Source organism: Mycobacterium sp. 1165196.3, assembly GCF_001673415.1.
Lineage (GTDB): Bacteria > Actinomycetota > Actinomycetes > Mycobacteriales > Mycobacteriaceae > Mycobacterium > Mycobacterium europaeum_A.
The window spans coordinates 1-55,022 of the sequence record NZ_LZLU01000144.1 but is presented as its reverse complement, the minus strand read 5'-3'; the positions used below and the strand labels follow the sequence as shown (position 1 = coordinate 55,022).

61 protein-coding genes and 2 pseudogenes (1 of these 63 running past the window's edge) are annotated in these 55,022 nt (G+C 67.1%); 39 read left to right on the top strand and 24 right to left on the bottom strand.

The genetic code is table 11. The features are described 5' to 3' along the window. The 3 genes in view from treS to A5659_RS15915 are tightly spaced (at most 49 nt apart) and all read left to right on the top strand, a layout consistent with a single transcriptional unit that may run on beyond the window. Positions 1-1,634, top strand: the 3' portion of a protein-coding gene (treS, locus tag A5659_RS15925; protein ID WP_066882100.1) for a maltose alpha-D-glucosyltransferase. It extends 139 nt beyond the left edge of the window; 1,634 of the gene's 1,773 nt are visible here — the last part of the coding sequence; its start codon lies beyond the left edge, outside the window; the stop codon is at positions 1,632-1,634. A gap of 49 nt (positions 1,635-1,683) precedes the next feature. Beyond that, positions 1,684-3,033, top strand: coding sequence for a maltokinase (locus A5659_RS15920; protein WP_067182383.1), 1,350 nt, complete (start codon positions 1,684-1,686; stop codon positions 3,031-3,033). Between the two features lie 47 nt (positions 3,034-3,080). Beyond that, complete coding sequence (locus A5659_RS15915; protein ID WP_067182378.1) at positions 3,081-3,767, top strand: YoaK family protein; 687 nt, start codon at positions 3,081-3,083, stop codon at positions 3,765-3,767. Positions 3,768-3,824: 57 nt separating this feature from the next. Here A5659_RS15915 and ag85C read toward each other — a convergent pair whose 3' ends face one another. From ag85C to A5659_RS15890, 5 genes are all read right to left on the bottom strand, one after another. Beyond that, entirely contained in the window at positions 3,825-4,850 is a 1,026-nt protein-coding gene (gene ag85C, locus A5659_RS15910; protein WP_067182375.1) for a diacylglycerol acyltransferase/mycolyltransferase Ag85C, read from the bottom strand. A 232-nt stretch (positions 4,851-5,082) separates the two neighbouring features. Beyond that, complete coding sequence (locus A5659_RS15905) at positions 5,083-5,901, bottom strand: ABC transporter permease (protein WP_067182372.1); 819 nt, start codon at positions 5,899-5,901, stop codon at positions 5,083-5,085. Next, a complete protein-coding gene (locus tag A5659_RS15900; RefSeq protein WP_067182369.1) occupies positions 5,891-6,721 on the bottom strand; it encodes an ATP-binding cassette domain-containing protein in 831 nt (276 codons plus the stop codon). Before A5659_RS15900 ends, A5659_RS15905 begins: the two co-directional genes overlap by 11 nt. Then, complete coding sequence (locus tag A5659_RS15895) at positions 6,718-7,170, bottom strand: MarR family winged helix-turn-helix transcriptional regulator (protein ID WP_067182366.1); 453 nt, start codon at positions 7,168-7,170, stop codon at positions 6,718-6,720. Before A5659_RS15895 ends, A5659_RS15900 begins: the two co-directional genes overlap by 4 nt. 67 nt (positions 7,171-7,237) lie before the next feature. Beyond that, positions 7,238-7,735 carry a metallophosphoesterase gene (locus A5659_RS15890; RefSeq protein WP_067182362.1) on the bottom strand — a complete coding sequence of 166 codons (498 nt, stop codon included), beginning with the start codon at positions 7,733-7,735 and terminating at the stop codon, positions 7,238-7,240. Between the two features lie 73 nt (positions 7,736-7,808). On the opposite strand from A5659_RS15890, the gene A5659_RS15885 reads away from it, so the two are divergent. Genes A5659_RS15885 through A5659_RS15875 form a run of 3 tightly spaced genes read left to right on the top strand, consistent with a single transcriptional unit; the run spans position 7,809 to position 9,219 of the window. Next, a complete protein-coding gene (locus A5659_RS15885) occupies positions 7,809-8,123 on the top strand; it encodes a metal-sensitive transcriptional regulator (RefSeq protein ID WP_067182359.1) in 315 nt (104 codons plus the stop codon). Between the two features lie 28 nt (positions 8,124-8,151). Continuing rightward, positions 8,152-8,766, top strand: coding sequence for a hypothetical protein (locus A5659_RS15880; protein ID WP_067182356.1), 615 nt, complete (start codon positions 8,152-8,154; stop codon positions 8,764-8,766). Between the two features lie 51 nt (positions 8,767-8,817). Continuing rightward, the gene (locus A5659_RS15875; RefSeq protein ID WP_066868148.1) at positions 8,818-9,219 is read left to right on the top strand and encodes a DUF302 domain-containing protein; all 402 of its coding nucleotides are present in this window, start codon (positions 8,818-8,820) and stop codon (positions 9,217-9,219) included. A 35-nt stretch (positions 9,220-9,254) separates the two neighbouring features. On the opposite strand, the gene A5659_RS28190 is transcribed toward A5659_RS15875, so the two are convergent. Beyond that, positions 9,255-9,428: a hypothetical protein gene (locus tag A5659_RS28190; RefSeq protein ID WP_197498032.1), complete on the bottom strand. Its 174-nt coding sequence runs from the start codon at positions 9,426-9,428 to the stop codon at positions 9,255-9,257. A gap of 131 nt (positions 9,429-9,559) precedes the next feature. Here A5659_RS28190 and A5659_RS15870 point away from each other — a divergent pair, with 131 nt between their 5' ends. Continuing rightward, a complete protein-coding gene (locus A5659_RS15870; RefSeq protein ID WP_066868150.1) occupies positions 9,560-10,015 on the top strand; it encodes a MaoC family dehydratase in 456 nt (151 codons plus the stop codon). 17 nt (positions 10,016-10,032) lie between these two features. Here A5659_RS15870 and A5659_RS15865 read toward each other — a convergent pair. Both A5659_RS15865 and A5659_RS15860 read right to left on the bottom strand, forming a co-directional pair. Then, positions 10,033-11,270 (bottom strand): annotated as a pseudogene (locus A5659_RS15865) (acyl-CoA dehydrogenase family protein). Positions 11,271-11,411: 141 nt separating this feature from the next. After that, the gene (locus A5659_RS15860; RefSeq protein WP_369806922.1) at positions 11,412-12,101 is read right to left on the bottom strand and encodes a GAF and ANTAR domain-containing protein; all 690 of its coding nucleotides are present in this window, start codon (positions 12,099-12,101) and stop codon (positions 11,412-11,414) included. Between the two features lie 169 nt (positions 12,102-12,270). On the opposite strand from A5659_RS15860, the gene A5659_RS15855 reads away from it, so the two are divergent. Beyond that, the gene (locus tag A5659_RS15855; RefSeq protein ID WP_066868157.1) at positions 12,271-13,170 is read left to right on the top strand and encodes a manganese catalase family protein; all 900 of its coding nucleotides are present in this window, start codon (positions 12,271-12,273) and stop codon (positions 13,168-13,170) included. 60 nt (positions 13,171-13,230) lie between these two features. On the opposite strand, the gene A5659_RS15850 is transcribed toward A5659_RS15855, so the two are convergent. Continuing rightward, a complete protein-coding gene (locus A5659_RS15850) occupies positions 13,231-13,809 on the bottom strand; it encodes a hemerythrin domain-containing protein (protein ID WP_067021288.1) in 579 nt (192 codons plus the stop codon). 85 nt (positions 13,810-13,894) lie between these two features. Continuing rightward, positions 13,895-14,992: a F420-dependent hydroxymycolic acid dehydrogenase gene (locus A5659_RS15845; RefSeq protein ID WP_067182353.1), complete on the bottom strand. Its 1,098-nt coding sequence runs from the start codon at positions 14,990-14,992 to the stop codon at positions 13,895-13,897. Positions 14,993-15,043: 51 nt separating this feature from the next. Here A5659_RS15845 and A5659_RS15840 point away from each other — a divergent pair, with 51 nt between their 5' ends. After that, positions 15,044-15,649, top strand: a complete 606-nt coding sequence (locus tag A5659_RS15840; RefSeq protein WP_066868239.1) for a GNAT family N-acetyltransferase — start codon at positions 15,044-15,046, stop codon at positions 15,647-15,649. A gap of 63 nt (positions 15,650-15,712) precedes the next feature. Further along, positions 15,713-16,060, top strand: coding sequence for a hypothetical protein (locus A5659_RS15835; protein ID WP_066868241.1), 348 nt, complete (start codon positions 15,713-15,715; stop codon positions 16,058-16,060). Positions 16,061-16,094: 34 nt separating this feature from the next. Here the strand turns inward: A5659_RS15835 and A5659_RS15830 are convergent, their stop codons facing one another. Next, on the bottom strand, positions 16,095-16,796 hold the full coding sequence (locus A5659_RS15830; RefSeq protein ID WP_197498031.1) for a TetR family transcriptional regulator: 702 nt from the start codon (positions 16,794-16,796) through the stop codon (positions 16,095-16,097). Between the two features lie 43 nt (positions 16,797-16,839). On the opposite strand from A5659_RS15830, the gene A5659_RS15825 reads away from it, so the two are divergent. Together A5659_RS15825 and A5659_RS15820 are read left to right on the top strand one after the other, a co-directional pair. Then, positions 16,840-17,937: a ferredoxin reductase gene (locus A5659_RS15825; protein WP_067021284.1), complete on the top strand. Its 1,098-nt coding sequence runs from the start codon at positions 16,840-16,842 to the stop codon at positions 17,935-17,937. Between the two features lie 43 nt (positions 17,938-17,980). Next, positions 17,981-19,096, top strand: coding sequence for an acyl-CoA desaturase (locus A5659_RS15820; protein ID WP_067021282.1), 1,116 nt, complete (start codon positions 17,981-17,983; stop codon positions 19,094-19,096). A 42-nt stretch (positions 19,097-19,138) separates the two neighbouring features. Here A5659_RS15820 and A5659_RS15815 read toward each other — a convergent pair whose 3' ends face one another. Both A5659_RS15815 and A5659_RS15810 read right to left on the bottom strand, forming a co-directional pair. Next, a complete protein-coding gene (locus tag A5659_RS15815; RefSeq protein ID WP_067021280.1) occupies positions 19,139-20,242 on the bottom strand; it encodes a DUF1214 domain-containing protein in 1,104 nt (367 codons plus the stop codon). After that, positions 20,239-20,814: a TetR/AcrR family transcriptional regulator gene (locus A5659_RS15810; RefSeq protein WP_067021278.1), complete on the bottom strand. Its 576-nt coding sequence runs from the start codon at positions 20,812-20,814 to the stop codon at positions 20,239-20,241. Before A5659_RS15810 ends, A5659_RS15815 begins: the two co-directional genes overlap by 4 nt. A gap of 28 nt (positions 20,815-20,842) precedes the next feature. On the opposite strand from A5659_RS15810, the gene A5659_RS15805 reads away from it, so the two are divergent. Continuing rightward, positions 20,843-22,072, top strand: coding sequence for a sulfotransferase (locus A5659_RS15805; protein ID WP_067021276.1), 1,230 nt, complete (start codon positions 20,843-20,845; stop codon positions 22,070-22,072). Positions 22,073-22,096: 24 nt separating this feature from the next. After that, positions 22,097-22,981 (top strand): alpha/beta fold hydrolase, encoded by an 885-nt coding sequence (locus A5659_RS15800; RefSeq protein ID WP_067021274.1) that lies wholly within the window; start codon positions 22,097-22,099, stop codon positions 22,979-22,981. Between the two features lies 1 nt (position 22,982). Here A5659_RS15800 and A5659_RS15795 read toward each other — a convergent pair whose 3' ends face one another. Beyond that, positions 22,983-23,195: a molybdopterin-binding protein gene (locus A5659_RS15795; RefSeq protein WP_066882046.1), complete on the bottom strand. Its 213-nt coding sequence runs from the start codon at positions 23,193-23,195 to the stop codon at positions 22,983-22,985. 83 nt (positions 23,196-23,278) lie between these two features. Then, positions 23,279-23,884, bottom strand: coding sequence for a TetR/AcrR family transcriptional regulator (locus A5659_RS15790; protein ID WP_066868178.1), 606 nt, complete (start codon positions 23,882-23,884; stop codon positions 23,279-23,281). A gap of 142 nt (positions 23,885-24,026) precedes the next feature. Between A5659_RS15790 and A5659_RS15785 the strand changes: the two genes are divergently transcribed. Then, on the top strand, positions 24,027-25,352 hold the full coding sequence (locus tag A5659_RS15785) for a cytochrome P450 (protein ID WP_066868181.1): 1,326 nt from the start codon (positions 24,027-24,029) through the stop codon (positions 25,350-25,352). Here A5659_RS15785 and msrA read toward each other — a convergent pair. Then, a pseudogene (gene msrA / locus A5659_RS15780) lies at positions 25,344-25,884 on the bottom strand (peptide-methionine (S)-S-oxide reductase MsrA); the annotation flags it as partial. The gene A5659_RS15785 and the pseudogene msrA overlap by 9 nt on opposite strands. 87 nt (positions 25,885-25,971) lie before the next feature. Here msrA and A5659_RS15775 point away from each other — a divergent pair. The 4 genes from A5659_RS15775 (at position 25,972) to A5659_RS15760 (ending at position 28,832) form a co-directional block, all read left to right on the top strand. After that, positions 25,972-26,478, top strand: coding sequence for a nuclear transport factor 2 family protein (locus A5659_RS15775; RefSeq protein WP_066868184.1), 507 nt, complete (start codon positions 25,972-25,974; stop codon positions 26,476-26,478). Further along, the gene (locus A5659_RS15770) at positions 26,475-27,494 is read left to right on the top strand and encodes an NAD-dependent epimerase/dehydratase family protein (protein WP_067021272.1); all 1,020 of its coding nucleotides are present in this window, start codon (positions 26,475-26,477) and stop codon (positions 27,492-27,494) included. Before A5659_RS15775 ends, A5659_RS15770 begins: the two co-directional genes overlap by 4 nt. Before the next feature lie 64 nt (positions 27,495-27,558). After that, positions 27,559-28,401, top strand: coding sequence for a class I SAM-dependent methyltransferase (locus tag A5659_RS15765; protein WP_067021270.1), 843 nt, complete (start codon positions 27,559-27,561; stop codon positions 28,399-28,401). A gap of 50 nt (positions 28,402-28,451) precedes the next feature. Beyond that, entirely contained in the window at positions 28,452-28,832 is a 381-nt protein-coding gene (locus A5659_RS15760; RefSeq protein ID WP_067021268.1) for a DUF427 domain-containing protein, read from the top strand. Here the strand turns inward: A5659_RS15760 and A5659_RS15755 are convergent. After that, positions 28,826-29,227 (bottom strand): nuclear transport factor 2 family protein, encoded by a 402-nt coding sequence (locus A5659_RS15755; protein ID WP_066868192.1) that lies wholly within the window; start codon positions 29,225-29,227, stop codon positions 28,826-28,828. The two genes, A5659_RS15760 and A5659_RS15755, sit on opposite strands and share 7 nt — an antisense overlap. A gap of 60 nt (positions 29,228-29,287) precedes the next feature. Between A5659_RS15755 and A5659_RS15750 the strand changes: the two genes are divergently transcribed. Next, the gene (locus tag A5659_RS15750) at positions 29,288-30,199 is read left to right on the top strand and encodes a DNA-3-methyladenine glycosylase (RefSeq protein WP_066868194.1); all 912 of its coding nucleotides are present in this window, start codon (positions 29,288-29,290) and stop codon (positions 30,197-30,199) included. 88 nt (positions 30,200-30,287) lie between these two features. After that, positions 30,288-30,836, top strand: coding sequence for a Dps family protein (locus tag A5659_RS15745; protein WP_066868196.1), 549 nt, complete (start codon positions 30,288-30,290; stop codon positions 30,834-30,836). A 55-nt stretch (positions 30,837-30,891) separates the two neighbouring features. Here A5659_RS15745 and A5659_RS15740 read toward each other — a convergent pair whose 3' ends face one another. After that, positions 30,892-32,757, bottom strand: a complete 1,866-nt coding sequence (locus tag A5659_RS15740; RefSeq protein WP_231997846.1) for a chloride channel protein — start codon at positions 32,755-32,757, stop codon at positions 30,892-30,894. Positions 32,758-33,055: 298 nt separating this feature from the next. Between A5659_RS15740 and A5659_RS15735 the strand changes: the two genes are divergently transcribed. The 7 genes from A5659_RS15735 to A5659_RS15705 all read left to right on the top strand — a co-directional run bounded on the left by A5659_RS15735 (position 33,056) and on the right by A5659_RS15705 (position 40,823). After that, entirely contained in the window at positions 33,056-34,048 is a 993-nt protein-coding gene (locus A5659_RS15735) for a pirin family protein (protein WP_067182346.1), read from the top strand. 2 nt (positions 34,049-34,050) lie between these two features. Continuing rightward, on the top strand, positions 34,051-34,686 hold the full coding sequence (locus A5659_RS15730) for a TetR/AcrR family transcriptional regulator (RefSeq protein WP_066868207.1): 636 nt from the start codon (positions 34,051-34,053) through the stop codon (positions 34,684-34,686). Positions 34,687-34,758: 72 nt separating this feature from the next. Then, on the top strand, positions 34,759-35,700 hold the full coding sequence (locus A5659_RS15725) for a class I SAM-dependent methyltransferase (RefSeq protein ID WP_067182343.1): 942 nt from the start codon (positions 34,759-34,761) through the stop codon (positions 35,698-35,700). Positions 35,701-35,727: 27 nt separating this feature from the next. Then, entirely contained in the window at positions 35,728-36,669 is a 942-nt protein-coding gene (locus A5659_RS15720; protein WP_067144682.1) for a class I SAM-dependent methyltransferase, read from the top strand. Between the two features lie 89 nt (positions 36,670-36,758). Continuing rightward, entirely contained in the window at positions 36,759-38,324 is a 1,566-nt protein-coding gene (locus A5659_RS15715; protein ID WP_067182340.1) for an LCP family protein, read from the top strand. Between the two features lie 144 nt (positions 38,325-38,468). Beyond that, positions 38,469-39,902: an aldehyde dehydrogenase family protein gene (locus A5659_RS15710; RefSeq protein WP_066868212.1), complete on the top strand. Its 1,434-nt coding sequence runs from the start codon at positions 38,469-38,471 to the stop codon at positions 39,900-39,902. A 57-nt stretch (positions 39,903-39,959) separates the two neighbouring features. Beyond that, positions 39,960-40,823: an SDR family oxidoreductase gene (locus A5659_RS15705; RefSeq protein ID WP_066868214.1), complete on the top strand. Its 864-nt coding sequence runs from the start codon at positions 39,960-39,962 to the stop codon at positions 40,821-40,823. A 27-nt stretch (positions 40,824-40,850) separates the two neighbouring features. On the opposite strand, the gene A5659_RS15700 is transcribed toward A5659_RS15705, so the two are convergent. Both A5659_RS15700 and A5659_RS15695 read right to left on the bottom strand, forming a co-directional pair. Further along, positions 40,851-41,675 carry a tyrosine-protein phosphatase gene (locus tag A5659_RS15700; RefSeq protein WP_067021259.1) on the bottom strand — a complete coding sequence of 275 codons (825 nt, stop codon included), beginning with the start codon at positions 41,673-41,675 and terminating at the stop codon, positions 40,851-40,853. Continuing rightward, on the bottom strand, positions 41,672-42,889 hold the full coding sequence (locus A5659_RS15695) for an acyl-CoA dehydrogenase family protein (protein ID WP_066868243.1): 1,218 nt from the start codon (positions 42,887-42,889) through the stop codon (positions 41,672-41,674). Before A5659_RS15695 ends, A5659_RS15700 begins: the two co-directional genes overlap by 4 nt. A 114-nt stretch (positions 42,890-43,003) precedes the next feature. Here A5659_RS15695 and A5659_RS15690 point away from each other — a divergent pair, with 114 nt between their 5' ends. The 4 genes from A5659_RS15690 (at position 43,004) to A5659_RS15675 (ending at position 46,554) form a co-directional block, all read left to right on the top strand. Further along, positions 43,004-43,465, top strand: coding sequence for a nuclear transport factor 2 family protein (locus A5659_RS15690; RefSeq protein ID WP_066868218.1), 462 nt, complete (start codon positions 43,004-43,006; stop codon positions 43,463-43,465). Positions 43,466-43,702: 237 nt separating this feature from the next. Then, a complete protein-coding gene (locus tag A5659_RS15685) occupies positions 43,703-44,785 on the top strand; it encodes a Re/Si-specific NAD(P)(+) transhydrogenase subunit alpha (protein ID WP_066882075.1) in 1,083 nt (360 codons plus the stop codon). A gap of 9 nt (positions 44,786-44,794) precedes the next feature. Then, positions 44,795-45,133 carry an NAD(P) transhydrogenase subunit alpha gene (locus A5659_RS15680; RefSeq protein ID WP_066882077.1) on the top strand — a complete coding sequence of 113 codons (339 nt, stop codon included), beginning with the start codon at positions 44,795-44,797 and terminating at the stop codon, positions 45,131-45,133. Then, a complete protein-coding gene (locus A5659_RS15675) occupies positions 45,130-46,554 on the top strand; it encodes an NAD(P)(+) transhydrogenase (Re/Si-specific) subunit beta (protein ID WP_066882079.1) in 1,425 nt (474 codons plus the stop codon). The genes A5659_RS15680 and A5659_RS15675 overlap by 4 nt, the downstream gene beginning before the upstream one ends. A 30-nt stretch (positions 46,555-46,584) precedes the next feature. Here A5659_RS15675 and A5659_RS27780 read toward each other — a convergent pair whose 3' ends face one another. After that, positions 46,585-46,710, bottom strand: coding sequence for a hypothetical protein (locus A5659_RS27780; RefSeq protein ID WP_003874194.1), 126 nt, complete (start codon positions 46,708-46,710; stop codon positions 46,585-46,587). Between the two features lie 159 nt (positions 46,711-46,869). Here A5659_RS27780 and A5659_RS15670 point away from each other — a divergent pair, with 159 nt between their 5' ends. Then, entirely contained in the window at positions 46,870-47,505 is a 636-nt protein-coding gene (locus A5659_RS15670; protein WP_066868225.1) for a TetR/AcrR family transcriptional regulator, read from the top strand. On the opposite strand, the gene A5659_RS15665 is transcribed toward A5659_RS15670, so the two are convergent. After that, a complete protein-coding gene (locus A5659_RS15665; protein ID WP_067182337.1) occupies positions 47,502-48,401 on the bottom strand; it encodes an alpha/beta hydrolase in 900 nt (299 codons plus the stop codon). The two genes, A5659_RS15670 and A5659_RS15665, sit on opposite strands and share 4 nt — an antisense overlap. A 112-nt stretch (positions 48,402-48,513) precedes the next feature. On the opposite strand from A5659_RS15665, the gene A5659_RS15660 reads away from it, so the two are divergent. The 6 genes from A5659_RS15660 to A5659_RS15640 all read left to right on the top strand — a co-directional run bounded on the left by A5659_RS15660 (position 48,514) and on the right by A5659_RS15640 (position 53,608). After that, a complete protein-coding gene (locus A5659_RS15660) occupies positions 48,514-49,614 on the top strand; it encodes a diacylglycerol kinase (RefSeq protein WP_067021250.1) in 1,101 nt (366 codons plus the stop codon). A 17-nt stretch (positions 49,615-49,631) separates the two neighbouring features. Next, positions 49,632-50,372 (top strand): glucose 1-dehydrogenase, encoded by a 741-nt coding sequence (locus A5659_RS15655; protein ID WP_066868231.1) that lies wholly within the window; start codon positions 49,632-49,634, stop codon positions 50,370-50,372. Between the two features lie 53 nt (positions 50,373-50,425). Beyond that, positions 50,426-51,016 (top strand): TetR/AcrR family transcriptional regulator, encoded by a 591-nt coding sequence (locus A5659_RS15650; RefSeq protein WP_066882084.1) that lies wholly within the window; start codon positions 50,426-50,428, stop codon positions 51,014-51,016. 93 nt (positions 51,017-51,109) lie between these two features. Then, positions 51,110-52,057, top strand: coding sequence for an aldo/keto reductase (locus A5659_RS15645; protein WP_067182334.1), 948 nt, complete (start codon positions 51,110-51,112; stop codon positions 52,055-52,057). A 25-nt stretch (positions 52,058-52,082) separates the two neighbouring features. Then, the gene (locus A5659_RS28990) at positions 52,083-52,208 is read left to right on the top strand and encodes a DNA-3-methyladenine glycosylase I (RefSeq protein ID WP_082976080.1); all 126 of its coding nucleotides are present in this window, start codon (positions 52,083-52,085) and stop codon (positions 52,206-52,208) included. A gap of 59 nt (positions 52,209-52,267) precedes the next feature. Continuing rightward, on the top strand, positions 52,268-53,608 hold the full coding sequence (locus tag A5659_RS15640) for an FAD-binding oxidoreductase (protein ID WP_067182392.1): 1,341 nt from the start codon (positions 52,268-52,270) through the stop codon (positions 53,606-53,608). On the opposite strand, the gene A5659_RS15635 is transcribed toward A5659_RS15640, so the two are convergent. After that, complete coding sequence (locus tag A5659_RS15635) at positions 53,605-54,150, bottom strand: TetR/AcrR family transcriptional regulator (RefSeq protein WP_066882088.1); 546 nt, start codon at positions 54,148-54,150, stop codon at positions 53,605-53,607. The genes A5659_RS15640 and A5659_RS15635 overlap by 4 nt on opposite strands. 52 nt (positions 54,151-54,202) lie before the next feature. Further along, on the bottom strand, positions 54,203-55,022 hold an 820-nt coding region (locus tag A5659_RS15630), incomplete at its 5' end, for a thioesterase family protein (protein ID WP_067182330.1).

Here is a 55,022-nt window from a genome sequence, read left to right as displayed (position 1 = left end):
CCGTGTTCTACGAGGTGCTGGTGCGGGCCTTCCTGGACGCCAATGCGGACGGGTCGGGCGACCTGCGCGGGCTGCTGCAGCGACTGGACTACCTGCAGTGGCTGGGCATCGACTGCATCTGGTTGCCGCCCTTCTACGACTCACCCCTGCGCGACGGCGGCTACGACATCCGGGACTTCTACAAGGTGCTGCCCGAGTTCGGGACGGTCGAGGATTTCGTCGCGCTGCTCAACGCCGCGCACGAACGGGGGATCCGGGTCATCACCGACCTGGTGATGAACCACACCTCCGATTCGCACCCCTGGTTCCAGGAGTCGCGGCACGACCCCGACGGCCCGTACGGCGACTTCTACGTGTGGAGCGATACCAGCGAGCGCTACACCGACGCCCGGATCATCTTCATCGACACCGAAGAGTCGAACTGGACGTTCGACCCGGTGCGCAAGCAGTTCTACTGGCACCGGTTCTTCTCGCACCAGCCCGACCTGAACTACGACAACCCGGCCGTGCAGGAAGCGATGATCGACGTGCTGCGCTTCTGGCTCGAGCTGGGCATCGACGGGTTCCGGCTGGACGCGGTGCCCTACCTGTTCGAACGCGAGGGCACCAACTGCGAGAACCTGCCCGAGACGCACGCCTTCCTCAAGCGGGTGCGCAAGGTCATCGACGACGAATTCCCGGGCCGGGTGCTGCTGGCCGAGGCCAACCAGTGGCCGGCCGACGTCGTCGAGTACTTCGGCGACGCCACCACCGGCGGCGACGAGTGCCACATGGCGTTCCACTTCCCGCTGATGCCGCGCATCTTCATGGCTGTGCGCCGCGAATCCCGCTTTCCGATTTCGGAGATCCTGGCCCAGACGCCCGAGATCCCCGACATGGCGCAGTGGGGAATCTTCCTGCGCAACCACGACGAGTTGACGCTGGAAATGGTCACCGATGAAGAGCGTGACTACATGTACTCCGAGTACGCCAAGGATCCGCGGATGAAGGCGAACGTCGGCATCCGCCGCCGGCTGGCGCCGCTGCTGGACAACGACCGCAATCAGATCGAGCTGTTCACCGCGCTGCTGCTGTCGCTGCCCGGCTCGCCGGTCCTCTACTACGGCGACGAGATCGGCATGGGTGACGTCATCTGGCTGGGTGACCGCGACGGCGTGCGCACACCGATGCAGTGGACGCCGGACCGCAACGCGGGCTTTTCCAAGGCGAACCCCGGCCGGCTCTATCTGCCGCCCAGCCAGGACTCCGTCTACGGCTATCAGGCGGTCAACGTCGAGGCCCAACGCGACACGAGTACCTCGCTGCTCAACTTCACCCGGACGATGCTGGCGGTGCGGCGCCGCCACGAGGCCTTCGCGATCGGCAGCTTCGAAGAGCTGGGCGGCTCGAACCCGTCGGTGCTGGCGTTCGTGCGGCAGGTGTCCGACGACGGCGACACCGTGCTGTGCGTCAACAACCTGTCGCGGTTCCCGCAGCCGATCGAACTGAATCTGCAGCATTGGAGCGGGTGCACCCCGGTGGAGCTGACCGGACACGTGGAGTTCCCGCGCATCGGCCACCTGCCCTACCTGCTCACCCTGCCGGGACACGGCTTCTACTGGTTCCAGCTGACCGGATGCGAGGAGGACGCATGACGACCCCCGCGACGAGGCAGACTGGTGCTCATGAGGAGGAGTGGCGCAAATGACTCAGCCAGCCAAGCTGCCCTGGTCTGAGTGGCTTCCGCAACAACGTTGGTACGCCGGGCGTAACCGGGAACTGACGCGCGCCGAATCCAGCGTGGTCGTCCCGCTCGACGACGACCTCGACCTGGTCCTCGTCGACGCCGACTACGCCGACGGTTCCCGCCACCGGTACCAGGTGATCGTGCGATGGGATGCCGGACCGGTCTCCGAGTACAGCACCGTCGCCACCATCGGCTCCGCTGACGGCCGGACCGGGTTCGACGCGATGTACGACGCCGAGGCGCCGCGGTTCCTGCTCTCTTTGATCGACTCGTCGGCCGTGCGCAACGCGACGGGCACCGAGGTGAGTTTCGCCAAAGAGCCGGGCGTCGAGCTTCCGCTGGATGCGATGGCGCATGTCTCGGACGCCGAGCAGTCCAACACCAGCGTCATCTTCGACCGCGACGCGATCTTCAAGGTGTTCCGGCGGGTCAGCAGCGGCATCAACCCCGACATCGAGCTGAACCGCGTGCTCGGCCGGGCCGGCAACCCGCACGTCGCGCGGTTGCTGGGCACCTACGAGATGACCGGTTCCGAGGGCAGCGCCGACGAGGCGTGGCCGTTGGGCATGGTGACCGAGTTCGCCGCCAACTCCGCGGAGGGCTGGGCGATGGCCACCGCGAGCGTCCGTGACCTGTTCGCCGAGGGCGACCTGTATGCGTACGAGGTCGGCGGCGACTTCGCCGGCGAGTCCTACCGGCTCGGCGAAGCCGTGGCGTCCGTGCACGCCACCCTGGCCGAGACGCTTGGAACCTCGCAGGCCGTGTTCCCGGTGGACAACGTGCTGGCGCGGCTGTCGGCGACCGCGGCCCTGGTGCCCGAGCTCGAGGAGCACGCGACGACGATCGAAGAGCGCTTCCAGAAGTTGGTCACCGAGACGATCACCGTGCAGCGCGTCCACGGCGATCTGCACCTGGGCCAGGTGCTGCGCACGCCGGAGCGCTGGCTGCTCATCGATTTCGAGGGCGAGCCGGGACAGCCGCTCGAGGAACGCCGAGCGCCGGATTCACCGCTGCGTGACGTGGCCGGGGTGCTGCGCTCGTTCGAGTACGCCGCGTACGGACCATTGGTCGACCAAGCCGACGACAAGCAGTTGGCGGCCCGGGCCCGCGAGTGGGTCGAACGCAACCGCACCGCGTTCTGCGACGGCTATGCGGCCGCCTCCGGGACAGACCCGCGCGATTCGGCGCAGCTGCTGGCCGCCTACGAGCTCGACAAGGCCGTCTACGAGGCCGGTTACGAAGCGCGGCACCGGCCGGGCTGGCTGCCGATTCCGTTGCGCTCCATCGCTCGTCTTACTGCCCACTAGCGTTCGCGTGCGCTGCGCGTGCCGCGGCTGTCTGACAGCATGTGCGTGTGCCGAACGAGATCAACAACAGTGAGTCGCGGTTGTCGTGGGTGCTGGCGGTGCTGGCCGGGATTTTGGGGGCGACCGCCTATACGCATTCCGCCGGATACTTTGTGACCTTCATGACAGGCAACGCCCAGCGGGCGGCGCTGGGGTACTTCCGCGGGGACATGGTGCTGTCGATCTCCGCGGGGGTGTTGATCCTGTGCTTCGTCGCCGGCGTGATCATCGCGTCGGTCTGCCGGCGCCATTTCTGGGTGGCGCACCCGCACGGGCCGACGGTGCTGACGACGTTCAGCCTGGCGGCGGCCACCGTGGCCGACGTCATCGACGAGGGCTGGACCGAAAACCTGCTCGATTTCGCGCCGATCATGTTGGTGGCGTTCGGGATCGGGGCTTTGAACACGTCCTTCGTCAAGGACGGTGAGGTGTCGGTCCCGCTGAGCTACGTGACCGGCACGCTGGTGAAGATGGGCCAGGGCATCGAACGCCACCTCGCGGGTGGGTCGGCGGCCGACTGGCTGGGCTACTTTCTGCTGTTCGCCAGCCTGGTGCTGGGCGCCGCAGTGGGTGGCTTCATCAGCCTGTTCGTCAACGGGACGTGGATGCTGGTGGTGGCCACCGTCGTGTGCGCGCTGACCACCGGCTACACGTACTTCCACTCCGATCGCCGGGCCCTGCTCAAGGAGGCGTGAGAAAAAGCATCGGCAGTAGCGCTGACCGGTGCGCTACTGCCGATGCTGGCCTTGGCCTCAGGCCGCGGGAGGGTTAGCGGTAGGGGCGCTAGCCGGCGCGGCGTTGACCGTGTTGAGGGTTTGCAGGATGTCGGGCTTCATCGCGACCAACTGCTGGTTCCAGTAGGGCCACGAGTGCGTCCCGTTGGCGGGGAAGTTGAACACCCCGTTGCGTCCGCCGGCGGCCACGTAGTTGTTCTGGAACTGCTCGTTGGTGCGCAGCGTCATGCCCTCCAGGAACTTGGCCGGCATGTTGTCGCCGCCGAGGTCGCTGGGGGTGCCGTTACCGCAGTAGACCCAGATGCGGGTGTTGTTGGCGACCAGTCGCGGAATCTGGACCATCGGGTCGTTGCGCTTCCACGCCGGGTCGCTGGACGGCCCCCACATGCTGTTGGCGTTGTAGCCGCCCGCGTCGTTCATCGCCAGCCCGATCAGGGTGGGCCACCAGCCCTCGGACGGGTTGAGGAAGCCCGACAACGCGGCGGCGTACGGGAACTGCTGCGGGTAGTAGGCCGCCAGGATCAGCGCGGAGCCGCCCGACATGGACAGCCCGACGGCGGCGTTGCCGGCCGGGGAGACCTGCTTGTTGGCCTGCATCCACAGCGGCATCTCCTGCGTCAGGAAGGTCTCCCACTTGTAGGTGTAGTTCTGTCCGTTACCCGAGGACGGCTGGTACCAGTTGCTGTAGAAGCTGGACTGGCCGCCGACCGGCATGATCACCGACAGGCCGGACTGGTAGAACTCCTCGAAAGCCGGGGTGTTGATGTCCCAGCCGTTGTAATCGTCCTGCGCGCGCAGGCCGTCGAGCAGGTACACGGCGTGCGATCCGCCGCCCTGGAACTGGACCTTGATGTTGCGGCCCATCGACGGCGAGGGCACCTCGAGGTATTCCACCGGAAGGCCGGGCTTGGAGAAGGCCCCCGCCACGGGGGAGCCGCCGGAGGCAACGGCGAGACCGGACAGCAGGGAGGCCCCCATGGCCGCGATCGCCAGTCGGCGCGGCATGGTAGCCGTTGCGCCACGCAACTTTTCGAAGAACGACATAGCTCTCTACCCATCCCAACTTTCATCTGCCGCATGGTGCGGTCGAATCTGTTCTCGGGGAGTCAAACACAGCGGGACGGATGAATTCGTTTGTCGCGGCCGGGATGTCAGATCGCGGTTGGCTAACGATTGGGCCTCGCACAGAAATCGTCACGATCGGGTCACGATCGGCTCTCGAAACCGTGCATCCACCTTGCGATGCGCTGGCGCGTGCGCTATCGCAGGCGCCGGATCATGCCACCAAGCGACGCAAAAGTGTTGAGGCCGTGACGATTCCGAGCACCGCGGCCACCACCAGCACCGCGATGTCCGCGGGGTTGTATGGGGTGCCGATCAACAACGCGCGCAGCGCGTTCACCTCGTAACTGAGGGGATTGACCTTGCTCAGCACGTGCAGCCACGCGGGCATCACGTCGACCGGGTACAGGGCGTTGGATGCGAAGAACAACGGCATCGTGATCGCTTGCCCGATTCCCATCAGGCGGTCGCGACTGCGCACCAAGCCGGCCAGTGTCATGGACAGACAGGCGAAGAAGGCGGCGCCGAGCATGACGATGGCCATCGCCGCCACGATCCGCAACGGATTGACCGTCAGGCCGACACCCATCGCGTACGCCAGCGCCAGCACGCCGACCACCTGGGCCACCGACCGGACCCCGGCCGCAAACGCTTTGCCGGTGATCAGCGCCGAAGCCGGCGCCGGTGTCACCATGAGCTTGGCCAGCACACCGGCGTCTCGGTCCCAAATGATCTGTATCCCATAGAAAATGGAGATGAACAGCGCTGACTGGGCGATGATCCCCGGCGCCAGGAACGCCAGATATGACACCGATCCGGTGGGGATGACATGCAAGTGGCTGAACGTGGTCCCGAAGATCAACAGCCACAGGGAGGGCTGCACCATCCGGGTGACCAGTTCGGTCCGGTCGTGCTGCAACTTCTGCAGTTCGACGATCGCGAACGCCCCGATGCGGCTGGCCAAGGCGCCGGCTCGTTGCCAGCCGTGGGGCGCGCGAAGCAGTGTCGAGCCGGCGGCGCTATCAACCGACACGGCGAGCCACCTTTCTGCTGGAACGGATTTCGCGAATGGACCCGTTGGCTTCCGCGGGATCCGCGTCATCGGCCAGACCCGATGCCGCGTAGTGGCGGAACACATCCTCGAGCGTGGCGTTCGCAGACACCTTGGCCTTCAACCTGTCGGGTGTGCCGACCGCCCGCAGTTGACCGCGGTGCATCAGCGCGACCCGGTCGCACAGCGCGTCGGCTTCCTCCATGTAGTGCGTGGTAAGCAGCACGGTCATGCCGAACTGGGCCTGCATCTTTTGCACCTGTGCCCACACGCCGTCACGCGCGATGGGATCCAGCCCGACGGTCGGCTCGTCGAGCACCAGCAGCGACGGGCGGTTGACCAGCGCCTGCGCCACCTCGAGGCGGCGGACCATGCCACCGGAATAGTACGACGCCAGCCGGTCGGCCACGTCGATGAGATCCATGGCGACCAGCGCCTGATCGACGCGGTCGGCGCGCTCGGCGCGGGGCACCCCGTACAGCCGCGCGAACCACTGCACGTTTTGCCTGCCGGTCAGTGCGGGCTCAATCGAAAGCTGTTGGGGCACATAGCCGATATTGCTTCGAATGTCGGTGGTCTGGCGGCGGGCGTCCATCCCGAAGATGCGCAGTTCGCCATGCTGCACCGGGGTCAACGTGGTCAGCATCCGGACCATGGTCGTCTTGCCGGCGCCGTTGGGCCCCAGCAGGCCCATGGTTTCACCGGGCCGCACCTGCAGGGTCACGTCATCGACGGCGGTGAACTGACCGTACCGGTAGGTCACATTTCTGGCGTCGACCGCCATCGGCAGCGATACGCTCATGATCGCCGCTCACTCATTTTTCGGGTCATCGTGTCGAGGACCTCCAATCCCTTTGTCAAAGCCTCGATTTGGTCGTCGTCAAGCTCGTCGATCACCTCGGACAGCAACGCCCGCCGGGTGGCGCGGGATGCGTCGACGACCTGCTGGGCGGCCTCGGCCAGCCGCAGTTGGCACACCCGGCGATCGCTGTCGCCGGCAGTCCGCAGTAGCAGCCCGGCGGACACCAACTTGGTGACCAGGGTCGACGCGGTGTTGGGCACCAGGCCCAACTCGGCGGCCGCGGCGCTGACCGAGATCCCCGGCCGACGGCCGACCAGCCACAACAGCTCCGTCTGCGACTCGGACAACCGCGCCGAATCGAACCCGCGACCCGCCGACCGCCGGAGTTGCCGGCGAAACCTGCCGACGACGCCGAACAAGTCGCCGGCCACATCTGTGCGTGAGTTCATCTGCGCCCATAATACCTCTGTAGCCGAGCTATCTATGTGGGGAAGCTGTGCGTGGGTTATGTACCCGCTACCGGGGCAGGCGATGCAGCGCGACCTCGGTCAACACGCCGTCCGCGGCGCGCGCCGTCATATAGGTGCAGAAGGGTTGGCGGCGGCGGTCCGTCGGTGACCCGGGATTGAGCAGCCGTAAGCCGGTGTCGGTGGTGGTGTCCCACGGGATGTGGCTGTGCCCGAAGACCAGCACGTGGGTGTCGGGATAGAGCCGCGCCATCCGCGTGTCGCGTCCGGTCGCGGCGCCGGTCTCGTGCACGACCGTCAGCCGGACCCCGGCCAGCGTCACGTCGGCCCGTTCCGGCAGTCGCGCCCGCAGCGCCGCGCCGTCGTTGTTGCCCCAGCACCCCACCAGCCTGGCCGCCCGGGCCTCTAGCTCATCGAGGAATTCCGGTGCTATCCAGTCGCCCGCGTGCACGACGACGTCGGCCGCGGCCACCTCATCCCAGACCTGGGCCGGCAGGTCGCGGGCGCGTTTGGGAATGTGGGTATCGGCAATCAGCAGCAGCCTCACAAACCCATCTTGCGCTAAGCGGGATCGACGGCCGATTGGCCAGCGGCAGATACCCTACGGGGTATGGTATAAAGTGGGCATGGCGATCGAAGGTAATGGCAGCTCACCCCGCACGAAAGCCGGTGCGGGGCGGGACCCCGGTGATATCGATGCCGTGCTCACCCGGTTACGCCGGGCGCACGGTCAGCTCGGCGGAGTCATCTCGATGATCGAGCAGGGCCGCAGCTGCAAAGACGTCGTCACCCAGCTGGCTGCGGTGTCAAAGGCCTTGGACCGCGCGGGTTTCAAGATCATCGCCTCCGGGCTGCGCGACTGCATCACGCGAGGGCACGATCAGCCGGCCCTGTCGATCGACGAATTGGAGAAGCTGTTCCTGAGCCTGGCGTGATTGCCTAGCGCGGCGAAAAGGAGGGAAAATGTCTGCCGTCCAACGTAATTCGACCAAACCGGCTGCGACACTGTGGCTGGACCCGGTGTGTCCGTACACGTGGAACACCGCGCGCTGGCTGCGTGCCGTCGCCGAGAAGACCGGGCTGGCCACCGATTGGCGGCTGATGAACCTGGCCGTCCTCAACGAGGGAAGCGAACTGTCGCCCGCGCACCAGGCCCGGATGCGTGACTCCCGGCAGGTCGGGCGGCTGATGGCCGCGATCGTCCGCGACCACGGCAGCGCGGGTTGGACCGCCGCGTATTTCGCCTTCGGCGAGCGGTACTTCGAGCAATCGCAGCCTCTCACCGACTCGCTGGTCGCGGAGGTGCTGGATGCGGCGGGCGTTCGTGACATCACCCCCGCCGCCGCCTCGGACGCAACACTGGACGACATTGTCAGGCGAGCACACCAGGACGGACAGGACGCGCTCGGCGAAACCGGCGGCAGCCCGATCCTGCGTATCGGCGAACACACCTTCTTCGGGCCCGTCCTGACGGCCCTGCCCGACGCCGACGCCGCCCTCGCCCTGTTCGACGCGGTGGCCGCCCTGGCCGCAATTCCCCAGTTCACTCAGCTGCAGCGGCCCCGCACCGCGGCCTAGGCGGGATCGCCGCGCATTTCTGGCTAGTGCCACGCCAAAACAGGAGGACAAATGACATCAGGATTGAGCACCACACTGCACACCTCGTTCGAGGACGCGGTGGATCGGACGACGAAAGCCCTGGCCGACCAGGGTTTCGGCGTACTGACCACCATCGACGTGCAGGCCACGCTGAAGCAAAAGCTCGGCGAGGACATGGAGAACTATTTGATCCTGGGGGCCTGCAACCCGGTGCTGGCGCATCGCGCGCTGGACATCCACCGCGAGATCGGCCAGTTGCTGCCGTGCAACGTGGTGGTGCGGTCCGATCCCGCCGGCGATGCGGATGCGGTTCTGGTCGAGGCGATGGATCCTCAGCTGATGGTCAAAGTGACGGCCGAGCCTGGCGCTCTGCAAGACGTGGCGGACCAGGCCACCGCCAAGCTGCAGGCCGCGATCGGCGCACTCGGGTAGCTTTCGGCGCAGCCCTACCGCCCTCGCGGATGGCGCTAGCCGTCTTGACTGCGGGCTTCGGCGCCCGACTCACCGGCGTCGAAGGAATCGTCGGAGCCCGCCGCGCCCACGTACGAGCCGTCTTCCTCACCCGCGGCGGCGCGGGACTGAGTCTGGTGGTTCTCAGCGTCCACGTCTTCCTCGGTCTTGTGGCCCTTGTGATCTGGCATGGTGGCTTCCTTTTCTGGAGAGGTGGCGTTGCGCGTGGGGTTCCCTCGACAGCTCATCCGAAACGGTGACCTCCGGCGATGACGTGGCGCTCCGGCGCTATTGTTAGCAGCCGAAACCAAGGAGAACTCGAATGCGCACCTTCGAATCAGTTACCGAGCTTGCCGCCGCCGCGGGCGAAGCTCTCGGGCACAGCGACTGGGTCACGATCACCCAGGAAGACGTCAACCTGTTCGCCGATGCGACCGGTGACCACCAGTGGATTCACGTCGACCCGGAACGGGCCGCGTCGGGCCCGTTCGGCACGACCATCGCCCACGGTTTCATGACCTTGGCGCTGCTGCCCCGGCTGCAGCATCAGATCTACACAGTCAACGGCATCAAGCTGGCAATCAACTACGGCCTCAACAAGGTTCGTTTCCCCGCACCGGTTCCGGTCGGCTCCCGGGTACGCGCGCAGAGTTCGTTGGTCAGCGTCGACGACGTCGGTAACGGCGCAGTGCAGGCGACCATCTCGACCACCGTCGAGATCGAGGGATCGGCCAAGCCGGCGTGCGTGGCCGAAAGCGTCGTCCGTTTCGTCGCCTGAGGTCGCGGCGCGCGTAGCTAGAACTCGGCGACGGCGTGTTCGAGCCGCTCGGCCAGTCGCGCCTGCGCTTCGGCGCGCCGGGTCGGTATGTGAGCCGACGGGAAAGGCGTTGTCACCGGCTCGTATTCGCGCAGGGTCCGGCGGGCGACAGTCATCTTGTGCAACTCGGTGGCACCGTCGGCGATACCCAGCGACTCGGCGGCCACCAGCATCTTGACGAACGGCATCTCGTCGGAGACGCCGAGCGCGCCGTGTAGGTGCAGCGCCCGCTGCGCGACATCGTGCAGCACCTGGGGCATCGCCACTTTCACCGCCGCGATGTCGCGCCGCACCTTCTGGTAGTCGTGGTGCTTGTCGATCAACCACGCGGTGCGCAGCACCAGCAGGCGGAACTGCTCGATCTGGATCCAGCTGTCGGCGATCTTCTCCTGGGTCATCTGGAAATCGGACAGCCGGCCGTGCCGGGTCTTGCGGGACACCGCGCGCTCGCACATCATGTCAAAGGCGCTGCGGGCCAACGCAATTGTGCGCATGGCGTGGTGAATCCGGCCGCCCCCGAGCCGGGTCTGCGCGATCATGAACGCCTGTCCCTCGCCACCCAGCACATGGTCGGCGGGTACCCGGACGTCGTTGTAGCGGACGTAGCCGTGGGTGGCGCGCTTTGACGACTCCGCTCCGACGCCGACGTTGCGCACGATCTCGATGCCGGGCGTTTCGGCCGGAACGATGAACAGTGACATCTTGTCGTAGGTGCGGGCCTCGGAATTCGTCACCGCCATGACGATGAAGAACGACGCGTGTTTGGCGTTGGTGGAGAACCACTTCTCCCCATTGATCACCCAGTTGTCGCCGTCTCGGGCTGCGGCGGTGACGAATTGCCCTGGGTCAGAACCGCCTTGCGGTTCGGTCATCGAATAACAGGAGGTGATTTCGCCGTCCAGCAGCGGCTGCAGGTAGCGCGCCTTCTGCTCGTCGGTGCCGAACAGGGCGAGGATCTCGGCGTTGCCGGAATCCGGTGCCTGACAGCCGAACACCGAGGGGGCCCAGCGCGAGCGGCCCAGGATTTCGTTGAGCAGCGCCAGCTTGACCTGACCGAAGCCCTGGCCGCCCAACTCCGGGCGCAGGTGCGCGGCCCACAGCCCTTGGTCCTTCACCTGCTGCTGTGCAAGGGCCGCAGGATGGCCATCATCTCGGCGTTCTGCTTGTCGTACGGGTCGAGCGCAACCAGGTCGAGCGGTTCCAGCTCTTCGGCCATGAATTTTTCGACCCAGTCCAGCTTTGCCTGGTATTCGGGGTCTGTTTCGAAGTCCCACACCGTGGTCAACCAATCCCCGGCGCAACGCCGCGCCGGACTCGTTGATGAAGCCACCCCATCCTAGAGCGGGGCGGCGGAGGTTCAGTCGGCGCTGCGGGTGTCGATCACGCGCTGGGCGACGTCGATGAGCTTGGTCTGGCTTTCCTGGGAAAGCCGGCGCAGCAATTCGAAGGCGCGCACGTCATCGACGCCGTAGCGCTCCATGATGATGCCCTTGGCCTGGCCGATGCGGTCCCGCGTGGACAGGGCCGATTGCATCTGCTGTCCGTGCCGCCCGGCCATGATCGCCGAGGCGGCATGCGCGGCGAACACCGTGCCGATGGTTTCGGCTTCGGTGTCCCACACACCGGGCCGGAAACTGAACAGGTTGAGCGCGCCGGCGGTGCGGTCGGCGGTGTAGAGCTTGAACGAGAGGCTGCTGAGGATGCCATGCTCGACGGCGGCCGGTGCGTATTTCGGCCAGCGAGGCTCATTGCGGAGATCGTCCGTGCGCACGATCGTCTGCTTCAGCGCGGCGTCGTGGCAGGGGCCCTCATTGAAGTCATGCTGCAGCTTGTCGAGTTTGGCGACCAGGCTGTCGGTGTCGGCGAGCGATTCGAAATCATCGCCCCCTTTCACCAGCAACACCCCGGCGAGGTCCGCCGCCGGTATCAGTTCCACCGCCGCGGTGGTCACGTCGGCGAGAACCCGGTTGAGCGAACGCGGCACCGCGATCTCCCGGGATAGCTCCGCCATGCGCGTAGCCAGCTCGTGCCGAGCGGCCGCGTCCAAAGGCTCCATGGAACCGGATTCTCCACGATGTCCCACGATGCGTCACCCCCGCGGTCGTCTGAGGTGCCCGAGCGCTGGCCACCGAGGGAGTTGCTGTCGTCCGAGTTTGGGGCAAAAGGCCCCGGGTACCCGGCGTCGACAACCCGATCTCAACCCCCAGGGAGCCCCAGTGTTTGTGCACAACAAAGATCTTCAATTCGAGGTTCGCGTCGACCGACCCGACCCTCGCTTCGCGTCGCTGCTGATGGACCAGTTCGGCGGAGCCAACGGTGAACTCACCGCCGCGCTGCAGTACTTTACCCAGGCATTCGTGCTGCGGCAGAAGAACCCGAAAATGTATGACCTGTTCATGGATATTGCGACCGAGGAGCTCAGCCACCTCGAGATGGTCGGATCGATGATCACGATGTTGCTCGACGGGCTCAACGACAACCTCAAGATCGCCAATGAGAAATGCGACTGGATGCCGGCGGTGGCGGCCAACGGCGGCGGCCGCGACGGCCTGATCCACTCGGTGGCGGTCAACCCGCTGTTCCTGGTGCTCAGTGGCGGTGGGCCGGACGTCAAGGACTCCGGAGGAAACAACTGGACCGGCGCCTACATCGACGCCAACGGTGATCCCACCGTGGACCTGCGCAACAACGTCGCGGCGGAATCGCGCGCCAAGGTCGTCTACGAATACCTCAAGCAGTTCACCGACGACCCCGGCGTGCAGGACACCCTGACGTTCCTCATGACGCGCGAGGTGGCGCACTATCAGCAGTTCACCGCAGCGCTCAACGAGCTCCCGGTGAACTTCCCGCCGGGACAGCTGCCGGGCGACCCGCGCTTCCAGAACGTGGCGTTCAACATGTCCAACGGCGGTGGCGAGTCCATTCGCGGCCCGTGGAACCAAGGACAAGGTCCCTGGCCCGAGGGCACGGAATGGGAGTACGTCGAAAAGCCCGAGGAACAGTGGCTTGGCGGCACCACTCGCAAGAACACCGGCGCCAAGGAGAACCCGCAGGGTTCGCCGGCGGTCAACGCCGAGAAGCCCTTCACCCACGAACAGCACGTTCCCACCGGCTAATTGGACAAGTGGAAGGGCCGGGCGCCGAATTTTGCTCAGCGCCCGGCCCTTCCCATGTGCTCAGTGCATCTGCGGGTCCGGCGGATTGTCCTCGCCGCGGCCGGTTACCGCGTCGCGGACGTGGTCCACGATCGCCGCCCCCATGCCCATCGTTTTCAGCACCGCCGGGTTGGGCGGCGTGTCGGGGTGCGGCCGGGTCGGAGCGATCTTCTTTGCCGCTTCCAACTTTTCGCCGATCTTCTCCAAATCCTCACGGCTGAGCACGGTTTCGACCTGCGGCCACACCTCATCCTGTTCGTAGGCGATGTGTTCGCGGCCCGCCGTGACGAATTCCTGCAACGCTTCGTGGTAATCCGGGTCGCCCGGCTTGCCGTCCTCGAGACGCTGCAGCAGCTTCTTTCCGGCCTGCTCCTGCTCGAGCGCTTTGTCGACGAGGCCGTCGCCGATCGCTTCGCGCACCGCGGGCCAGAAGAACTGCTCCTCAATGGCTTCGTGCTGCGATTCGGCGATGATGAGGTTGTTCACCATGGTTTCCAGGCCGCTCGCCTGAGCGCCCTCGCCCGACGGCGCCCCGTCGAGCGTTTCCAACAAACCGAGCACACTCTTGTGGTCCTGACGAAGAAAAGTGATTGCGTCCATGCGTTGCCTTCCCAGTTGGGGCTGTTAGGAGTTGCGTGCGGATACCCGGGGTAGCGGTGCCGAAACGGGGGGCGGCCGGGGTCCGTCAGTGCAACTTCGGCAAGACGTTGGCGCCGTAGAACTCGATGGCGGCGACGGGATCGTCTTGCGGAAAATGCAGGAACGGAATCGCACCGGCGTCGAGAATCCGCTGCAGGGCGTTGATATGGGGAGCCGGGTCGGTGCCGACCGTCCAGCCGCCCAACACCTTGTCGATGGGGTTGGACTCGGCCGCGCGCTGGATCTCGACGGGGTTGGGTTGATCGACGGCCCCGGCGGTGAAGCGCCACAGCGTGGCGGCCCGGGTCGCGACGGTGTTGTCGCCGACGACTGCGAACAGTTCGGCCCGTTTTCCGAGCGTCGCCACGTCACGCCCGGCGGCCCGGGCGCCCGCACCGAAGGCCGCCAACAGCTTTGGATTCGTGACATCGCTCGCCTGGGTGATCCAGCCATCCCCGTACTGTCCGGCCAGTCTCACGCTTTTCGGGCCGGCGGCCGCGACGAAGATCGGCGGGGGCGTCGCCGGAACATCGTAGAGTTTCAGCGAGTTCGTTTGAAAATAGTGGCCGGCGAACGAGATTCGCGAACCACTCCACAGCTGGCGGATCAGCTGTACCGCTTCGGCCAGCCTGTCGTGACGCTCGGCGTAGTTGCCGTAGGTGTTGGTGGTGGCCTGTTCATTGAGCCGTTCGCCGGTGCCGACGCCCAGGAACACCCGGCCGGGATAAAGAATCGCCAGGGACGCGAACGCCTGGGCGACCGTGGCGGGGTGGTAGCGGTAGGTCGGGCAGGTCACCCCGGTGCCGAACGTTACGTGGCTGGTGGCGTTGCCGACGAGCGCTAGGGTCAGCCACGGGAACATCGCGTGGCCTTCGTTGTCCTGCCACGGCTGAATGTGGTCGCTGGCCCATACGTGTTGGAAGCCGGCGCGTTCGGCCGCCTTAGCCTGCGCAACCAGCTGGTCGGTGCGGAACTGCTCGTGCGAGAGGACAAAGCCCACGCCCTTGCCCGGTGGGGGCGCCGGCCCGCTGGACTTGCCGTGCTCGGCAGCCGGTTTCGCGCATCCCTGCGCCAGCCCGGCGGGCCCGAGCACGCCGGCGCCGGCCGCTATCCGCCCGAACGCTCGCCGCGAGATGCCGGTCACCGGGTCGGCATACCCGTCACGCCGGGCCTCACACGCACTAGCGTGGTGCAGATGACCCCGCAGGTCCGCCCGGCAGTGAAAGCCGACGTCCGCACGCTGTCGCGCACCCTGGCCCGCGCGTTCTACGACGACCCGGTGATGATCTGGCTGATGCCCGATCAGGACAAGCGGATCGCGCAGCTGTCCCGGTTGTTCGCGACGATGACCCGCCATCATCACCTGGCCCGCGGCGGCGTGGAGGTGGCCGGTGCGGGGGCGGACATCGTTGCGGCGGCGCTGTGGGATCCGCCGGATCAGTGGCAAGAGACGCCGCGGGGCCAGTTGGCGATGACGCCGACGTTCATCCGGGTGTTCGGCCTGCGCTCGATGCGGGGACGCGCCGTACAGGAATTGATGAAAAGCGTGCATCCCGAGGAGCCGCACTGGTACCTGGCGGTGATCGGCAGCGATCCGGCGGTTCGCGGCAAGGGATTTGGTCAGGCGTTGATGCGGTCGCGGTTGGACCGCTGCGACGCCGAGTACTGCCCGGCCTATCTCGAGTCGAGCAAGCCCGAAAACGTGCCGTACTACGAGCGTTTCGGCTTCAGCGTCACCCGTGAGATCGTGCTGCCGGACGGCGGGCCGAGCCTGTGGGCCATGTGGCGTCCGCCACGGTAGGAGCGCGGCCGGAGGCCTGCCGCCCGCGTTTAACCCCCCGACGCCGCGGGCAACCGGATGGGCATGAGCGATAACCCCCAGGCCGACGTGGATCCCGCGGACTTCCCCGAGGAGGGTGGCCCGGGTGACACCTTGAACCCGAGCGAAGGCACCGACTCGGACGAGTTGCGCAACGACGACGGCGACATCGTCGTCGACCCGCCTGAGGGCTGGAGCGAGGCCGACCGGTTCGGCATGACCGCCAGAGAAGAACGCGAGGGCGAATCCCTCGACGCCCGACTGGCGGCCGAGGAGCCCGACGTCCCCGATGCCATTGAGCCGGTCGACGACGGTCCCCGGCGCGCCCACCGGGGCCAGATCGACGGCACCCCCGAGGACGGCGACTCGCTCTACGAGGTCGTCGACGAGTAAGTCAGTGCTCGGCTGTTTACTGCAGCCGATCGGATCAGGGCGTGCTGCGCCAGCCGGCGATGCCGGTCGCGATCATCCGCAACTGCTTGACCGCGAGCCGGCGAATGTCCTCGGTTGCCTCGGCGCTCTGCGAATCCTCGATGGCCTCCGCGATGACGATCATGGCGTTGACGAACAGGGTCGCCAGCACGTTGAGATCCTCGGTGGTCCACTTGTTCAGGCCCGGGAATCGCGCCAGGTCGGTGGCCAGCTCGGACGTGATCAGCCGGATCTCGGTACGGATGGCGTAGCGCAGCACCGACAAGCCGCTGTTGCGCTCGCGGCCGATGAGCCGCCAGTGTTCGCGCCTGTCGGCGACGCTGGCGACCAGGATCTCGACGGACGACTCGATCACCCGGTTCGGGTCGAGCTTTCCGGCACGCGCGTCGCGCAGCGTGTCGCGCAGGCTCCGGAACGACTCGTCGATCAGGACCAGCCCCAGGGCCTCCATCGATTCGAAATGCCGGTAGAACGCCGCCGGAACGATCCCGACCTCCCGCGTCACCTCGCGCAGGCTCAAACTGGAGAAGCTGCGGTCCTGCAGGAGCTTGAGTGCCGCGGCGATGATGGCCCGGCGCGTCGCCTCCTTGCGCTCCTCGCGCGACTGGCTTTCCCGTGTGCGTTCGCGCCCCGCGCCCCGTCCCCGTGAGCTAGGAGTACGGCTGTTCACTATGTGAACCCTACCACAGCCAGGCATTAAACCCTTGACTGCATGGCCTCCGCGGTCGCACGGTGTACATATGTTCACTCAAACCGCTCAAGCTTCTGGCCGAGTCCTCGCGCGGACCCTTCGGCAGCGCGTGTTGGGTTCAGAGCTGTTAGACCTGCTGACCGGCCCGCACGGCGTCGACCGCTACACCGAACTGGTGGCGCCCACCTGGACGCTGGGCGAGGCCCGCGCCAAGGTGACCGACGTGCGCCGGGCCACGCCCCGCAGCGTCACCCTGACCCTGACCCCCAACGACACCTTCCTGGCCGCCCACACCCTCAAGGCCGGACAGTACGTCAACCTGACCGTGGAGATCGACGGCCGCCGCCACACCCGGTGCTATTCGCCCGCCAACGCCGAAGGCGGTACCACCCTCGAGCTGACGATCGGTCGGCACGACGGCGGCCTGGTCTCGAACTATCTTTACGAACACGCCCACCGCGGGATGGTGGTCGGTCTCGCCGGCACCGGCGGTGACTTCACGCTGCCGGGAACGCAAACCCCGCGGCGCATCCTCTTCGTCTCGGGCGGAAGCGGGATCACTCCGGTGATGTCGATGCTGCGGACCCTCGTCGCCCAGGGCCACGACGGCGAAATCGCATTCATTCACTACGCGCGCACGCCGGCCGAGGCCTGCTACCGCGACGAGCTGAAGGCGATGCCCGGCGTGCGGGTGCTGCACGGCTACACCCGCTCCGACGGCGGCGACCTCGCCGGACGCTTCGGTGCCGAGCACCTGGCCACCGCGATGCCGTCACCCGATGCGGTATTCGTCTGCGGCCCGGCCGCTTTGGTCGAGGCGGTCCGATCGCACTGCGACAACGTGTACACCGAGAGCTTCGTGCCGCCGGCCTTCGATGTGCCGGCGAATCCCTCGGGCGGTCGAGTCACGTTCTCCGACAGCGGTGTTGACGTCGTCGACGACGGGCGCCCGCTGTTGGAGCAGGCCGAAGCGGCCGGGCTCTCACCCGAAAACGGATGCCGAATGGGCATCTGCCACACCTGCACGCGGCGTAAAACCGCCGGCACCGTGCGCAACCTGGTCACCGGTGCGGTCTCGACCGCCCCCGACGAGGACGTGCAGATCTGCGTGTCCGTTCCGGTCGGTGACGTGGACCTGTCGCTATAGCGACCGACCATTCCAGCCCCTGAAAACTTCTGGAGGACAAACAATGTCGAACGCCAAGATTGCCCTGACGCCCGAACAGGCCGATGCATTCGGCCGGGAACTCGACGCCATCAAGGAACGTGTGATGGCAGAACTCGGCGAACAGGACGCCGACTACATCCGCCGCGTCATCAAGGCCCAGCGTGCGCTGGAGGTCGGTGGCCGGGCGCTGTTGTTCGCCGGGTTCCTACCCCCGGCTTGGCTGGCGGGCACCGCGATGCTGGGCCTGTCGAAGATCTTGGACAACATGGAGATCGGCCACAACATCATGCACGGCCAGTACGACTGGATGCGCGATCCGGCCATCTCCGGGCGCACCTTCGAGTGGGACACGGCGTGCCCGGCCGACCAATGGCGCCACTCGCACAACTACATGCATCACACCCACACCAACATCGTGGGGATGGACCGCGACATCGGCTACGGAATCCTGCGGATGAGCGAAGACCAGCGCTGGCAGCCGTACTTCCTCGGCAACCCGATCTACGCGTTCCTGCTGATGGTGTTGTTCCAGTACGGCGTTGCGCTGCACGAGCTGGAAACCGAGCGTATCCGCTCCGGCGAGATCCGGCTCCAGGACAAGCGTGAGGTGCTGCGGGAGATCTGGCGCAAGACCCGTCGGCAGACCCTGAAGGACTACGTCGCCTTCCCGCTGCTGGCCGGTCCCTTTGCGCCGTTCGTCTTCACCGGCAACCTGACCGCCAACCTGATGCGCAACGTGTGGTCGTACATGATCATCTTCTGCGGCCACTTCCCGGACGGGACACAGGAATTCACCGTCGAGGAAACCAAGGACGAGTCACGCGGCATGTGGTACTTCCGCCAGATCCTCGGCTCGGCAAACCTGACCGGCGGCAAGATCTTTCACCTGCTGTCCGGCAACCTCTCGCACCAGATCGAGCACCACCTGTTCCCGGACATGCCGGCCCGCCGCTACGCCGACATCGCGCCGGAGGTGCAGGAGATCTGCGGGCGCTACGGCATCCCCTATAACCGCGGTCCGCTGCTGCGTCAGTTCGGCACCGTCGTCCGCAAGATCGTCCGGCTGACCTTCCCGGACTCGTGGGTGCCAAAGGCCGGCGTCGAAAAGTCGCCCGAGCCCGAGCCGATCGCCGCGTAAATCCACATTGGCTGGGCCGCGCAATCGAGTTCCAGGGGCGGCCTAGGTGACGGCCGTCGGCGCGTCGACCGCCTTGACGAGTTTCACCTCGGGCCGTTGCGGCACGCCGTCGGCAAGGAACCAGCGAAAAGCCAGATTCCCGCGTGGATAGCCCAGCGTGGTAAGCGAATTGGGATGCGCGGTCGGGCCCGCGGACAAGACGACCGTCACCGAACCGTCACTGTTCGCCACGGCGCTGTGGCCGTTCAGGGAGCACCGGGCGTCCCGGGCGCCGAACGTCGCCATGAACTGGTTCCACACCACCAGGTTCCAGAACCTGCACGACGGCGGTCGGTGCGTGATCACCAGCGCCTCGTCCTCATCGAGCACGAAACTGCCGTACGAGTAGCAGGCGTCGCGCGCCGACCACCCGAAATTGGCGTCCGGCACCTGATAGGGATCGGCGAATTCATTAGCCGCGTGGGCGGTTTCGTGCCCGAGCGCGTGTTGGTCGGCCACCCGATTTCCCACGGCCAGCGGCACGATGGCGAACATGGTGCGCAGCCAGGTGGCGGCGGCGCGCAGGTTCGCCGCGGTCTCGGCGTCGCCGTGCCGGATCGGGTCGGGCTCGTCGAGCGCCTCGATGTGCCACGTCACCGGGCGGCCGGCCAGGGGATCGGCCTGGTAGTCGCGGGTCATCAGCACGGCCGCGTCGGGCGTGGCGGGAAAGTCGAAGGCGAAGTCGCCGTCGGCGTCGATGTCGAGATCGGTGTCGCGGACGATCGCCACCACCCGGTCCGACCAGGCGCCGGGCGTCGGCTCGTTGTACGCCGTCACCGAAAAGTACACGCTGTCACCCCTATTGCCGCTGATGCGGTATCGACGGGCGGGATCGACCGGGCATATGTAGTAGTAGGCATCGGTGTTGTCCCCGCCCCAGCGGCGGTCGCGGCGGAAAGGCGTGTTCACCGCGACGAACTGGGGCCGACCCGGTTCGGGGAACAGGTAGGTGTCCAGGGCCACGCCCAGGGTGGCGGCCAGCATCCGGTAGCCGTCGGCGACGTGCCGGTCGTCGGTGACGGCACGGTCACCTTCGAGGAACGAGTGGCCCAGTTCGCCAAGCGTTTTCAGCAATTCCTGCCACGCCTCGGTCGATTGGTGCGTCATGCGCTGATTCCTTTCAGGAGCAACCTGGTGGTGCGATCGACCCACGCATCGTCGAGTTCGGTGACGCGGGTGAGCAGGGCGACCAGCGTGACGCCGGCGATCGTCTCGGCCAGTTCGGCGGCGGTCACGTCCGAGCGCACCTCACCGCGCAGCGCAGCGGCCGCCAGCCAGTCGGCGAGCCCGCCGCCGATGACTCCGGCGAAGCGCTCCAGCAACGCCGAGTGCAGCGTCGGGTCCGCGGCCAGCTCGCCGATCAGCCCGGGCAGGGCCGCCCTGGCGGCCGGTGTGGTGAGGAAAGCCATTGTGCGGCGGACCATCTCGCGCAAGCCCTCGGCCGTCGACCCAGTATCGGGGATGGCCGTTCCGGCGCCGATCGGGAACACCGCCTCGTGCACCAGGTGCGCCTTGCTGGGCCAGCGGCGGTAGATGGCGGGCTTGCTGGTGCCGGCGCGTTCGGCGATGGCGGAGACCAGCAAGCCGGGGTAGCCGGTTTCGCCCAGCAGCTCAACGGTCGCCCGAAGCACCGCGGCGTCGATCCGGGGATCACGGGGTCTGCCAAAATCCACAACCATTACGAAACTCAGAGTAACATAAGTCGCCGTGACCGTTCGCCTTGACGACCTGGCCTCGCCCCGCTTCAGCGCCGAGGGCCAGCAGATCCTGGACATGATGGCCTCGATGGCGCCCGAGTGCCCGTTGGATGCCGCCGCGCTGCACGCGCGGGCCAGCGCCGACACCGGCCTGGACGACTTCGGGCCCGACGACTACCGGGAACGCCTCGAGGTCTACCTCGCCGCCCTGCGCGAGATCGACGGACTGCACGACGCGGGGAGGGTGAACTTCTACGGGCAACTCCTGCAAGTCCTCAAGAACCGGTTGCTGTTGACCGACCTGCTGAGGCGCCATCCCGAGATCAACGAGATCGAACTGCGTTCACCGGTGGTCATCGCCGGGCTGCCCCGCACCGGCACCACACACCTGCACAATCTGCTGGCCGCGCCGCCGACGTTCCGTACCATGCCGTACTGGGAAAGCAACGAACCGTTCCCGATGCCGAATGAGGTTGACGTACAACCTGATCCGCGTCGGACCCGGATGGACGTCGCGGTCGGGGTGATCAACATGGTGATGCCGCATTTCGCGCTGATGCACGAGATGACCACCGATCACGTCCACGAAGAGATCCAGCTGCTGGCCAACGACGTGTCGACGATGCTGCTGGAGACGCTCGCCGACGTCCCCCGCTGGCGCGACTACTACCAGGCGCACGACCAGACACCGCACTACGAATACCTGGCCACCCAACTCCGGGCGATGCAGTACCTGCGCGGTGGTCGGCGCTGGCTGCTCAAATCGCCCCAACACCTCGAGCAGGTGCCGGTCCTGGATCGGGTCTTTCCCGACAGCATCGTGGTGTTCACCCACCGCGACCCCGTCCCGGTGGCACTGTCGATGATCGCGATGATCACCTACTCCGCCCGCATGCACCGCTCGCCGGTGCCGGTGGAGCGGATCGCCAATTCCTGGATCGACCGCCTCGATCAGATGCTCACCGCACTCATCCGCGATCGAGACACCATCGGTCCGGACCGCTCGATCGACATTCGCTTCGACGACTTCATGGCCGACGAAATCGGCGTGGCCGAACGGGTCTATGCCCTGGCCGGCGAACCGTTCACCGACGAGGCGCGCAAGGCCGTCGACGACTACCTGACGGGCCACCGGCGCGGACGGCTGGGCAACGTCGAAACGTCATACGAGATGTTCGGGCTGAACGAGGAGAGCCTGCGGAAGCGCTTCGCGCCCTACGTCGAGCGGTTCCTGAAATAGGCGCAGTGCGCTAGCTTTTCAAGCATGGTCACCATGCCCGCGCTGGACGGCGTCGAACACAGGTACGTCGAGCTGGGAAGCGGCGTCACCATCCATGTCGCGGATGCCGGTCCGGCCGACGGACCGGCCGTCATGCTGGTGCACGGCTTCCCGGAGAACTGGTGGGAATGGCACGAGCTGATCGGTCCGCTGGCCGCCGATGGTTACCGGGTGGTGTGTCCCGACCTGCGGGGTGCGGGCTGGAGTTCGGCGCCGCGCTCGCGGTACCTGAAGGCGGAGATGGCCGAGGACCTTGCGGGCGTGCTGGACGACTTGGGCATCGCCAAAGTGAAGCTGGTCGCCCACGATTGGGGCGGGCCCGCGGCTTTCATCATGATGTTGCGCCATCCGGAGAAGGTGACGGGCTTTTTCGGACTCAACACCGTGGCGCCCTGGGCGAAGTTCGATTTGGCGGCGGTCCGCGACCTCTGGCGCTTCTGGTATCAGGTCCCGATGTTGCTGCCCGTGATCGGACCTCGGGTGCTCAGCGATCCCCACTGGCGGTTTCCCCGGATCCTGGGTTCGTGGGTCGGCGGCGGGTTCCCGCTGCCCGAGGACAGCGTGCGGTTATACGCGGAGTGCATGCGCGAGCCAGGGCACGCTGAGGCCGGATCGCGGTGGTATCGCAGCTTCCAGACCACAGAGATGCGCAGCTGGCTGGGGGGTGAGTACGACGATCACCGAGTCGACGTACCGGTGCGCTGGCTGAGCGGTACCGATGATCCGGTGATCACTCCGCGGCTTCTGGACGGATACGCCGACCACATAAGCGATTTCGAGGTGGAGCTGGTCGACGGAGTCGGTCACTGGATCGTCGCGCAACGACCCGATTTGGTGCTGGATCGGTTGCGCGGGTTCATGAAACTCTGAGTCAGTCGACGCCGATGGTGACTTCGGTCGACTTGATGAACACCGTCGCCTTCTGACCGACCTGAAGGCCGAGGTCGGTCGCGGCATCCTTGGTGACCGACGACGTGATCACCTGGTCGCCGCCGTCGAGAGTCACCTTGACCACCGCCATCACCGTGCCGAGATCGACCTCGGTGATGGTCCCCTTGAGCTGATTTCGGGTTGAAAGCCGCATCGCTAGGTCCTCCGTTTCCGCGAAAGCCATTCCGGCGATGAGCCTAGGCCCCGAAAACCACTCGCGCGATGGGTTCTACGCCGTCAGTGCCGGGGCCCCAGCAGCGCGACGGAGGCATCCACGGCCGGTTCGACGATCTCACGGACGGCCCGACCGTCTTCGACCGCAAGCGCGGTGAGCTCACGCAGACCGCCCAACAGGATCACGGCCAACGGCGCCGTCAACGGAGGCAGCTTGGCGCGCCGAAATCCGGGACTGGCGCTGAGGTCGATCAGCAGGCTGGTCAGCAACTGCAGCCCGCGGCGCTGGACCGGGCGAGCGGCCGCACCCAGCGAGGGCAGTTCGCGGATCCAGCTCAACGTGATGGCCGGGCGGGCCTCGATGTATCCCACATAGGCCTCGACCGCCTGACGGATCTGGACGTGCCAATCGGCGTCGGGATCGACCGATGCCGCGATCTTGGCGCCCAACTTCTCGATGTCGACGGCCAGCAGCTCCAGAAAGCACTCTTCCTTGCCGCCGAAGTGGTCGTAGAAGGTGCGCTTGGAGGTCCGTGCGTAGCGGACGACGTCGGCGACCGTGCTGGCGCGGTAACCGCGCTCGCTGATCGAGGTGGCGAGGCCGTCGAGCAACCGGATTCGAAACGGATCGACCTCGCCGAGATCGGGGTCGCCGGCCGTTGCTGTCATTGCTGAGGTCACGGCCAGCGCCCCCGTTCGGTTCGAAACGCATCTTGTCAGCTTTGGTACTGCAGAGTACCGTACTCGGAAAAGGTCCGTGGTACATCGCGGTACCAATTCCGGCCCGGCAGATGTGGGGAGCAATGACGCCATGAGTGAACTAGCCACCGTCCCATCGGCCCCGGCCCATTTGCCACCTGCCGTCCGAAGCCCGAAGCTATTGCAGGGCATCGGCTTTGCCGCGTCACGACGAATGATGATGCGACGCCTGTCACGCCGTTATGGCAACGTCTTCACGCTGCGCCTGCCGATGTGGGGGCGTGTCATCATGGTCAGCGACCCTCAGCTGGCTAAGCAGATCTTCACCACCAGCCCAGACGAACTCGGCAACATCCAGCCCAATTTGAGCAGGCTGTTCGGCTCCGGCTCGGTATTCGGGCTCGAGGGTGATGACCACCGGCGGCGGCGGCGGCTGCTGGCGCCGCCGTTTCACGGCAAGAGCATGAAGAATTACGAGGCCATCATCGAAGAAGAGACGCTGCGCGAGATGGCCGACTGGCCGGAGGGCAGGTCATTCCCGACGCTGCCGCCGATGATGCGAATCACGCTCAACGCGATCCTGCGCGCGGTCTTCGGCGCCGAGGGCGCCGAACTCGACGAGCTGCGCCGCCTCATCCCGCCGTGGGTCACCCTGGGTTCACGCCTTGCGGCGCTACCGAAGCCGAAGCGCTATTCCCGGTTCGGCCTATGGGGCCGGCTGGACAAGTGGCGGCGTCAATACGACGACGTCATCGAGAAGCTGATCGCCGCGGAGCGGGCCGACCCGGAGTTCGCCGAGCGGACCGACGTGCTCGCGCTGCTGCTGCGCAGCACCTACGACGACGGTGCGGCCATGTCACACAAGGAGATCGGCGACGAGCTCCTGGCTCTGCTGGCCGCCGGGCACGAGACCACCGCCTCAACGCTGGCTTGGGCATTCGAGCGGATCAGCCGGCACCCGGAGCTGCTGGCGAGGCTTGTCGAGGAGGCCGACGGGGCCAGTGATGGCGGCAACGAGCTGCGCCAGGCGACGATCCTGGAGGTCCAGCGAGCAAGGACCGTCATCGATTTCGCCGGTCGCCATGTCTACCCCGAGGCCTACCGGCTCGGCGAATGGGTGATCCCGCGCGGCTATTCGATCATCGTCGGCATCGCCCAGATACACGACAACCCCGATGTGTTCCCCGATCCCGGACGGTTCAACCCGCAACGGTTCATCGACACGAAACCGTCGGCGCTGTCGTGGATCCCGTTCGGCGGCGGGACGCGTCGGTGCGTTGGGGCGGCGTTCGCGAACATGGAAATGGACGTCGTGCTACGAACGGTGTTGCGAAACTTGACCATTGAGACGACGGACGCTCCCGGCGAGCGCTGGCACGGCCGCGGGGTCGCGTTCACCCCGAAGGACGGCGGCCGAATCGTGATGCGCCGCCGCTGAACTCGGCGCTAGGCTCCGCCTACTGGCCGGCGGCCGCGCGACGCGGCAGTTTCCAGCCCGGGCGGATGAAGTGGCAGGTGTACCCGTTGGGGTAGTGCTGCAGGTAGTCCTGGTGCTCGGGTTCGGCTTCCCAGAAGTCGCCGGCCGGGCTGACCTCGGTCACCACCTTGCCGGGCCATAGCCCCGATGCCTCGACATCGGCGATGGTGTCCAGCGCGATCCGCTTCTGGTCCTCGTCCAGATAGAAGATGGCCGACCGGTAACTGGTGCCCCGGTCGTTGCCCTGCCGGTCTTTCGTTGTCGGATCGTGGATCTGGAAGAAGAACTCCAGGATCGTGCGGTAGTCGGTGACCGCCGGGTCGTAGATGATCTCGATGGCTTCGGCGTGGGTGCCGTGATTGCGGTAGGTCGCATTGGGGACGTCACCGCCGGTGTAACCGACCCGCGTCGAAACCACGCCCGGCTGCTTGCGGATCAGTTCCTGCATCCCCCAGAAGCAGCCGCCGGCGAGAATCGCTTTCTGGTTGGTCATGCTTCGTCCTCCATAACCGGCTAGCACTCGGGCAGGAACAAGGCCAGGCTACACTCCGCCGATGAGCTGCAATGGTGCCGCGAAATCATGAACACGCCGAAGTTCTCGCGTAGCGAACTGGCCGCCGCGTTCGAGAAGTTCGAAGCGACCGTCGATGCGGCGGCGCGGTCGCAGGACTGGGACGCGTGGGTGCAGCACTACACGCCCGATGTGGTCTACATCGAACACGCGGCGGGCACCATGCACGGCCGCGACGAGGTCCGCGAGTGGATCAGCAGGACGATGGGCAGCTTTCCCGGCAGCCACATGGTCGCTTTCCCGTCGCTGTGGTCGGTGATCGACGAGGCCACCGGGCGCATCATCATGGAGCTCGACAACCCGATGCGCGATCCGGGCGACGGCACCGTCATCAGCGCGACGAACATCTCGATCATCACCTACGCCGGTGACGGCCTGTGGCGTCAACAGGAAGACATCTACAACCCGTTGCGCTTCGTGCGGGCGACGTTGAAGTGGTGCCGCAAGGCCCAAGAGCTCGGCACCCTCGACGAGGAAGCCGCGCGTTTCATGGACCAGTACGGAGGGGCCCAGTGACCACCAGACCCAAGCTCGTCATCGGCGCCAACGGCTTCCTGGGTTCGCATGTGACCCGCCAGCTCGTCGCCGACGGTTTCGAAGTCCGGGCCATGGTGCGGCCGAACGCCAACACGCGCTCCATCGACGACCTGGACGTCACCCGGTTTCACGGCGACGTGTTCGACACCGCCGTGCTGCGCGCGGCGATGGACGGCGTGGATGACGTCTACTACTGCGTCGTCGACACCCGCGCCTGGCTGCGCGACACCTCTCCGCTGTTTCGCACCAACGTCGAGGGGCTGCGCAACGTCCTCGATGTGGCAATCGCGCAACCCGGCCTGCGCCGGTTCGTCTTCACCAGCACCTACACGACCGTCGGCCGGCGCCGCGGGCACGTGGCGACCGAAGACGACGTCGTGGGCAGTCGCGGGCTGTCGGACTACGTCAAGTCCCGGGTGCAGGCCGAGAACCTGGTGATGCGTTACGTGGCCGAGTCCGGCCTGCCCGCGGTGGCGATGTGCGTGTCGACGACATACGGCGACGGCGATTGGGGTCGCACCCCGCACGGTGCGTTCATCGCCGGCGCGGTCTTCGGCAAGCTGCCCTTCACGATGGAGGGCATCCAGCTGGAGGTCGTGGGCGTCACCGACGCGGCCCGGGCCATGATCCTGGCCGCCGAACGCGGCCGCATCGGCGAGCGATACCTGATCTCCGAGCGGATGATCGCGTTGAAAGAGGTGGTCCGGATCGCGGCCGACGAGGCCGGGGTGCCGCCGCCGCGGCGCTCGATCTCCGTTCCGATGCTCTACGCCCTGGGTGCGCTGGGCGACGTGCGGGCCCGGCTCACCGGCAAGGACGCCGAACTCAGCCTCGCCTCGGTGCGCATGATGCGTGCCGAAGCGCCCGTCGACCACAGCAAGGCCGTGCGCGAATTGGGCTGGCAGCCTCGCCCGGTCGAGGAATCCATTCGCGAGGCGGCCCGCTTCTGGGCGGCGATGCGAAATGCCAAGGGTAAGAGCGCGACTCCCGGCTGAACGCCACGCCGATCGCCGTTCAGGATGCGCCGCGGCCCGTCGTGGGGGACTAGCCTCGGGCGGTATGCCGACCGCGCGAGTACCCGTCGATCTCACCGGGGCGCCCCAGACCATGCTGGCGACGTTCTACGCGAAGGCGCTGGACGCCGACTTCGACAAGCCGATCCTGGGCGATCGGTACGCCAAGGAGATCGTCGAGCGCATCGACTACGACTGGAAGAAGACCACCATCACGGCGCGGCGAGCGCCGTCGGTGACCACCCGGTCGGCGCACTTCGACGACTGGACGCGCAAATTCCTTGCCGCGCATCCGCGTTCGGCCGTGCTGCACCTGGGCTGCGGGCTGGACAGCCGGTTCTTCCGCGTGCAGCCGGGTGCGGACGTCGAGTGGTACGACGTCGACTACCCCGAGGTTGTCGCGCTGCGCACCCAGCTCTACCCGAGCCCCGATCACTACCGCGTCATCGCCGCCTCGGTCACCGACCCGGCATGGCTGGAAGACATCCCCGCCGACCGTCCCACCCTGATGATCGGGGAGGGGCTGACCATGTACCTCGCCGAGCGGGACGGCATCGCGCTGCTGCGCCGGGTGGTCGACCGATTCGGTTCCGGCGAGTTGCAGTTCGACGCGTTCAACTGGCTCGGGATCAAGTCGCAATGGCTCAACACGGTGGTGCGGCGGTCGGGATCCACGCTGCACTGGGCGATCAACGGGCCCGACGACATCGTCAACGCCGTTCCGGGGGTGCGGCTGCTGGCCTGGGAACGATGGTTCGAGTCCGACACCTTCGCGCGGTTGCCCCGCCCAACCCGAGTCCTGGGCAAGCTCATGGCGCAGGTTCAGGCGGCTGCGAACATGGCGCAATACCACCGCTACGCATTTGGCCCGGCCGAACGGGAAGGCTAGGCCACGGACGCGCGTTGAACGACTGATAGGCGCCTGAAGGAGGAACCACCATGGCCCACCCGGAAATCAAAGAACCCAACGCGGGGCACCCGATCACCATCGAGCCGACCAAGGGACGGGTGCAGGTGCGCGTCAATGGCGAGCTCGTCGCCGACACCACCGCCGCGCTGGAACTGCGTGAAGCCACTTTGCCTGCGGTGCAATACATTCCGATCGCCGACGTGGTACAGGATCGGCTCACCCGGACGGACACCAGCACGTACTGCCCCTTCAAGGGCGACGCCAGCTACTACAGCGTGACCACTTCGGCCGGTGACACCATCGACGACGTGATCTGGACGTACGAGCAGCCGTATCCGGCGGTCGCGGCGGTCGCCGGGCATGTGGCGTTCTACCCCAACAAGGCCGACATCAGCGTGCTAGCTCAGTAGGGGACCCACCCGGGAAGCGCGGTCGCCACCGCGCGGGTGTCGCTGTAGAGGCGCATCGAGACGATCAGCCCGTCACGGGTGTCGAAGATGCAGACGAACGGGCTGTCGTACTCGACGCCGGCGGACGTGGTGCCGCTGGCCTGCGCCTCCACCACCACGGTCTCCCCCTCGTTGACGCAGCGCACCAGGTCGATGGTCAGTTCGAGCTCCTGTTTGCGTCGCTCCACCCCACGCCGAAACGCGTCCTTGTCACAGGACGTGCGGGTGTAGAGCGTCCAGTAGGTGAAGTCGTCGCTGAGCAGGGAGAAGCCCTCGTCCAGATCGCCGCCGTCGCTGGTGCTCTGCAGGAACATCCAGGCCAGTTCGCCCTGCGGGTCATCGAACGGCGTCATCACAACGCAATATTGACGTGGGACGCAGTTCACGGTCAATCACGGCAGTCGGGGAGTCATCAGGTGGAAAGCGCGCGCACGGTCGTGTTCCCCGGAGCCGTCAGCTTCGGGCACACGTTGGCGCCCCTTCGCCGCGGCCGGGGGGATCCGTGCTTCCGGACTCCCGGTGACGGCTCGATCTGGCGTACCAGCCTGCTACCCACCGGTCCGGTCACGGCCCGGATCAGCCGCGTCGCCCACAACACCGCGCACGCCGTGGCGTGGGGCGGCGGCGCGCAGGAGTTCGTCGAGATGCTGCCCGCCCTGCTCGGTCTCGAGGACGACGACTCGGACTTCGTGCCGCACCATCCGACGGTTGCCGCCGCCCAGCAACGGGTGCCGCACCTGCGCCTGGGAAGAACCGGCCTGGTGCTGGAGGCGCTGATCCCGGCCATCATCGAGCAGCGGGTGCCCGGCGCCGATGCGTTTCGCGCATGGCGGGTGCTGGTGTCGAAGTACGGCACGCCGGCGCCGGGGCCGGCGCCCGACGGGATGCGCGTCATGCCGGCCGCGGAGGTCTGGAGATACATCCCGTCGTGGGAGTTTCATCGCGCCAACGTGGACCCGAGACGGGCGCAGGCGGTGGTGACCTGCGCGCGTCGGGCCTCCTCGGTGGAGCGGCTGGCGGGTGGGCCGGCCGGGCAGGCGCGTGCGGCGCTCATGTCGCTGCCGGGCGTGGGGGAGTGGACCGCCGCCGAGACGGCACAACGCGCCTTCGGTGACGCCGACGCCGTGTCGGTGGGCGACTACCACATCCCCAAAATGATCGGCTGGACGTTGCTGGGGCGGCCCGTCGACGACGCCGGCATGCTCGAACTGCTCGAGCCGATGCGCCCGCACCGCCAGCGCGTGGTCCGGCTCCTCGAGGCCAGCGGACTGGCGTACGAACCGCGCCGCGGGCCGCGGCTGCCGGTGCAGCAAATCCACTCACTTTGATCCGTCGCGTTTTTCACTATCGCCATCGGGTACCCAACGGGGCAGTAACCGTGTGTGAACCCCATGGAAGGAAGCTAGGAAACAAGCGATGACTCAGTTCACGATTCCGGGATTGACCGACAAGCAGGCGGCGCGGCTCACCGAACTGCTGCAAAAGCAACTGAGCACCTACAACGATCTGCACCTGACGCTCAAGCACATTCACTGGAACGTGGTGGGCCCCAACTTCATCGGCGTGCACGAGATGATCGACCCGCAGGTGGATGCGGTCCGCGGGTTCGCCGACGATGTCGCCGAACGTATTGCGGCCCTTGGTGCTTCGCCGCAGGGTACTCCCGGCGCCATCATCAAGGACCGCTCGTGGGACGACTATTCGGTCGGCCGCGACACGGTCCAGGCCCACTTGGCCGCGCTGGATCTGGTGTACACCGGCGTGATCGAGGACATCCGCCAATACATCGACGAGACAGACGAACTCGACCAGGTGACCCAGGACCTGCTGATCGGGCAGGCGGGTCGGCTGGAGAAGTTTCAATGGTTCGTCCGGGCGCACCTGGAAAGCGCCGGCGGAGAGTTGGCTCACCAAGGCAAGAGCACCGAGAAGGACGCCGCAAGCAGCGCTCGTGGCAAATCCTGACGGTTATGCTAGTCACGGTGCTTGGAATCGGCGTCCCGCGAACCGTTTTTGGGGACTAGGACTTTTTGGGGACTAGGACATTGATGCGGTCTCCGGCCGTGAGTTGCACGGCGGGTTGGGCGTCGACCAGCTGCCGGTTGTGCACTACGGATACCGGGAGGTGGCCCGCCGGCCAATCGAGGTCGTCGAGCGTGCGTCCGACCGCGGCCGAATCCGCCGCCAGAGTGTGCTCGATGATGCAGTATCCGTCGAGTTGACTTCGCGGATCGTGTTCGTTCTCGGGACTTTTCGGGTCCGCGGAGTCACCGCCGAGATTCGCGGCGGTGGGGCTGGGTTCGACACCTGTGACGTAGGCACTGACGGCGCGCAGCACGTTCTGGTTGGTCAGCCAACCCTGAACGCGGTGCGCGTTGGTATCGATCACCGGTAGTCCATCGCGGCCGTAGAGCACCAGCTGGCGCAGGGCCTGCGCGAGGCTGTCGTTGGCAAACAGCGCCTGCGGTTCCCGAATCCGGGTCACGGGGCCGAGGAGTTGTGTTCTGTCGTGGGTGGTGTCGCTTGTCGGGTGGGTCAGGTCCAGTGGAGTGGCAAATGGATGCATGGCCTCAGCGACCGTGAGGCCCGCAAAAGCGTGGGCGGGGGCGGGGCGATCGATGTCGATGCCCCGGCGTAGCAGCTTGGCGGTGTAGATGGTGCCGTAGGAAAGCCCGCGCGACACCGTGGTTCCCACGGCGACGGCCAGCATGACCGGCAATGTCAGGGTGAAGTCGCCGGTCATCTCGACCGTGCTGGCCAGCGCGGTGAGCGGGGCCCGGGCGGCGGAAGCGAATACCGCGCCCATGCCGACGATGGCATACAGCGCGGGATGTCCCACCGCAGTGCCGATGACGTGCTGGACGATCAGCCCGAACGCCATGCCGGAAGTAGCCCCCACGAACAACGACGGAGCGAACACGCCGCCGGAGCCGCCGATCCCGATGGTCAAGCTGCACGCCAGCATTTTGCCGCCGGCGAGGACCACCAGGAACCACACAGCGTAATGGCCGGCAAAGGCGGCGTACATGACCGGGTAGCCCACCCCGTACAGCTGCGGCACGGCGAGCAACAGCAGGCCCAGCACCAATCCACCGACCGCCGGTCGCGCCCAGTCCGGGCGCTCGCCCCAGAGCCGATCACACAGATCGTCCGTCTTGTACAGGACGTTTTTGAACACGATGCCCAGCACCCCGGCGACCGCCGCAAGAAGGGCGATCAGCAAGTAATTGGCAATGTGATTGAGCTCGATGCCCTCGGGAAGCTTCGTGAGGAAAGGGGCGGAGCCGAAGAACACGCGGGCGATCACGTCGGCGACCATTGCCGAAAGCATGATGGTGAAGATCGCCTCGACCGAGAGTTCACGCAGGATCAGTTCGACGGCGAAGAACACCCCGGTGATCGGGGCGTTGAACGTTGCCGAGATGCCGCCGGCGGCGCCGCACGCCACCAGCACCCTTAGCCGATTCTCCGGCATCCGCACCCATTGACCGAAGCTTGATGCCAGCGCCGCACCGATCTGCACGATCGGCCCCTCCCGACCGACCGAGCCGCCGGTCCCGATGCACATCGCCGAGGCCAGCGCTTTCACCACCGTCACCTGCGGGCGGATGCGGCCGCCGTTCTCTGCGACGGCGATCATCACTTCCGGGACGCCGTGGCCACGCGCCTCGCGCGCGAACCGGCTGATCAGTGGCCCGTACAGCAACCCGCCGATAACGGGGATGACCGCGTATAACGCGATCCCCAACCAGGGCAGGTGGTCGCTGGCCGCCCACCCCTGTTGGCCGAACTCGTCATGGCCGGTCGCCAGCCAGGTAAAGCCGAAGACCAGGTAGCGGAACGCCACCGCGCCGAGCCCGGCGCCGACCCCCACCACGATTGCCACGCAAAACAAGCCCAGTTGATTCGCCCGCAGCCAGCTTGCGAGCTGTCCCGGAAACCCGGCCCCCGGCTTTCGCGTGCGGGCCGGGTGACCGGCTGATTTGTCCTGCCCCATGCCCGTCACCCTCCCAGCGTTCTTTTCAATCGTTGCGTCGAAACCATGTTCGAAGGTCACTCGCACCCGCGACGAATATTTATGTCAGCAAATATTGCCCTATGGAACTATCGGCCGCCTGTTACGAGCCCCAGGAATAAGTGGACCTCAGTCCGGTTATATGGGCATCCACTAAACGAGGAGCCCGATGCCTGCAATCACGGCTGACACCATGACCCTGCCGCGAGTGAGCGGCCCCGGCCCCGCGGATGCCGAGCGGGCCGTCCGATCGATCACCACCTGCCCGCGCGGCTACGAGGGCGAGGGTTTTCCGGTGGTGCGCGCCTTCGCGGGCGTCAGCACCGCCGCGCTCGACCCGTTCGTGCACATGGACCAGATGGGTGAGGTCGACTACCAACCGGGCGAGCCCAGGGGCACCGATTGGCATCCGCACCGCGGCTTCGAAACGGTGACCTACATGCTCGACGGGAAGTTCGCGCACCAGGACTCGCACGGTGGCGGCGGCCTGATCGCCGACGGCGCCACGCAGTGGATGACAGCCGGGTCCGGCATCCTGCACATCGAGACCCCGCCGGCCGAACTGGTCGACAGCGGCGGGCTCTTCCACGGCATCCAGTTGTGGGTCAACCTGCCGAAAAAGGACAAGTTCGCGCCCCCGCGCTATCAGGCCATCGAGGGTGGCGACGCTGCCCTGCTCGCCTCCGACGACGGCGGGGCGTTGGTCCGCATCATCGCCGGCGAGATCGGCGGCCACCGGGGTCCGGGCATCACTCACACCCCGATCACCCTCGCCCACGCGACCATCGAGAACGGGGCCCGGCTCAACATCCCGTGGCGGCGCGATTTCAACGCGCTGGCCTACGTGCTGTCCGGCAGCGGGTACGTCGGTCCGGTCGCGCACCCGATCCGCCAGGGGCAGTTAGCGGTCCTGTCAGCCGGCGATCGGATCACGGTCGGCGCCCAGCGGGCACCGGATTCGAGCGGCCTGCCGGTCCGGGGCGCCATTGATGTGCTGCTTCTGGGCGGGCGGCCGATTCGCGAACCGGTATTCCACTACGGCCCTTTCGTGATGAACACTCGGGCGGAATTGATCGAGGCGCTAGAGGACTACCGAGCTGGAAAGTTTGGCACCATTCCGCCAAATGCGCTAATGCCGCACCGCGGGGGTGGCACACTTTAGCAATGCATCCCCGGGGGAATCGCAGGCCGGGGCGTCCGCCCGCCGCGAAAGCCGACGAGACGCGGCAGCGGATCATCCAAGCCGCCCGTCTGGTCTTCAGCGAGCGCGGCTACGACGGCGCGACGTTCCAGGCCATTGCGGCGCGCGCCGACCTTACCCGACCGGCGATTAACCATTATTTCTCGAGCAAACGAGCGCTTTATCGCGAAGTTATGGACGAGACAAATGAATTTATCATCGGAGCAGGAATTAAACAGGCCGAAGGCGAGACGGGGCTGGTAGCACGGCTGACGGCGTTCATCTCCGCGGCTGTTAAAGCGAATTCGGAAAATCCCGCCGGTTCGGCGTTCATTATCGGCGGCGTACTCGAATCGCAGCGGCATCCGGAGTGGAGCGCAACCGAAAATGATTCCGTGCGGGTGGCGCGAGAATTTCTGATGCGCGAAGTGAACGAGGCGATCGAGCGCGGCGAGGTCGTCGCCGACATCGATGCGTCCGCGTTGGTCGAATCACTGCTCGTGGTGATCTCGGGGGTGGGCCTGTACGCGGGTTACATCAAGAGCTATAAGGAAATGCTGGCTGTCACAGGCATGCTGCGCCAGCTCCTGGAAGGCGCGCTCTGGCGGCCGGAGGCCTAGCCCCTTCGACGCAGTGAAGTTGCGCACAAAGCGTATAGGCTAACTAACTTATCCCGGTACCATGGTCGGGATATGACTGACCTGGATGCCTCGCCACCGCCTTCCGTACGGTCTGCCGGCGACAGCTGGACCATCACCGAACTCGTCGGCGCCACCGCGCTGGGCGTCGCCGCGTCGCGCGCCGCCGAGACCGCCGGACCCGATCCGCTGATCCGGGACGAGTTTGCCCGCCTGCTGGTGTCGTCGGCCGGACCGGCGTGGGCCCGGCTGGCCGACCCCGAGCTCGGCTGGCTCGACGGCGATCAGCACGGCCAGCGCGCGCATCGGTGCGGCATCGACTACCAAGCCGTGCGCACCCACTTCTTCGATGAGTACTTCACCGAGGCCGTCGACGCCGGCATCCGCCAGGTGGTGATCTTGGCCGCCGGCCTCGACTCCCGGGCCTACCGGCTGGACTGGCCGACCGGCACAGTGGTCTACGAGATCGACCAGCCGCAGGTACTCGAGTACAAGGCGGGCATCCTGCAGCAGCACGGCGCCGTGCCCGCCGCCATCCGGCACCCCGTCGCGGTGGACCTGCGCGACGACTGGCCCGCGGCCCTGACCGCCGCCGGGTTCGACCGCACGCGGCCCACCGCGTGGCTGGCCGAAGGCCTGCTCCCGTACCTGCCCAGCGACGCCCAGGACCGGCTGTTCGAGATGTTCACCGCGCTGAGCGCACCCGGCAGCCAGGTCGCGATCGAGATGTTCGGCATGAACTCGCGCAGCAACTCGCAGCGCTGGCTGCGGATGCGGGAGCGGCTCGGCCTGGACGTCAACGTCCAGGCGCTGACGTACCACGAGCCGGACCGTTCGGACGCCGCGGCGTGGCTGGCCGAGCACGGCTGGCAGGTGCACAGCGTGAGTAACCGCGACGAGATGGCCCGGCTGGGGCGTCCAGTGCCCGACGACCTGACCGACGAGGCGGTCCGCAGCACCTTGTTGCGGGCGCGTCTCGGCACGCCCACCGCCTGACCGAGGATCGATCCAAGGAGCAACGCCATGAGTTCACTGCGCACGCACGACGACACCTGGGACATCAAGAGCAGCGTCGGCACCACCGCGGTGATGGTCGCCGCGGCGCGGGCCATCGAGACCGAGCAGCCCGACGCGCTGATCCGCGACCCCTACGCCCGGCTGCTGGTCAACAACGCCGGCGCCGAGGTGCTCTGGGAGGCCATGCTCGACCCGGAGGTCGTGGCCAAGATCGAAGCCATCGACGAAGAATCCGCCGCCCGGATCCAGCACATGCGCGGCTACCAGGCGGTGCGGACCCACTTCTTCGACGAGTACTTCGCGAACGCCGTCGCCGCCGGGATCCGGCAGGTGGTGATCCTCGCGTCGGGTCTGGATTCGCGCGCGTACCGCCTCGACTGGCCGGCCGGCACCACCGTCTACGAGATCGACCAGCCCCAGGTGCTGGACTACAAGACCACGACGCTGGCCGAAAGCGGCGCCACGCCGTCGGCCGACCGCCGCGAGGTGGCGATCGACCTGCGCGAGGACTGGCCGACCGCGCTGCGCGCGGCCGGCTTCGACCCCGCCCGGCCCACCGCCTGGCTGGCGGAGGGATTGCTGATGTACCTACCCGCGGAAGCCCAGGACAAGCTGTTCACGCAGATCGGCGAGCTCAGCCCGGCGGGCAGCCGCGTCTCCGCCGAGACCGCACCCATGCACGCCGAGGAGCGGCGCCAGCAGATGCGCGAACGGTTCAAAAAGGTGGCCGACCAGCTCGGCCTCGAGGAGACCGTCGACGTCGGCGAGCTGATGTACCGCGACGAGCACCGTGCGAACCTCGCCGACTGGCTCAACGAGCACGGCTGGCGCGCCACGGCGCAGAACTCGATCGACGAGATGCACCGCCTGGGTCGTGGGGTGCAGAGTTCCGAAATCGACGAAGACCGGGACGCCTTCTCCGACTTCGTCATCGCCGAGCGCCTGTAGCGGCCCGCACCGGCTCGTCGACCGTCCGTTGGCTCGCGGCTCCGGTTACCGGGAATTCGCCTGGTCATCGGGGACAATGGTCACTCATTATGGCCAGTGGCGGATCGGGGCGATCGCACCGTTGGGTGCTGCTCAAGGGCCGCCTGGTCGCCAGCATCGCGTCGGCGTTCGTCATGGCCATCACCGGCGTCGGCTGGACGGGCTACCACACCGCGCTGGGCAGGATCATCATCTCGCACGCGCTGCCCCATGCGGCGACGACGCTGGACGGCAACCAGAACATCTTGCTGATGGGCTTGGACAGCAGGTTGGATCAAAACGGTCAGCCGCTGCCCCAGGAGATCTACGACGCGCTGCACGCCGGGGACGAAAGCTCCGGCGGCTACAACGCGAATGTCCTTATCGTCGTGCATCTTTCGGACGGTGACGGGCCCGTCACCGCGATCTCGATTCCGCGCGACGACTACGCGGAGCTACCGGGCTGCCCGGGGTCGGTCTGCGCCGGCAAGATCAAGCAGGCCTACGGGCTGGCCTATCAGCAGTCGCTGAATTCGCAGGCGGCCGGGAAATCGGGTGGGGCGGGCGCCACCAATCTGGCGGCCCGCGAGCAGACCGCCCGCGAGGCTGGGCGCAAGGCCGAAATCAGCGCCGTCAACGACTTTCTGGGGATCTCCGTCGACCACTTCGTCGAGATCACGCTGGGCGCGTTCTTTCAAATCGCCAAGGCCGTCGAGCCGATCACGGTGTGCCTCAACGCCGATACGCGGGACAGCTATTCGGGTGCCGACTTCCATCAGGGGGTGCAGCGCATCGACGCCGCGGACGCGATGGCCTTCGTGCGGCAGCGCCGCGACGAAAACGACGGCTCCTTCACCGATTTCGACCGGACGCGACGGCAGCAGGCGTTCCTGGTGTCGTTGGTCCAGGCGGCTCGCAGCGGTGGTGCGCTGTCCAGCGTGAGCGGGCTGCGTAAGCTGCTGCAGGTCGCCCGCGACAACGTCGCCGTCGACGACGGGCTCGACATCATGGAATTGGCCTCGCGGGCCTCGCAATTGAGTGAGCGGCCGCTGTCGCTGTACACCCTGCCCATCTCCGGCTTCGGCAAGGACGCCAACGGGTCCGACATCAACCAGGTCGACCTTACGACGATCCGGCGCATCGTCAACGAGCGCTTCATGTCCGACACGCCGGTCGCGCTCGAGGCCGCGTCACCGGCCACCCAGCCGGCACCCGTGCTGACCGAACCCGTGATCCTCGACGTCGTCAACGCGGCCGCACGGGACGGACTCGCGGCCGCCATCGAGGAGGCCTTCGCGGCCCGCGGCTTCACCCGCGGCAGCGCCACGACCGCGGCGGCCCCGGCCGACGACAGCGTCATCGAATACGGCCCCGGGGCGGACCGCGGCGCGCAGCTCCTGGCCGACCAGCTGCACATGCCCGCGACGGCGAACGGCGCCGTGGCCGCGGGCACCGTGCGGCTGACGGTGGGGACGGCATTTCCCGCGGCGGACTACCTCGCCCACCCCGGCGCGACGACCGACCCGTCGGGGTCCGGGCAGGTGAGTGCCGTCGCCGCCACCGGCACCGGCGACCGCGCCCCGGCGCCGACCGACCTCAGCCAGATGACCGCGGCGAAGGTGCCCTGCGTCAAGTAACCGCGCGCCCGCAACCGCGGTGGTACTGCCCGGGAGACCGGGGTTGGGCGGATCCTTCCTATTGCTCTCCCAACCGGATGGTTAGTATCGCGGTTATCACCGATGAGCGGCCGCCTTGCAGCGGGACTCTGCTCGGGAAGGACAATGATGACCACCGAATCGGTTGCATCGCAGACATCGCTCGCCAAGGACTCCACCAACGGGGCGGCTGCGGCCGACGTCCCCGCCACGGTTGCCCGCCTTCGTCAGACCTTCGCCACCGGACGTACCCGCGACGTCGAATGGCGCAAGCGGCAGCTGCTGCAACTGGCGAAGCTGATGGAGGAGAACGAGGCCGCGATCGCCGCCGCGCTCGCCGAAGACCTGGACCGCAGCCCCTTCGAGGCCTACATCGCTGACATCGCCACCACCGCCGGCGAAGCCAAGTACGCGGCCAAGAAGGTGCGGAGGTGGACCCGCCGCAAGTACCAGCTGCTGGAGGTGCCGCAACTTCCCGGCCGCGGTTGGATCGAGTACGAGCCCTACGGCACCGTGTTGATCATCGGCGCCTGGAACTACCCGTTCTATTTGACCCTGGGTCCGGCCGTCGGAGCGATCGCCGCCGGAAACGCCGTCATCCTCAAGCCGTCCGAGATCGCGGCGGCGTCCGCGCACCTGATGGCCGAGCTGGTGCCGAAGTATCTCGACCAGGACGCCATCGCGGTGGTCGAGGGCGACGGCGCGACGAGCCAGGAGCTCATCGCCCAAGGCTTGGACCGCGTGCTGTTCACCGGCGGCACCGAGATCGGCCGCAAGGTCTACGAGGGCGCGGCACCGCACCTGACGCCCTGCACTCTGGAGCTCGGCGGCAAGAGCCCGGTCATCGTCGCCGCCGACGCCGACGTGGAGGTGGCGGCCAAGCGGATCGCCTGGATGAAACTGCTCAACGCCGGACAGACCTGTGTGGCACCCGATTACGTCCTGGCGGACGCCACGATTCGCGATGAACTGGTCGACAAGATCGGTGCCGCCATCACCAAGTTCACCTCGGACAAGCCGGGCGGCATGCGGGTGGTCAATCAGCGCCAATTCGACCGGATCAGCGGTTACCTGTCCAGCGGAGACGGCAAGGTCACCGTCGGCGGGGCCTGCGACGCGTCGAACCTGCGCATCCAGCCCGCCGTCGTGGTTGACCCCGACCCGAACGGGCCGCTGATGCAGAACGAGATCTTCGGTCCCGTCCTGCCGGTGGTCACCGTCCAAAACCTGGACGAGGCAATACGTTTCGTGAACTCAAGGCCCAAGCCGCTGTCGGCCTACCTGTTCACCAAGCGGCGCGAGACGCGCGAGCGGGTGATCAAGGAGGTGCCGGCCGGCGGCATGCTGGTCAACCACATCGCCTTCCAGGTGTCGACGGCCAAGCTGCCGTTTGGTGGGGTCGGCGCTTCGGGGATGGGGGCCTACCACGGCCGCTATGGCTTCGAGGAGTTCAGCCACCGCAAGTCGGTGTTGACCAAACCCACTCGGCCCGACCTGTCGAGCTTCATCTACCCTCCGTACACCGAGCGGGCCTTCAAGATGGCCCGCCGAATGTTCTGACCCTGGTTTCACCGAAACCGTTGCAACACTGAGTTTTTCACAGCAGAGAGGAAACGTATGCCCGGAGTGCAGGATCGCGTCATCGTCGTCACCGGAGCCGGTGGAGGCCTGGGCCGTGAGTACGCCCTGACCCTCGCCAAGGAGGGCGCCAGCGTCGTCGTCAACGACCTCGGCGGTTCGCGTGACGGCACCGGCGCCGGCCATAACATGGCCGACCAGGTGGTCCAGGAGATCAAGGACGCCGGCGGGCGGGCGGTCGCCAACTACGACAGCGTCGCCGAACCCGAGGGCGCCGAGAACATCATCAAAACCGCGCTCGACGAATTCGGCGCCGTGCACGGCGTGGTCAGCAACGCCGGCATACTGCGCGACGGCACCTTCCACAAGATGTCCTTCGAGAACTGGGACGCCGTGCTCAAGGTGCACCTCTACGGCGGCTACAACGTCATCCGCGCCGCCTGGCCGCACTTCCGTGAGCAGAGCTACGGCCGCGTCGTCGTCGCCACCTCCACCAGCGGGCTGTTCGGTAACTTCGGCCAAACCAACTACGGCGCAGCCAAACTCGGCCTCGTCGGCCTGATCAACAGCCTGGCGCTGGAGGGTGCGAAGTACAACATCCACGCCAACGCGGTCGCCCCGATCGCCGCCACCCGCATGACCGAGGACATCCTGCCCAAGGAGGTGCTCGAGAAGCTGACCCCCGAATACGTCGCACCCGTGGTGGCCTACCTGTGCACCGAGGAAAACCCGAACAGCGCTTCGGTTTTCGTCGTCGGTGGCGGCAAGGTGCAGCGCGTCGCGCTGTTCCAGAACGCGGGCGTCAACTACGACAAGCCGCCGACGGTGGAGGACATCGCCTCGCAGTGGGGCGAGATCACCGATCTGTCCGCGGCGAAGCAGGCGGACTTCAAGCTGGGCTGAGCCAGCCGCGACCGGGTGGTCAGCGAGTCAGGCGAGCAGTTCGCCGCGCAGGCGTTCGACGTCCGCCTCGCTGACACCCGCGTCGCGTAAATAGGCGTCCAGGGACCCGAATTCGTCGTCGATCGATTGGAAAGCGGCGTCCAGGTATTCCGGACGCACGCCGAGGACTCCGTCGGACAGCCGCGCTTCGGTGAACGTCATGACTTCCGGGGTGAGCTCGACGTCGGAGCGCTGCTTGATCATCTCGGAGATGTGGTCCCGGAGTTGGGGGACCGCGGCGTTGCTGCGCAGGTAGTCGGCGATGATGGTGTCGCGGTCGACGCCAAGCACTTCCAGCACCGTCGCGATCACGAAACCGGTCCGATCTTTGCCCGCGAAGCAGTGCGTGAGCACCGGGCGCCCGGCACCCAGCAGCGAAAAGACTTGCCGCACAGCACGTTGCGCCCCGTTGCGGGTCGGAAACTGCCGGTACTCGTCGATCATGTGACGAACGGCGGCCTCGTTGACGGCCTCGTCGGATTGGTTCGGGTCGCCTTCGAACAGCCGACGGAACGCGTGCTCGTGCGGGGCCTCGTTGTCGGTCGGTGCATCGTCGCCGAGGTCGGGAAGGGGCAGCCGGTGGATCTCGACGCCGTCGGGGACCAGCCCCGGGCCGCGCCGGGCGACTTCCTGGTTCGCGCGCAGGTCGGCGACATCGGTGATGCCCAGCTCGAGCAGCGTTGCGCGTCCGGCGTCGTCGAGCCGGCTCAGCTCACCGGACCGGAACAGCCGCCCGGGCCGAAGCGCGCTCGCGCCGTCGGCGACGTCGCGAAAGTTCCACGCGCCGGATAGTTCTCGCAACGCCTCGGTCATCCTGCGGTGACCGCCGCGGCGAAGGCCGACTGTTCGCGGCCGATCTCGGTGCGCGCGATGGTCCGCATGTGCACCTCGTCGGGTCCGTCGAAGATGCGCATGGCGCGGTGCCAGCCGTAGAGGCGGGCCAGCACCGTGTCGTCGCTGACGCCGGCGGCGCCGTGTACCTGGATGGCGCGGTCGATGACGTCGCACGCGACCTGCGGTGCCACCGCCTTGATCTGCGAGACCAACAGGTGGGCGGCCTTGTTGCCGTGCTGATCGATGGTCCACGCCGCTTTTTCGCACAGCAAGCGGGCCTGGTCGATCTCGTTGCGGGACTTCGCAATTGCTTGCTGCACCAGACCCTGGTCGGCCAGCGGCCGGCCGAAGGCGATGCGGTTGTTCGCGCGGTGCACCATCAGCGCCAGCGCACGTTCGGCGCCGCCGAGCGCGCGCATACAGTGGTGGATGCGGCCCGGGCCCAGCCGGGCCTGGGCGATCGCGAAGCCGCCGCCCTCCTCACCGAGCAGATTGGTGGTTGGCACCCGCACGTTGTCGTAGATGATCTCGCAGTGCCCGTGCTGGTCCTGCCAGCCGAACACCGACGTCGAGCGCACCACCGTCACGCCAGGGGTGTCCATCGGCACCAGCACCATCGACTGCTGCTGGTGACTGGCGGCGTCGGGGTTGGTGCGGCCCATCACGATCAGGATCTTGCAGCGCGGGTCGGCCGCGCCCGAGGTCCACCATTTACGGCCGTTGATGACGTAGTCGGCGCCGTCGCGCACGATCGACGTCTCGATGTTGCGGGCGTCGCTGCTGGCGACCGCCGGCTCGGTCATCGAGAACGCGCTGCGGATCTCGCCCGCCAACAACGGCTCCAGCCACTGCTTGCGCTGCTCCTCGGTGGCGAACAGGTGCAGGGTCTCCATGTTCCCGGTGTCTGGCGCCGCGCAGTTGACCGCCTCGGGCGCGAGCTCCAGGCTCCAGCCGGTGAGCTCGGCCAGCGGGGCGTACTCGAGGTTGGTCAACCCCGATTCGGCCGGCAGGAACAGGTTCCACAGTCCCCGCTCTTTGGCCTTGACCTTGAGGTCCTCGATGACGGGCGGGACCGTGTGATCGTGTGGGCCGGCTTCTTCACGGTATTTGTCGTATTCGGCCTCGGCCGGAAAGACGTACTCGGTCATGAAGTCGGACAGTCGCTTGTGGTAGTCGATGGCTTTGGCCGACATCGCGAAGTCCATGCCCGTCACGATAGGACACGTGTCGAGTCGCCGGGTTTCCGGTCGTCAGCGCGGTGCTTACGCCGGGGTGAAAGCGCGCCGGCGGGGCGGCACGATAGAGGCATGAGTGAAGCCCGCCCCCCGTTCCCGCCGTTCACCCGGGAAACCGCGATCCAGAAAGTGCAGGCGGCCGAGGACGCCTGGAACACCCGCGATCCCCACCGCGTCAGCCTGTCCTACACCGTCGATTCACAGTGGCGCAATCGCGACGAACACGTCGTGGGCCGCGACGAGATCGTGGCGTTTCTGACCCGCAAGTGGCAGCGCGAACTGGATTACGCACTGCGCAAGAGCCTTTGGGACTTCCACGACAACCGCATCGCGGTGCGGTTCCAGTACGAGTGCCGCGACGCGTCCGGCCAGTGGTATCGCAGCTACGGCAACGAGCTATGGGAGTTCACCGAGTCCGGACTGATGGCGCGGCGCGAAGCCAGCATCAACGACGTGCCGATCGAGCAATCGCAGCGGCGCTACTTCGGGCCCCGACCGGAGTCCGAACACGGCCACGACATCCCGCTTTGGTAGCAACAACGCCGGCTTGTGACCTCACAACGGTGCGGGCGCTACTGCGTCGCGCGGCGGCGGCGAACCATCGACCGGAGCGTCGATCGCCTTCGGCCGGGGTATCCCGCCTTGGGCCGCCGGAGCCGTTGACGCGTCCATGGTGAAACCTGGTTAAGGTAGCGAAGCGCGCGGCCGAGCCGGCGCCACGTCCATCGGCAGGGACAGTACGGGAAAGTACGGAAAGTAGATGTACGCGCCATGACAAATGCGCAGACGACGGTAGGAGTGGTCGCCGAATCCGGCCCCGACGAGCGGCGGGTCGCGCTGGTGCCGAAGGCGGTCGCGTCGCTGGTGAACAGCGGCGTGGCGGTGGTGGTCGAATCCGGCGCGGGGGAGCGGGCGTTGCTGCCCGACGCGCTCTACACCGAGGCCGGGGCCAGCATCGGCGACGCGTGGGCCGCCGACGTGGTGGTCAAGGTGGCGCCGCCGACCCAGGCCGAGGTCGCCAAGCTGCACAGCGGTCAGACGCTGATCGGTTTCCTCGCGCCGCGCAACGCCGAGAACTCGATCGGTGCGCTGAAGCAGGCGGGCGTGCAGGCGTTCGCGCTCGAGGCCATCCCGCGGATCTCGCGGGCCCAGGCGATGGACGCGCTGTCGTCGCAGGGCAACGTGGCCGGTTATAAAGCGGTGCTGCTGGCGGCCTCGGAGTCCACCCGGTTCTTCCCGATGCTGACGACGGCGGCCGGCACCGTGAAGCCGGCCACCGTGCTGGTGCTCGGCGTCGGGGTGGCCGGGCTGCAGGCGCTGGCGACGGCCAAACGGCTGGGCGCCCGTACCACCGGCTACGACGTCCGGCCCGAGGTGGCCGACCAGGTGCGCTCGGTGGGCGCGCAATGGCTCGACATCGGAATCGACGCCTCCGGCGAGGGTGGCTACGCCCGTGAGCTGACCGACGAGGAGCGCGCCCAGCAGCAGAAGGCTTTGGAGAAGGCGATCAGCGGCTTCGACGTCGTGATCACCACGGCGCTGGTCCCCGGACGCCCGGCGCCACGCCTGGTCACCGCGGCGGCGGTGGAGGCGATGAAGCCCGGCAGCGTGGTGGTGGACCTGGCCGGCGAGACCGGCGGCAACTGCGAGCTCACCGAGCCCGGCCAGACCGTCGTCAAGCACGACGTCACCATCGCCTCGCCGCTGAACCTGCCGGCCACCATGCCCGAGCACGCCAGCGAGCTCTACAGCAAGAACATCACCGCACTGCTGGACCTGCTGCTCACCGACGGCAAGCTGGCCCCCGACTTCGACGACGAGGTCGTCGCGGACTCCTGCGTGACGCGGGACTGAGAGGACTACATGTACGACGAGCTATTGGCCAACCTGGCAATCCTGGTGCTGTCCGGATTCGTCGGGTTCGCGGTCATTTCCAAGGTGCCCAACACGCTGCACACGCCGCTGATGTCGGGCACCAACGCCATCCACGGCATCGTGGTGCTGGGCGCGCTGGTGGTGTTCGGCTCGGTCGAGCACCCCTCGCTGGCGGTGCAGATCATCCTGTTCGTCGCGGTGGTGTTCGGAACCCTGAACGTCATCGGCGGGTTCATCGTCACCGACCGGATGCTGGGCATGTTCAAGGGCAAAAAGAAGCCGCTGCCCGCCAAGGCCGAGAGCACGGAAGCGCCGGCCGCCAAATGAATTACCTGGTTATCGGCCTCTACATCATCTCGTTCGCCCTCTTCATCTACGGCCTGATGGGCCTGACCGGACCCAAGACGGCGGTGCGCGGCAACCTGATCGCCGCGGTCGGCATGGCGCTGGCGGTGGTGGCGACCCTGATCAAGATCCGCCACACCGACCAGTGGGTGCTGATCATCGCCGGCCTGGTGGTGGGCGTCGTGCTCGGCGTCCCGCCCGCCCGCTACACCAAGATGACGGCCATGCCGCAGCTGGTGGCGTTCTTCAACGGCGTCGGCGGCGGCACGGTCGCGCTGATCGCGCTCGCGGAATTCATTGAGACGCAAGGTTTTTCGGCCTTCCAGCACGGCGAGTCGCCGACCGTGCACATCGTGGTGGCATCGCTGTTCGCCGCGGTCATCGGGTCGATCTCGTTCTGGGGATCGATCATCGCGTTCGGCAAGCTGCAGGAGATCATCTCCGGATCGCCGATCGGCTTCGGCAAGGCGCAGCAGCCGATCAACCTGCTGCTGCTGGCCGGGGCGGTGGCCGCGGCCGTCGTCATCGGCCTGCACGCGCATCCGGGCACCGGCGGCGCGCCGCTCTGGTGGATGATCGGGCTCCTCGCCGCCGCGGGCGTGCTGGGCCTGATGGTGGTGCTGCCCATCGGCGGCGCCGACATGCCGGTGGTCATCTCGCTGCTGAACGCGATGACCGGGCTCTCGGCCGCGGCCGCGGGACTGGCGCTGAACAACACCGCGATGATCGTCGCGGGCATGATCGTCGGCGCGTCCGGTTCGATCCTGACCAACCTGATGGCCAAGGCCATGAACCGCTCGATCCCCGCGATCGTCGCCGGCGGCTTCGGCGGCGGCGGGATCGCGCCGAGCGGCGGCGACAGCGGCGACAAGACCGTCAAGGCCACCTCGGCCGCCGACGCCGCGATCCAGATGGCCTACGCCAACCAGGTGATCGTGGTGCCCGGCTACGGCCTCGCGGTCGCCCAGGCCCAGCACGCGGTCAAGGACATGGCGGCGCTGCTGGAAGACAAGGGCGTGGAGGTCAAGTACGCCATCCATCCGGTCGCCGGCCGGATGCCGGGCCACATGAACGTGTTGCTGGCCGAGGCCGAGGTCGACTACGACGCCATGAAGGACATGGACGATATCAACGACGAGTTTGCCCGCACCGACGTCGCGATCGTCATCGGCGCCAACGACGTCACCAACCCGGCGGCCCGCAACGACGCGTCCAGCCCGATCTACGGCATGCCGATCCTCAACGTGGACAAGGCCAAGTCGGTGATTGTGCTCAAGCGGTCGATGAACTCCGGTTTCGCGGGCATCGACAACCCGCTGTTCTACGGCGAGGGCACCAGCATGCTGTTCGGCGACGCGAAGAAATCGGTGACCGAGGTCGCCGAGGAACTCAAAGCGCTGTAACAGCGGAAAAAGCGCCGCTGCGCTGGGCGGTTAGACGGGCGGGTACGCCGGCGGCGGGTAGCCGTTTCCGTCGGTGACCCCACGCAAGCCCCAGGTCAGGTACCGCATGAAGAACTCGATCTCGTCGCTTCCGTCGTAATCCGGACTCGGATCCATCGGCCCCACCTCTCGACTCATCGCGTTCGATCAGGAGTCTAGTCGCATACGCCTGCACGTGACACCCGGCGTTTTGCTTAAACTGTCCAACCAGTTAGTTGATAGCTATTCTGGGCCGCACCGCCCCTGGCCTGGCCATACCGACGATAGTGAGAACAGATGCCCACCGACAGCATCACCCCGAACGGGCTGACCCGGCGCGAAGAGCTGCTGGCGGTTGCCACCAAGCTGTTTGCTGCGCGCGGCTATCACGGCACCCGGATGGACGATGTGGCCGACGTGATCGGGCTGAACAAGGCGACGGTCTACCACTACTACGCCAGCAAGTCGTTGATCCTGTTCGACATCTACCGCCAGGCCGCCGAGGGCACGCTGGCCGCCGTGCACGACGACCCGTCCTGGACGGCGCGCGAGGCCCTCTACCAGTACACCGTCCGGCTGCTCACCGGCATCGCCAGCGATCCGGAACGGGCCGCGGTGTACTTCCAGGAGCAGCCCTACATCACCGAATGGTTCACCAGTGAGCAGGTCGCCGAGGTCCGGGAGAAGGAAGCCCAGGTCTATCACCACGTGCACGGCCTGATCGACCGCGGCATCGCCAACGGCGAGTTCTACCCGTGCGACTCGCACGTGCTGGCGCTGGGCTACATCGGCATGACCCTGGGTGCCTACCGCTGGCTTCGCCCGAGCGGGCGGCGGTCGGCCAAGGAGATCGCCGCCGAGTTCAGCACCGCGCTGCTGCGCGGGCTCATTCGCGACGAAGCCATCCGCACGACGTCCCCGCTCGGACCCTAGGCGGGCGCGCCTTTCAGGTGCTTGTCCAGGAACGCGATCTGGTCGGCGACCACCCGCTCGAAGGCGTCGTCGACGTAGATCGCGAAATGTCCCTCGGGATATAGCTTGACCTCGCCGCGGGGCGCCCTGGCCGCGTGGCGCAGCGTGGCCGACGCGGGCGCCACCGAGTCCGCTTCGCACACGCAGAACAGGATCGGGCATTCGATCTTGGGTGTCTCGCGGCCGGGCCGATAGCTGAAGACCTGCAACGCGATTCGCGCGGCCACCTCGTTGCGCAACTCGGCCCCGTCGGGCACCAGCCGCAGGTAGCCGGCGTACGCGTCGGGGGTGTTCATCAGCGCGACCTCGCCGGGCCTATTGGCCGTCGGGACCATCACCGGCGGGCGGCCGCGGCGGCGGGCCAGCAGGTCGCGCACCACCCGGGCGGTGATGCGCGCGGCGACCAGCGGATTGGTGATGGTGCGTGCGGACGCGAGGCCGTCGGTGAACGGGCATTGGGCGATCGCGGCGGCGATGCCCGGCAGCCGGGCCGCCGTGGCGATCACGTGGCCGCCGGCAAAACTGGTGCCCCACAACGCGATCCGGTCGGGGTCGATGCCGGGGAGGGTGCGGGCGTAGGCGACGGCCGCGGCCCAGTCTGCGAGCTGCATGCCGACGTCGAGGACCTGACGCGGCCGGCCCTCGCTGTCGCCGAAGTTGCGGTAGTCGAACACCAGGCAGGCGTAGCCGGCCGCGCTGAACCGCTCGGCGTAGGCGTCCAGGCGCATGCTGCGCACCGCGCCCAGGCCGTGCGCCATCACCAGCAGCGGCGCCGGCCCGTCGCCGGCCGGCCGGTAGAGCCAGGCGCTGATCAGGTCGCCGCCGGAGGTGAATTGAAGGTCTTCGCGTGGTGTCATCAGCGATTGATTCTGCCCCGCGGACCGCGGCCAGTCCCGCAGGTATGCGACCCAAATTTTATGGACTACTGTCTAGAAAAGTTGTCCAGGGTTTTCAGGGACGGAGACTGTCATGGCGATCCGCGTCGCGCACGTCGGCACCGGAAATGTCGGAGGGCTGGCCCTCGCCGAACTCATCACCAACCCGCAGTTCGAACTGATCGGGGTGTGCGTCTCGACGCCCGAGAAGGTGGGCAAGGACGCCGGCGAGCTGTGCGGCGTCGGCCTGGACACCGGCGTGGTCACCGGCGTCGCCGCCGTCGACGACCTGGACGCCATCATCGCCGCCAAGCCCGACTGCATCGTCTACTGCGCGATGGGCGACACTCGGCTGCCCGAGGCGATGGCCGACGTGATGCGCATCTTGGCCGCCGGCATCAACGTCGTCGGCTCGTCGCCGGGGCTGCTGCAGTACCCGTGGGGCGTGATGCCCGACAAGTACATCGCCCGCGTGGAAGACGCTGCCAAGCAAGGCAATTCGAGCATCTTCATCAGCGGCGTCGACCCGGGGTTCGCCAACGACCTGATCCCGTTCGCGCTCGCCGGCACGTGTCAGCGCATCGAGCAGGTGCGCTGCATGGAGATCCACGACTACGCGTCGTACAACGGAACCGAGGTCATGGACTACATGGGGTTCGCCAAGCCGATGGACGAGATCCCGATGCTGCTGCAGCCCGGCATCTTGAGCATCGCGTGGGGCACCGCGATCCGTCAGCTGGCGGCCGGCCTCGGCATCGAGGTCGACGAGATCACCGAGTCCTACCAGCGCGAGCCCGCCCCCGAGGATTTCGACATCGCGGTCGGGCACGTCGCCAAGGGCACCGTGGCGGTGCTGCAGTTCGAGATTCGCGGCATGGTCAACGGCCATCCGGCCATCGTCATCGAGCACGTCACCCGGCTGCGGCCCGACCTGCGCCCCGACCTGCCCCAGCCCGCCTCCGGTGACGGCTCCTACCGCGTCGAGATCACCGGCGAGCCGTCGTATGCGGTCGACATCATTCCCAGCAGCCGCAAGGGCGACCACAACCACGCGGCGATCGCGGGCGCCGCGGGCCGCGTCGTCAACGCCATCCCCGCCGTGATCGCGGCGCCGCCGGGCATTCGGACCACACTTGACTTGCCGCTGGTAACGGGCAAAGGCCTGTACGCACCAAGCACTTTGGTGACCACCTAAATCGAAAGGAGACCCACGTGGGTCGAGTAGACGGCAAGGTTGCGCTGATCAGTGGTGGCGCCGGCGGCATGGGAGCCGAAGACGCGCGGCTGCTGGTCGAGGAGGGCGCCAAGGTCGTGATCGGCGACATCCTCGACGACCAGGGCAAGGCGCTGGCCGACGAGATCGGCGACTCCGCGCGCTACGTGCACCTCGACGTCACCCAGCCAGACCAGTGGGACGCCGCCGTCGCCACCGCGGTCGGCGAATTCGGCAAGCTCAACGTGCTGGTCAACAACGCCGGCACCGTGGCGCTCGGCTCGCTGAAGAACTTCGATCTGGCCAAGTGGCAGAAGGTGATTGACGTCAACCTGACCGGGACGTTCTTGGGCATGCGGGCCGCGGTCGAGCCGATGATCGCGGCCGGCGGCGGCTCGATCATCAACGTGTCCTCCATCGAGGGCCTGCGCGGCGCGCCGATGGTGCACCCCTACGTCGCGTCCAAGTGGGGCGTGCGCGGGCTGGCGAAGTCGGCGGCCCTCGAGCTGGCGCCGCACAACATCCGGGTCAACTCGATACACCCGGGGTTCATCCGCACCCCGATGACCGCCCACCTGCCCGAGGACATGGTGACCATCCCGCTGGGCCGCCCGGGCGAGGTCCGCGAGGTCGCGACCTTTGTGCTCTTCCTGGCCAGCGACGAGTCGTCCTACTCCACCGGCAGCGAGTACATCATGGACGGCGGCCTGGTCACCGACGTGAATCACAAGGAGTTTTAGGCGGCCATGCGGCCGCCGACGCTATAAGTGACCGGTCGGCTAATATCGGTGGCATGCCCCGCCCACCGAACCCGGACGTGCCGCGCCGGCTGTTGGCGGCAGGGCTGGATCTCGTGCATGCGCGTGGGTTCGCGGCCAGCGGCGTCAAAGACATCACCGACGCCGCCGGCGTGCCGAAGGGATCGTTCTACGCGTACTTCCCCAGCAAAGAGGCGTTTGCCGCGGCCATCCTGGAGCACTACTGGGCCGATATCGAAGCGCGCCTGGTGCCCATCCTGGAGGCGGACGGGCCGGCGCGGGAGCGAATCACCCGCTTCTTCCATGCGCTCGCCGACGAACACGAAACCGGCAACTTCCTGCTCGGCTGCCTGGTCGGCAACCTCTCGCTCGAGCTCGGGGGATCCAGCGACCAGGTCCGTGCCGAGCTCGTCCGCATTCTCGACCGCTGGGATACGGCTATCGCGGAATGTGTGCGGTCCGGCCAGCGTGGATCGGGAGAGATTCGCGCGGACCTTGATGCGGAGCAACTGGCGGCCCAACTGATCGAGGCGTGGGAAGGGGCGGCCCTACGCGGCAAGGTGACCCGCAGTCGCGGCCCCTACGACCGCTTCGAGGCGGTCACGGTCCCGGCGCTCCTGGACTGATGGTAAGACCGGGAATGTCGGCACCGGCCGCGCCTGTTAAATAGACGACTGGTCAGTTATAAACCAGGTGACAAGCGAGGAGGCCGGACCGCCATGACATCGAACGAGAATCTCAGTCAACGCAGAATCGTCCTGAACAACGGCGGGGAGATTCCGGCGCTCGGGTTCGGGACTTCGCTTTCCGATAACGGCAGGACGCGCGAGGCCGTCAAAGCCGCGGTCGAGGTCGGGTTCCGCCACCTCGACGCTGCGGAGCGTTACCGCAACGAAGCCGAGGTGGGTGCGGCGCTCAAGGAGCTGTTCGCCGACGGGACGGTCCGCCGCGACGAGCTGTTCGTGACCACCAAGCTGTGGAACAACAACCACCGACCCGAACGGGTGAAGCCCGCGCTGCAGGCGAGCCTTAACAGGCTCGGGCTGGACACGGTGGACCTGTATCTGGTGCACACCCCGTTCGCGTTCCAGCCTGGCGATGACCAAGATCCCCGCGACATCCACGGCGCCGTCATCTACGACGACGGCGTCACCTTGGAGGAGACGTGGGCCGCGATGGAAGCGCTTGTGGACGAAGGCCATACGAACGCAATCGGGCTGTCCGACATCGACGTCGAAGGCGTCCGAAGGATAGTCGAGACCGCCCGCATCAAGCCGGCGGTCGTCCAGGTCGAGTCGCACCCGTATCACCCCCAGTGGGAACTGCACGGTTTGCGCGACACGGACGGAATCATCCTGTCGGCGTTCGCCTCGCTGGGGCACGCGCTGGAACCGCGGCTCCTCGACGACCCTCTCATCGTGTCCATCGCCCGGCAGTTCGGCAAGACTCCCGCACAGGTGCTGCTGGCCTGGGGAATTCAGCGGGAAAGCGCGGTTCTCACGGCATCCGTGACGCCGGCACGCATCCGCGAGAACTTCGACGTCACCGCGCTTCCCGAGAGCGCGATCGAGGACATCAATGAGCGCCTGGAAACTCGGCACCGGTTCAATTCCGTTGTCGACGCGGGGCAACCGGGATTCGCCGAGGTGCCCCAAGGCAGTGGATAGGGTCGAGCGATGAAGGCGATGGCGGGTGTCGGCCGCCTTGCACCAGGCGGGTTTTCGGCATGTCGGTCCCGTCGTCGCCCACTCCCTCATGCAGACCGCGGGAATCGGGAACGGCCATTTCGATGGGTGCTTCCGCGCGGTGCCGGGCTGAACCAGGACAACACGCGGCCGGTGCAAGCGTCTCGCGTCGTCGGTGCTATAACCGCGAGCATGCTGCGCAGCCTGGCGAGCCTGGTCGGATCGAACCACGTCGTCACCGATCCCGACGTGCTGGCGGCGCGCAGCGTCGACCACACCGGCCGCTACCGCGGCAAGGCGAGCGCGCTGGTGCGGCCCGGCACGGCCGAGCAGGTCGCCGAGGTGCTGCGGGTGTGCCGCGACGCCGGCGCCCATGTGACCGTGCAGGGCGGCCGGACGTCGCTGGTGGCAGGCACCGTTCCCGAGCATGACGACGTATTGCTGTCCACCGAGCGGCTGCACGCCGTCGCCGACGTCGACACCGTCGAGCGCCGCATCGAGGCCGGGGCCGGAGCCACGCTGGCCGCGGTCCAACGGGCCGCCGCCGCAGCCGGTTTGGTGTTCGGCGTGGACCTCGCGGCGCGTGACACCGCGACCGTGGGCGGCATGGCGTCGACGAACGCCGGCGGCCTGCGCACCGTGCGCTACGGCAACATGGGCGAGCAGGTGGTCGGCGTGCAGGTGGCCTTGCCCGACGGCACGCTGCTGCGCCGGCACAGCCGGGTGCGCCGGGACAACACCGGCTACGACCTGCCGGCGCTGTTCGTGGGCGCGGAGGGCACGCTGGGCGTCATCACCGAGCTGGATCTGCGGCTGCACGCCACCCCGTCGCACCGGGTGACGGCGATCTGCGGATTCGCCGACCTCGACGCGCTGGTGGCGGCGGGCCGGGTGTTCCGCGACGTGGACGGCATCGCGGCCCTGGAACTGATCGACGGCCGCGCCGCCGCGCTGACGGCCGAACATCGCGGCGTCGGTTCACCGGTTGAGGGCGAGTGGCTGTTGCTGGTGGAGTTGGCAGCCGATCACGACCAGACCGAGCGCCTGGCCGAGCTGCTCGACGACGTGCCGATTTCTGGCGAACCCGCGGTCGGCGTGGATCTCGTTGCGCAGCAACGGTTGTGGCAGGTGCGCGAATCGCTGGCCGAGGTGCTCGGCGTGTACGGACCGCCGCTGAAATTCGACGTCTCACTGCCGCTGTCGGCGATCAGCGAATTCGAAAGCCACGCGGTCGATTTGGTGCACACGCATGCCCCCGACGCGCTGCCGGTGCTGTTCGGCCACATCGGCGAGGGCAACCTGCACCTGAACGTATTGCGCTGCCCGGCCGACCGCGAGCGGGCGCTGTACGAGCCGATGATGGACCTCATCGCGCGCTCCGGCGGCAACGTCAGCTCCGAACACGGCGTCGGCAGCCGCAAGCGGCCGTATCTGGGGATGTCACGCGAGGCCGCCGACATCGCCGCGATGCGGACACTCAAGGCGGCATTGGACCCGACGGGTTATCTGAATGCGGCGGTGCTGTTCGACTAGCTGCCCTTGATCCCCACGGCATGCCGCAGCTGCGCCAAGAACTGATCCGCATCATCGCTGCGCACGATGTAGTGCGATATCGCGATCCGGATGACCGTCGCCGCCTTCACCGCCGCGTTGGGCCCGGGCAGGTGGCGCTGCAGGCCCTCGCGCATCTGCGGGATCACCCAGGAGAACTGGGCGATGGTGTGCTCGGGCTCGACGTCGACCATCCGCACCCCGGAGTACGAATGCTGGTATTCGACGATGAACCGCAGCACGGCATCGAGCTTGTCCACGCCCTTCAGGCCCGCGGTGGCCTTCACCAAACCGCTTTCGAAGATCTGGCGCTCGTAGGCCGAAAACGCCGACAGCAGCTCCTCTTTGGAGGCGAACCAGCGATACAGCGTCGGGCGGGACACCCCGGCCTGGGTGGCGACGTCGGACAGGCTGAGCTTGGTCTTGCCGTTACGGCCGAGCACCTCGGCGGTGGCCGCCAGAATCCGCTGACGGGTCGAGGTGTCGGTGTCGGCGATCGTCGTCGCCCGGGCCGGCTGGCTCATGATTCAGACTTTTCGAAGTGTCGCCGAGGTGTCATGGTCATTCGCTCCCACGTTAGGCCCGAGGCGGGCGCCGGCGCACCAGCACCGACTGCTGGATGGCGCCGACCGCGCCCTGCTCGTCGAACAACGTGCCGATGGTCGTGCCGATGCCGTCCGGCCCGTAGCTGGTCTCCGCCCGGATGCCGATCCAGTCGCCGTCGGGAACACGAAACACATGCACCGCCAGATCGGTGTTCAGGAACGTCCATTTGGTGATGTCGAGCTTGCTGCCGATGCCGTTGGCGCAGTCGGCCACCGCGAACAGCCGTTCCAGCTGCGTCATGGACTCGCCGTTGACCAGATCGACGGTCGGGTTGATCCAGGATTCGCCGGGGCCTTCGCTCAGCGGCTCGGTCAGCCACAGCCACTCCAGGCTGTGCACATAGTTGCGGTCCCAGTCGCGCGCCTTGAGGTTGCGGTTGAAGGCCTCGGCCCGGGGCCGGGGCAGTGGCGCCGCGGCGTGCGCGATCGGCTCCGTGTCCTGGTGCTGCAACCGCCACCCGCTGGCGCGCGCCACCGGCCGCGGGGCGCCGTCGGGGCCGGGAGCCAGCATTTCGGCGCTGAGCAATTCGATCTGCTTGCCGGGGCGCTGCACGTCGGCGCGCACCCACAGGTCGCCCTCGGCTGGGACCCCGCCCAGCAGATCGATGACCACCCGGGACAGTCGAGTGTCGTCGCGCTGCTCGCACCGCTCCAGCGCCCGGACCAGCAGCGCCGATACCGGACCGCCGTGCTGGATCGCCGCCGACCAGGTGCCGCGCGCCAGATCGGTCGCCCGGAACTTCTCGCCCAATGCGGCGTCGTCGTCGCCGGCCGGGTCGATCAGCTCGTAG

Bases quoted from the DNA above. Each gene is read 5' to 3' on its own strand.
- A5659_RS15920 (WP_067182383.1), top strand. From the start codon at position 1,684: ATGACTCAGCCAGCCAAGCTGCCCTGGTCTGAGTGGCTTCCGCAACAA.
- ag85C (WP_067182375.1), bottom strand. From the start codon at position 4,850: ATGTCGTTCTTCGAAAAGTTGCGTGGCGCAACGGCTACCATGCCGCGC.
- A5659_RS15900 (WP_067182369.1), bottom strand. From the start codon at position 6,721: ATGAGCGTATCGCTGCCGATGGCGGTCGACGCCAGAAATGTGACCTAC.
- A5659_RS15895 (WP_067182366.1), bottom strand. From the start codon at position 7,170: ATGAACTCACGCACAGATGTGGCCGGCGACTTGTTCGGCGTCGTCGGC.
- A5659_RS15880 (WP_067182356.1), top strand. From the start codon at position 8,152: ATGTCTGCCGTCCAACGTAATTCGACCAAACCGGCTGCGACACTGTGG.
- A5659_RS15875 (WP_066868148.1), top strand. From the start codon at position 8,818: ATGACATCAGGATTGAGCACCACACTGCACACCTCGTTCGAGGACGCG.
- A5659_RS28190 (WP_197498032.1), bottom strand. From the start codon at position 9,428: ATGCCAGATCACAAGGGCCACAAGACCGAGGAAGACGTGGACGCTGAG.
- A5659_RS15870 (WP_066868150.1), top strand. From the start codon at position 9,560: ATGCGCACCTTCGAATCAGTTACCGAGCTTGCCGCCGCCGCGGGCGAA.
- A5659_RS15850 (WP_067021288.1), bottom strand. From the start codon at position 13,809: ATGGACGCAATCACTTTTCTTCGTCAGGACCACAAGAGTGTGCTCGGT.
- A5659_RS15840 (WP_066868239.1), top strand. From the start codon at position 15,044: ATGACCCCGCAGGTCCGCCCGGCAGTGAAAGCCGACGTCCGCACGCTG.
- A5659_RS15835 (WP_066868241.1), top strand. From the start codon at position 15,713: ATGAGCGATAACCCCCAGGCCGACGTGGATCCCGCGGACTTCCCCGAG.
- A5659_RS15830 (WP_197498031.1), bottom strand. From the start codon at position 16,796: ATGCCTGGCTGTGGTAGGGTTCACATAGTGAACAGCCGTACTCCTAGC.
- A5659_RS15825 (WP_067021284.1), top strand. From the start codon at position 16,840: ATGTTCACTCAAACCGCTCAAGCTTCTGGCCGAGTCCTCGCGCGGACC.
- A5659_RS15820 (WP_067021282.1), top strand. From the start codon at position 17,981: ATGTCGAACGCCAAGATTGCCCTGACGCCCGAACAGGCCGATGCATTC.
- A5659_RS15815 (WP_067021280.1), bottom strand. From the start codon at position 20,242: ATGACGCACCAATCGACCGAGGCGTGGCAGGAATTGCTGAAAACGCTT.
- A5659_RS15810 (WP_067021278.1), bottom strand. From the start codon at position 20,814: ATGGTTGTGGATTTTGGCAGACCCCGTGATCCCCGGATCGACGCCGCG.
- A5659_RS15800 (WP_067021274.1), top strand. From the start codon at position 22,097: ATGGTCACCATGCCCGCGCTGGACGGCGTCGAACACAGGTACGTCGAG.
- A5659_RS15795 (WP_066882046.1), bottom strand. From the start codon at position 23,195: ATGCGGCTTTCAACCCGAAATCAGCTCAAGGGGACCATCACCGAGGTC.
- A5659_RS15790 (WP_066868178.1), bottom strand. From the start codon at position 23,884: ATGACAGCAACGGCCGGCGACCCCGATCTCGGCGAGGTCGATCCGTTT.
- A5659_RS15785 (WP_066868181.1), top strand. From the start codon at position 24,027: ATGAGTGAACTAGCCACCGTCCCATCGGCCCCGGCCCATTTGCCACCT.
- A5659_RS15775 (WP_066868184.1), top strand. From the start codon at position 25,972: ATGAACACGCCGAAGTTCTCGCGTAGCGAACTGGCCGCCGCGTTCGAG.
- A5659_RS15765 (WP_067021270.1), top strand. From the start codon at position 27,559: ATGCCGACCGCGCGAGTACCCGTCGATCTCACCGGGGCGCCCCAGACC.
- A5659_RS15760 (WP_067021268.1), top strand. From the start codon at position 28,452: ATGGCCCACCCGGAAATCAAAGAACCCAACGCGGGGCACCCGATCACC.
- A5659_RS15745 (WP_066868196.1), top strand. From the start codon at position 30,288: ATGACTCAGTTCACGATTCCGGGATTGACCGACAAGCAGGCGGCGCGG.
- A5659_RS15735 (WP_067182346.1), top strand. From the start codon at position 33,056: ATGCCTGCAATCACGGCTGACACCATGACCCTGCCGCGAGTGAGCGGC.
- A5659_RS15730 (WP_066868207.1), top strand. From the start codon at position 34,051: ATGCATCCCCGGGGGAATCGCAGGCCGGGGCGTCCGCCCGCCGCGAAA.
- A5659_RS15725 (WP_067182343.1), top strand. From the start codon at position 34,759: ATGACTGACCTGGATGCCTCGCCACCGCCTTCCGTACGGTCTGCCGGC.
- A5659_RS15720 (WP_067144682.1), top strand. From the start codon at position 35,728: ATGAGTTCACTGCGCACGCACGACGACACCTGGGACATCAAGAGCAGC.
- A5659_RS15715 (WP_067182340.1), top strand. From the start codon at position 36,759: ATGGCCAGTGGCGGATCGGGGCGATCGCACCGTTGGGTGCTGCTCAAG.
- A5659_RS15710 (WP_066868212.1), top strand. From the start codon at position 38,469: ATGATGACCACCGAATCGGTTGCATCGCAGACATCGCTCGCCAAGGAC.
- A5659_RS15705 (WP_066868214.1), top strand. From the start codon at position 39,960: ATGCCCGGAGTGCAGGATCGCGTCATCGTCGTCACCGGAGCCGGTGGA.
- A5659_RS15700 (WP_067021259.1), bottom strand. From the start codon at position 41,675: ATGACCGAGGCGTTGCGAGAACTATCCGGCGCGTGGAACTTTCGCGAC.
- A5659_RS15695 (WP_066868243.1), bottom strand. From the start codon at position 42,889: ATGTCGGCCAAAGCCATCGACTACCACAAGCGACTGTCCGACTTCATG.
- A5659_RS15690 (WP_066868218.1), top strand. From the start codon at position 43,004: ATGAGTGAAGCCCGCCCCCCGTTCCCGCCGTTCACCCGGGAAACCGCG.
- A5659_RS15685 (WP_066882075.1), top strand. From the start codon at position 43,703: ATGACAAATGCGCAGACGACGGTAGGAGTGGTCGCCGAATCCGGCCCC.
- A5659_RS15680 (WP_066882077.1), top strand. From the start codon at position 44,795: ATGTACGACGAGCTATTGGCCAACCTGGCAATCCTGGTGCTGTCCGGA.
- A5659_RS15675 (WP_066882079.1), top strand. From the start codon at position 45,130: ATGAATTACCTGGTTATCGGCCTCTACATCATCTCGTTCGCCCTCTTC.
- A5659_RS27780 (WP_003874194.1), bottom strand. From the start codon at position 46,710: ATGGATCCGAGTCCGGATTACGACGGAAGCGACGAGATCGAGTTCTTC.
- A5659_RS15670 (WP_066868225.1), top strand. From the start codon at position 46,870: ATGCCCACCGACAGCATCACCCCGAACGGGCTGACCCGGCGCGAAGAG.
- A5659_RS15665 (WP_067182337.1), bottom strand. From the start codon at position 48,401: ATGACACCACGCGAAGACCTTCAATTCACCTCCGGCGGCGACCTGATC.
- A5659_RS15660 (WP_067021250.1), top strand. From the start codon at position 48,514: ATGGCGATCCGCGTCGCGCACGTCGGCACCGGAAATGTCGGAGGGCTG.
- A5659_RS15650 (WP_066882084.1), top strand. From the start codon at position 50,426: ATGCCCCGCCCACCGAACCCGGACGTGCCGCGCCGGCTGTTGGCGGCA.
- A5659_RS15645 (WP_067182334.1), top strand. From the start codon at position 51,110: ATGACATCGAACGAGAATCTCAGTCAACGCAGAATCGTCCTGAACAAC.
- A5659_RS15640 (WP_067182392.1), top strand. From the start codon at position 52,268: ATGCTGCGCAGCCTGGCGAGCCTGGTCGGATCGAACCACGTCGTCACC.
- A5659_RS15635 (WP_066882088.1), bottom strand. From the start codon at position 54,150: ATGAGCCAGCCGGCCCGGGCGACGACGATCGCCGACACCGACACCTCG.